Source organism: Streptomyces sp. NPDC001507, from assembly GCF_042894765.1.
Taxonomy (GTDB): domain Bacteria; phylum Actinomycetota; class Actinomycetes; order Streptomycetales; family Streptomycetaceae; genus Streptomyces.
In genome coordinates this window covers 631757-688120 of record NZ_JBIAVV010000002.1, presented here as the reverse complement: position 1 = coordinate 688120, position 56364 = coordinate 631757, and the positions used below count along the sequence as shown (strand labels likewise).

Below are 56364 nucleotides of genomic sequence, written 5' to 3'. Positions count from 1 at the left end.
GCCCTGAGCCGGTCCCTGCTCCGCTCCCGGGCGGGCACTCGCACTACGGCCGCCCCGGCGCGGCCCCCCACACCCGGCTCTTCACCAGCGGCTTGCGGTAGCTGCCCGCCCGGCTGGTCGTGAGCCCCAGCGTCACCAGCGACTCGGCCAGCTTCACCGCCGCGCCGACCCCGTCGACCACGGGGACCCCCAGCTTCTCCCCCACCGCCCGCTGCAGCCCCGTCATCCCGGCGCAGCCGAGGACCAGGACCTCGGCGCCGGCGTCCCGGACCCGCTCGGCGGCGGCGAGGAACGCGGCCTCCGTGCGCCCGGAGTCACCGGCGAGGTCCAGGACGCCGAGTCCGGTGCCGGCGACGGCGACGCAGTTGCGGGCCACCCCGGCGGTCTCCAGGCTGTCCTCGATCTGCCCGCGCGACCGGTCCAGGGTGGTGACGACGCCGTAGCGGCGGCCCAGCAGACAGGCGAGATGGGCGGCGGCCTCGGTGATGTCGACGACCGGCACGTCCACCAGCTCCCGGACGCCTTCCCGCCCGTGTTCGCCGAAACCGGCCATGACCACCGCGTCGTACGGCGGACCGGTGTAGGTCCGCAGCGCGTCCAGGACCGCCGCCGCCGACAGGTAGCTGTCGAGCCAGCCCTCCGCCGACTCGGGCCCCCAGTGCGGGGTCAGCCCGGTCACGGCGGTGCCCGGGCCTGCGGCGGCCCGGGCACCTCGTACGATCTCCTCGGTCATCTCCTGCGTGGTGTTGCAGTTGGTGACGACGATCCGCACGTTCTTCAGACCTCCTCGACGACGGGGACGGGGGCGGGGGCCGGTGCGCGGTCACCGCGGCACAGTGCCAGGTACAGTCCCGCCGCCAGGGCGGTACCGATGAACCAGGAGTACGGCGCCACGTCGCTGAACGTCTTCACCAGCGCGAGCACGGCCGCGACCGCCGCCGCGGGCAGGAACGCCCACAGGGCCTTGGGATTGACGCCCTTGCGGTAGTGGTACGGGGAGCCGGGGGCCGCGTCGAAGAGCTGCCGGACGTCCACCTCACCGCGCTTGATCATGTAGTAGTCGACCATGATCACGCCGAACAGCGGGCCCAGGAAGGCGCCGAGGCCGCCGAGGAAGTAGTTGACGACGGTGGGGTTGGAGAAGAGGTTCCAGGGCGTGACGACCAGCGCGGCCACCGTGCTGATCATGCCGCCGACCCGGAAACTGATCTTCTGCGGCCAGACGTTGGCCAGGTCGTACGCCGGTGAGACGAAGTTGGCGACGATGTTGACGCCCATGGTGGCGACCGCGAAGGTCAGTGCCGCCACGACCAGGACCCAGGTGTTGCCGACCTTGGCGACCAGTTCGGCCGGGTCGGTGATGGCCTCGCCGAAGACCTCCAGGGAGCCGGCGGTGACGATCACGGAGACGACCACGAAGGCCGTGGAGTTGATCGGCAGGCCCCAGAAGTTGCCGCGGCGCACGGTGCGGTAGTCGGGCGCGAAGCGGGAGAAGTCGCAGAAGTTGAGCATCAGGGTGCCGTAGGTGGCGAGGATCAGGCCGATCGCACCGAACCACTGCCGCCACTGCTCGCCGGTGGACACCGGGTGCGGGGTGGAGGTGAGCGAGATGGTCCAGTGGGCCTTGGCCAGGATCCAGACGGCGAGCGCGATCATGACCAGCCAGATCGCCGGGCCGCAGAAGTCCTGGAACCTGCGGATCGTCTCCATGCCCCGGCTGATGATCGCGGCCTGGATCAGCCACAGCGAGACGAAGGAGATCCAGCCGAGGGTGTCGAGACCCAGGAAGGAGCTCTCCGTGAGGGACTTCAGGCCCGGCCAGGCGGCCAGCAGCATCACGTTGACGGCGACGGACGCCAGGTAGGTCTGGATGCCGTACCACATGATGGCGATCACGGCCCGGATGAGCGCCGGGATGTTGGCGCCCCAGACGCCGAAGCTGATGCGGCTGACCACCGGGAACGGGACGCCGTGGCGCTGGCCGATCCGGCCCATCCAGTTCATGCCGACGTAGATGAGCACGAAGCCGGCGAGGAGGGAGGTGAAGACCTGCCAGACGTTCATGCCGAGGACCAGCAGACCGGCGGCGAAGGTGTAGTTGCCGAGGTTGTGGACGTCGGACATCCACATCGCGAAGAGGTCGAAGACCTTCCAGTTCCGCTGCTCGGCGGGGGCGAGGTCTTCGTTGGTGAGCCGGGGGTCGGGGACGAACTCGGTTGCGCCGGTGGCTTCGGCGCGGTCGGCGAGGGACACGGGGCCTCCAGGGAACCAACCGGTGTACCAGCTTTTGGTATACCAAACTGCGGTCATGGTGCTCCCGTCAAGCGTCCGGACCGATGTCCGTCCCGTTACGGCTCCGTAAAAGCCCCCCGGGTCGGCGAAAATGACCTCATGGGCTCCCCCACCACGAAGATCGAACCCCTGGGCGCGGTACGCGAACGCGTCCTCGCGACCCTGCGGCAGGACATCATCGCGGGGCGGCTGGGCCCGGGCGACCGGCTGGTGGAACGCGAACTCGCCGAACGGTTCGGGGTGTCCCGGGTACCGGTCCGGGAGGCGATCCGGGCCCTGGTCGCCGAGGGCTTCGTCCTCTTCGAGTCGGCCCGCCGCACGGTTGTGCGCCGGCTGACCCCGACCGACGTCAAGGAACTCTTCGAGCTGCGCGAGGCGTTGGAGGTGTACGCGGCCGGGCTGGCGGCGGCCCGGGCGACCCCGGAGGCGCTGGCCGAGCTGCGGGAACTGCTCGACCGCGCGGCCGGGGCGACCGAGGCGGACGACGCCGAGACCATCACCGACATCAACACCCGTTTCCACGACCGGATCCTGGCCCTGGCCGGCAACAGCCTGCTCATCTCGGTCATGGAACCGGTCGACGGCCGGCTCCGCTGGCTCACCCGGCGCAACGAGGAGTGGCCCCAGCTCCTCGAGGAACACCGCGAGTTGTACGACGCGATCGCCTCCGGCGACCCGGACCGCGCCCGCACCCGCGCGCTCGGCCACGTCCAGGCCAACTACCGCTCGACCGTGCGACACCTGTTCGGCGAGGACACCGACGGCCACCCGCGGGATCCGGCCGCCCGGTAGCCACCCGCAGGAACACCGGTTCGCACAGAAACCGCCCGCGCCTCAGGGCTTCAGCATCGGCGAGTTCTCCCGGTACCGCTGGAGCGTCGCCTCCTCCGCGACCTCCGGCACCCGCACGGTGGACGACCGCCCGGTGGCGGCGGCCCGGATCGTCTGAGCCCCGCCGCTCACGCCGGCCACCGCACCGGCCGTCACCCCAGTCCGGCCGCCTCCGCCGCCGTCCGCAGCACCTCGCGGAGCATCTCGGGGGTGAGGCGGCCGGTGAAGGTGTTGCGCTGACTGACGTGGAAGCAGCCGAAGAGGTCCAGGCCGCCGAGGCCGACCCGGGTGCCGTGGGCGAAGGCCGGGCGGGGCCGGGGCACGGTCCAGCCCGCCTCCGCGAACGCCGGCAGCGCGGCCTGCCAGCCGAAGGCGCCGAGCACGACGGCAGCGCGCAGCGTCGGCCGCAGCAGCGTCAGCTCGTCGGTCAGCCAGTGACGGCAGGTGTCACGCTCCTCGGGGGTCGGCTTGTTGGCCGGCGGGGCGCAGTGCACGGGTGCGGTGACGCGCACGCCGTACAGCTCCAGTCCGTCGTCGGCGCTCACCGAGGTCGGCTGCGAGGCGAGCCCGACGTCGTACAGCGCCTGGTACAGGACGTCGCCGGAGCGGTCGCCGGTGAACATCCGGCCGGTGCGGTTGCCGCCGTGCGCGGCCGGGGCGAGGCCGACGATCAGCAGCCGGGCGTCCGCCGGCCCGAAGCCGGGGACGGGCCGGCCCCAGTACGTCCAGTCGGCGAACGCGGCCCGCTTGGTGCGCGCCACCTCCTCCCGCCAGGCGACCAGGCGGGGACAGGCCCGGCAGCCGCTGACGCGCTGGTCGAGTCGGGCGAGCTGGGTACGAGGGGCACGGGGGGTGCGGTTCACGTTTCAACGGTAGGGCCGGGGCGAGGTTCGCCGAAGCCGCTCGGGGTGGAGTGGTGGAGGGGGTCCGCGGGAGCGCCGTGTCGGTCCGTGCAGGGTGGCGGGCTAGGGTCGTATGCGGCTGGTCGCGCAGTTCCTCCCCCAGCCTTCGGCCGGGGGTCCCTCCCCAGCGCCCCTTCGGGGGCGCGACGGCGGGCCTCGGGAAAACGGTTCCGTCGCTTTCGGCCCGGGGAGCTAAGGTCGGGACATGGCTTCTGAGGATGCGGACGACGGCAGGGAGCACGCGAGCGGTGAGGAAGCCGAGGCCTCCGCGTCCCCGGCTCCCGACCCCGCCGCGATCGCCGCGGCCGTCGCCGCTGCCGAGGCCGCGGGTCCCGCCCCCGGTGAGAACGTGCGGATCGACAGCTGGATCTGGGCCGTCCGCCTGATCAAGACCCGCTCCCTGGGAGCCACCGCCTGCCGGGGCGGACACGTCCAGGTGAACGGCGAGCGGGTCAAGCCCGCCCACTCCGTGCGCGTCGGCGACGAGGTTCGGCTGCGTCACGAGGGGCGGGAGCGGGTCGTCATCGTGAAGCGGCTGATCCGCAAGCGGGTCGGCGCCCCGGTGGCCGCCGTGTGCTACATCGACAACTCCCCGCCGCCCCCGCCCCGCGAGGCCTTCTCCCCCATCGGCATCCGCGACCGCGGTACCGGCCGCCCCACCAAGCGCGACCGCCGCGAGCTGGAACGGCTGCGCGGCCTCGGCGGCATGGGTGGCTTGGGCGGCGCGGGTGGGGCCGGCACGGGCGGGACGGGCTCGGCAGGCCGGCCGAGCGGTGGACGCCCCGGCGGACGGTGATCCACCCGGCCGGCCCGGCGAGGTCCGGCCCGGCCGGGGGACCCGGCTCCACGCCCGCTCGGCAGGGTCACCCGAGCCGGATCGCCGGCACCGCCTTCACCCACGTCCCGTCCTCGGTCAGATACTCGGCCACCTCCAGTCCCGCCTCCGCGAGCGCCTCCTCGAACTGTTCCCTGGTGAGCGGCCGGGCCAGGAAGGTCTGGGTCCAGGTCGCGTCCGGGAACTCGTACTCCGCACGTACCGAGTTCACCCCGTCCCCGACCGGCTCGGCGGACAGGATCCGGACGGTGTAGCCGCCGGGGTCGACCCGCTCCCGCGGCACCTTCGTGTGGTAGTCCGCGCCCTCGCGCTGGATGAGCACACAGCCGCCGTCCGCCACGTGCGCCGCGCAGGTGCGCAGCATGGCCCGGCGCTCCTCCGCGTCCCCGGTGTGCACCAGGAACGACGCGAGCATCACCACGTCGAACGTCTCGCCCAGGTCGAGCTCTTCGATGGTGCTGCGTATCGTGCGCGCCCCGCGCACGCGCGCCAGCATCTCCGCCGACTCGTCCACCGCCGTGACCGTGAACCCGCGCTCCAGGAGCGGGTGCGTCATGCGCCCCACACCGCTGCCCAGCTCCAGGATGCGGGCGCCGGCCGGGACCGCCGCCTCGATGATGTCCGGCTCGGCGCCGGCCGTCAGGCGCGAGTAGAGCTCGACCGCGCAGCCGTCCGGGGTGATCGCTCCAGGACCCGTTCCCTCGTGCCCCTCACGCATTTCAATCGTCATGCCCGAAGAACGGCCGGTCGCCGCACCGCCGTTCCCGTACCCCGACGGTTCACTCGTTCGAGCAGTTCGAAAGCTTGATGGGAACTTTCCGGCGGAAGGGCGTAGTTGAGGGCCGTCACTGGTCCCACGGGAACCATCCGTGCCCGACGTACCAATGGCCGCCGGCCCGCAGGTGGTCGCCGACCGCCCGCTCCACCGACGTCCGGCGGGGCAGGTCCGGTACCGGCAGGTCCGGGTCGCCGAAGACGAACCCGACCGGCGTGGTGTCGGCCGGCTCCGGGTCCTGCCAGCCAGGCCGGAACCGCTCCTGGAAGCGCACGATGTTGGATTCCGCAGGGAGGTGCCGGCGCAGCTGGGGATCGAGCAGCCAGGAGTGGCAGGTCGCGACGGCGTGGGGCTCCTCGGGGAAGTGCCGGGCGAAGAACTCCCGGGCGTGGTCCACGGAACGGTCGCAGGCGGCCGGGGTGAGCGGCCCGAGGAAGTCGGGGATGTGCAGGTTCAGGGAGGGCTCGCCGCCGGTCACCTCGGTACCGGCCGATCTGATCGCCTGCGCCGTGCGCTCGCCGAGTCCCGTCCGCTCGTACTGCAACCGTCCCAGCTGGTAGAGCCGCCCGCCGAAGTGCCGGGTGAGCCAGTGCCCCTGGCGCGCTCCGAGGCCTCCCCTGCCGTGCCGCCTGCGGTGCAGCGCCATGCCGCGGCCGAGGTCGGCGAGCGTGTGGCGGGAGACGTCGTCGGGGATGCCGCGCGCCCGGTGCACCGCGCGGACGTGCGGCACCGCCGCGAGGAAGACGTACACGAGGAAGTAGTCGCCCAGGGCGGCCGGGGCCCGGGCGGCCCGGGCGGCGAGCCCGGACGGGTCGTCCACCTCCCGGACGACACCGGTCACGTCCTCGGCGCCCTCTTCCAGCAGCCGCCGTACGGCGGGGTCGGCGGTCACGGCCCGGCGCAGGGCCACCACCTCGTTGATGTCCTCGTGCGGCACGGCGAGGTCGAGGAGCAGGTCGGGCAGGTCGGCGGCGTCCGGCAGCACGGCTGGGTCCCCCTTGGTGAACGTCCGGTCGAGGAGTACGTTGCAGACAGGAACGGTGATCCGGAATGCGTACAGGCAGTGAACCGGTGACCGCCCGCAGTGCCCTGCGGGCGCGGTTGTGGCTGAGCGTGTGGGGGCTGGCCTGGGCCGTCTTCGGCACGGCGGCGTTCGCGCTGCTGGGGCGACCCGGCTGGGCCGCCGCCTGCGGGGTGCTGTGGCTGGTGGCCACCGTCGACATGGCCGTGATCCTCAGGCACATCCGGCAGGGCCCGCACTACCAACCGGGCCGCGATGTGCCGCCGTACCGGCCCGCGGACAGCCGCCCGCCGCCGTTCCGGCACCCGCCGCAGCACGGTCACCCCTGAGGGAGCGTCCCGACACCTTCCGTCGGCCGCCCATATGCCGTCGCCCCATGCGCCCCCGGCTCACGCGCCGCCGGTTCACGCGCCGTCGGCCCTCGCGCCGCCGGCTCACGCGTCGCTGTCGAAGCGGGCCGCTTTCAGGTACTCCGGGTTCGGGTCCAGGGCGGCCGCCAGCCGGAAGTGGCGTATCGCGAGGTCGGCGCGGCCCTGGCGCTGGTAGGTGCGGGCGAGCGCGAAGTGGGCGAACGCGTTGTCCGGCTCGCGCTCCAGGACGATGGTGAACTCCAGCTCGGCGGGGCGCAGCTGCGCGGCGGCGAAGAAGGCACGCGCGCGCAGCAGCCGGGCGGCGGTGTTCTCGGGGTGCGCTCCGATCACTCCGTCGAGCAGCTTCACCGCGCCCCGCGGGTCCCGTGCGTTGAGCAGTTGCTCCGCGGCACGGAAGTCGATGACATGCGTCTCCGGAGTACGTCCGGTCGAACCGCTGGTCTCGGGCACGGCAAAGTCCTTCCCTCACTGAAGCGGTTCAACGCCCGGACGGGTCCCCGCTATTTCGTGGACGCATTCCGCTCGCCCGGACCGGACGAGCGCGCGCGGCGCAGAAGGTCGGCCCACACGTCCCCGACCCGCTGCCGGAGCGCGTCCAGGGGCACGTCGTTGTCGATCACGATGTCGGCGATCTCCAGGCGCTTCTCGCGGGTCGCCTGCGCGGCCATACGGGCACGGGCGTCCTCCTCGGTCATCCCCCGCAGCCGTGTCAGCCGGTCGAGCTGGGTCTCGGGAGCGGTGTCCACGACGACCACGACGTCGTAGAGCTGCGCGAGGCCGTTCTCCGCGAGGAGCGGGACGTCGTGGACCACCACGGCGTCGTCGGCGGCCGCGCTCTCCAGCTCGCGGGACCGGGCCCCGACGAGGGGGTGCACGATCGAGTTCAGTACGGCCAGTCTCGCGGGGTCGGCGAAGACGATCGAGCCGAGCCTGGGCCGGTCCAGGCTGCCGTCGGCGGCCAGCACCTCCGGGCCGAAGGCCTCGGTCACGGCGGCCAGACCGGGGGTCCCGGGCGCGACGACCTCACGCGCGATGCGGTCCGCGTCGATCAGCACCGCACCGTGCTCGACGAGCAGCCGCGACACCTCGCTCTTGCCGGCTCCGATCCCGCCGGTGAGGCCTACTTTCAGCATGTCCCGAAGCTTAGGCCCTGCCACCGGCACCGGCCGGGACAGGGCCCGCCGGTCTCAGTTCTCGCCCTCCCGCTCCGCGAGGAAGCGCTCGAATTCGAGGCCGATCTCGTCCGCCGAGGGGATCTCCACCGGCTCGGCGAGCATGTTGCCCCGGGTCTCGGCGCCCGCGGCCGCGTCGTACTGGTGCTCAAGGCCCTGCACGAGGGCGGTCAGTTCCTCGTCGCCCTCCTGGATCTGGCTGTCGATCTCCGTCTGGGTGCGGTGCGCGTCCGTGCGCAGGGCGTGCGCGATGCCCGGGAGGACCAGGCCGGTGGCGGCCGTGACGGCTTCCAGGACGGTCAGGGCGGCGTCCGGGTAGGGCGAGCGGGCGATGTAGTGCGGCACGTGCGCGGCGACGCCCAGGACGTCGTGTCCGGCCTCCATGAGACGGAACTCGAGCAGCGCCTCGGCGCTGCCGGGCACCTGGGCCTCGTCGAACGGGCTGCGGTGCCCGGGAACCAGGTCGGTGCGGTTGCCGTGCGGGGTGAGGCCGACGGGGCGGGTGTGCGGGACGCCCATGGGGATGCCGTGGAAGTTCACGGACAGGCGGACGCCGAGCCGCTCCACGATCTGCCGTACGGCCGCGGCGAAGCGCTCCCACTCGACGTCCGGCTCGGGGCCGGACAGCAGCAGGAAGGGGGCGCCGGTGGCGTCCTGCACCAGGCGGACCTCGATGCTGGGCTCCTCGTACTCGGTCCAGCGGTCCCGCTTGAAGGTCAGCAGCGGGCGGCGGGCCCGGTAGTCCACGAGCCGGTCGTGGTCGAAGCGGGCGACGACCTGGTGGGGCAGCGAGTCGAGGAGCCGGTCGACGATCTGGTCGCCGGTCTCACCCGCGTCGATGTATCCGTCGAAGTGGTAGAGCATGACAAGACCGGCCGACTCCTGGGCCAGCGCCATGTCGACGACTGCCAGCCCCTTCGGCTCCCATGCGTACAAACCCTGCGGATCAAGCACTGTGACCGCTCCTCCTCGTGTTCGTACGGGTCAACGCGGCACTGACCACAGGCATTCCCGCCGCCCCACTGAACAGGCCCCTCTCACCGCCTTCTCATCCCGGGAACGAACATCCCGGGAACGAATGAGGGTGCACGCGCGCGTGCCGGGGTCAGGCCGCCATCACGCGCGCGTGGAGCGCCGTCACCGCCTTGCGTGCCGAGCTGAACGCGCCGTGCTGCCAGGCGTCCGTGTAGCTGAGCCAGTCGCCGGCGAACCAGACCCTGCCCGCGGGCTCGTTCAGGGGCTTGTAGCGCGCGTCGTCGGGGCCGCCGGGAGTGTCGTGCCAGGCGGCCTCCAGGTGCGGTGTCTGGCGCCAGTGGTGGGAGAAGGAGGAGGCGAGTTCGGTGCGGTACTTGTCGCCGTAGATCTTCACTCCGGCGGCGACCGCGCGCCGTTCCCGCTGGGCCGGGGTGAGCCTGGCGTAGGAGTCGGCGTCGTCGTCGTAGTTGTAGTAGCCGATGAGGACGCCCCGTTCGCCGTGGAAGCCGTACGAGGGGTGCCAGATGTGGGTGACGTCCTGGTCGGTCTCGGTGATGCCGCCGTAGATGCGGTGGTCCAGCTCCCACCAGCGGGAGCGGTATTCGAGGCCGATCTTGGCGGCCGACGACGGGGTGACGGCCTCCAGGGCGCTCTGCACGCCGGAGCCCAGGTTGTGCGGGACCTTGGCGAGGATGTTGGGCGGCATCGCGGCCACGCAGTAGTCGGCCTCGACGACCTTGGTACGGCCGCCCTGGGTGTACGTCACGGTGACGCCGTGGCCCGTGTCGGAGATCCTGGAGACGACGGCTCCGGTACGTATGCGGCGGTCGCCTATCGCCCGGGTGAGCGCCTTCGGTATCTGGTCCATGCCGCCGACCGGCTGGAACATCAGCATGGCCTGGTCGAAGCCGAACTCGAAGGAGAAGTAGCGCCCGGCCCCGCTCGCCAGCACCGCGGAGGCGGTCGGGACGTCGCCGAGGAGCACACCGGGGGTGCCGGCGGCGGCCGGTACGGTCGTGTATCCGCGCCGTTCACCGCCTTCGTACGTCAGTTTGTCGCCGAGTTCGCCCCAGTCCTTGAGGAACTCGACGAGCCGCTCCTGGTCGGTGGCCGTCAACGCCGCGTCCAGCGCGCCCTTGTTCGTCGCTTTCGCGAGCAACTCCGAGACGTAGCCGTACACGTCGGCCTTGGCGGTGCGGTACCGCTCGGGCCTCGTCATGCCGGCGGACTCGTTGTAGATGTAGGCGTCGGCGTTGACGTTCGTGAACACCTGGATGGGGACGCCGAGTTCGCGACAGTAGTCGAGGGTGATCATCCACTGCGGGATCCGGGCCGGCCCGGCGTTCATGTAGTGGCCGTCGGCGAACCGCGCGGTCTGCGTGTTGCCGTAGAGGTCGGTGGTGGAGTCGCCGCCGCGCACGGTGAAGTTGCGTCCGCCGGTGCGGTCCCTGGCCTCCAGGATCGTACAGTCGTAGCCGGCTTTGCCGAGTTCGTAGGCGGTCGCGAGGCCGGCGATTCCGCCGCCGAGTATGACCACCCTCGCTGCGGCGCGCCCGGTGAGGGTGAAGTCGCTCGCGCTGAGCGCCCGGAACGGCTGTTCGCGCTGGGCGGCCTGGGCGGTGGGGGCGAGACCGAGCGCTCCCATGGTGGCGAACATGGCCCCGGCGCCGCCGGTGAGACCGACGTTCCGCAGGAACGCTCTCCGGCTCGTCCCCGACCTGTACTGAGGCTGTGCCATCACGCGACTCCCCTTCCGATCTTGAACGAAGACCGGGGAAGCGTCCCAGCGCCGCGTTACGGCCCTGCGATTACTCGTGTATCTCACACGTTTCTGCGATCTGGGCATTACGGCGGGGGCACGGCCGACTCCCTCCCCCCAAAAAAAACCGAGGGACCGCACCTCGGAAGGTACGGCCCCTCAGTTGTCTGCTAAGCCCAGCGGCTAGCGATCAGCTCTGGCCTCCGGCCAGCTTCTCGCGCAGCGCGGCCAGCGCCTCGTCCGAGGCCAGCGCACCGGAGGTGTCGGCGCCCTCGGAGGAGTACGAACCGCCACCGGCGGCCGGAGCCGCACCCGCGGCGTCGCCACCCTCGGCGGCGGCAGCGGCGTCGGCCTCGCGGCTCTTGATGACCTGCTGCTGGTGCTGCTCGAACCGCTGCTGCGCCTCGGCGTACTGGTGCTCCCACGCCTCGCGCTGGGTCTCGTAGCCCTCGAGCCAGTCGTTGGTCTCGGGGTCGAAGCCCTCGGGGTAGATGTAGTTGCCCTGGTCGTCGTAGGACGCGGCCATGCCGTACAGGGTCGGGTCGAACTCGACCGTGGCCGGGTCGGCACCGAAGGCCTCGTTGGCCTGCTTCAGCGAGAGGCTGATGCGGCGGCGCTCGAGGTCGATGTCGATGACCTTGACGAAGATCTCGTCGTTGACCTGGACGACCTGCTCCGGGATCTCCACGTGGCGCTCGGCCAGCTCGGAGATGTGGACCAGACCCTCGATGCCCTCGTCCACGCGGACGAACGCACCGAACGGAACCAGCTTCGTGACCTTGCCGGGCACGACCTGGCCGATCTGGTGGGTGCGGGCGAACTGCTGCCACGGGTCTTCCTGGGTCGCCTTCAGCGACAGGGAGACGCGCTCGCGGTCCATGTCGACGTCGAGGACCTCGACGGTGACCTCCTGGCCGACCTCGACGACCTCGGAGGGGTGGTCGATGTGCTTCCAGGACAGCTCGGAGACGTGGACCAGACCGTCGACGCCACCCAGGTCCACGAAGGCACCGAAGTTGACGATCGAGGAGACCACACCGGAGCGGACCTGACCCTTCTGGAGGGTCGTGAGGAACGTCTGGCGGACCTCGGACTGGGTCTGCTCCAGCCAGGCACGGCGGGACAGGACCACGTTGTTGCGGTTCTTGTCCAGCTCGATGATCTTCGCCTCGAGCTCCTTGCCCACGTAGGGCTGGAGGTCGCGGACGCGGCGCATCTCGACCAGGGAGGCCGGGAGGAAGCCGCGGAGGCCGATGTCGAGGATGAGACCACCCTTGACGACCTCGATGACGGTACCGGTGACGATGCCGTCCTCTTCCTTGATCTTCTCGATGGTGCCCCAGGCACGCTCGTACTGGGCGCGCTTCTTCGAGAGGATCAGGCGGCCTTCCTTGTCCTCCTTCTGGAGGACGAGGGCCTCGATCTCGTCACCGACGGCGACGACCTCGTTCGGGTCGACGTCGTGCTTGATCGAGAGCTCGCGGCTCGGGATGACACCTTCGGTCTTGTAACCGATGTCGAGCAGGACCTCGTCCCGGTCGACCTTCACGATGACGCCGTCGACGATGTCGCCGTCGTTGAAGTACTTGATCGTCTCGTCGATCGCGGCGAGGAAGGCTTCCTCGTTACCGATGTCGTTGACCGCTACCTGCGGGGTGGTGGCGGTGGTCTCGGTGCTGCTCGTCATGTGGGAAAGGGCTCCGGTACGGACATTGAAGTCGTAGGTACTGCTTACGCCGGGAGCCCGTTTCGCTCTGATGAAGCCGGACAGCCAAGGAAGCGCCACACAAAACCACTGGTGGCGCCTCGAAAACCGAGGGGACATACAACAGATGCGAGCGCAGCCTGCTACGTCTGAGGTGCGCAGGCCCGCAGCGCAACTTGTAGCATACGGGGGCAGCCGGGCAGGGTCAATGCGCGAAGGCGCACACCCGGGGCGGATCGCCGCATACCCGGCACAAGAAACGTCCCACCAGGCCACGCAGGCCTGAAACACCTCGTCCGTGACACGCCCGTGACGGGGTTGGACGGAAGAGTACGACGAGGGAGCCGATCATCCAAGAGCCCGATTCGTTCGACCTGGAAGCGGCCGGTGCGACGGCCGGCGCCGAGGCCGAACCGGAAGCCACCCGGCGTGCCGCCGGGGTCGCGGAGAGCAGCCGGGCCAACCGGGGCTGGTGGGACCGCAACGCCGACGAGTACCAGGTCGAGCACGGCACGTTCCTCGGCGACGACCGTTTCGTGTGGGGTCCCGAGGGCCTCGACGAGGTGGAGGCGGAGCTGCTCGGGCCGCCGGAGGAGCTCAAGGGCAAGGACGTCCTGGAGATCGGCGCCGGCGCGGCCCAGTGCGCGCGCTGGCTGGCCGCCCAGGGTGCCCGGCCGGTCGCCCTGGACCTCTCGCACCGCCAGCTCCAGCACGCGCTGCGCATCGGCGGATCGTTTCCCCTGGTCTGCGCGGACGCGGGCGCGCTGCCCTTCGCGGACGCCTCCTTCGACCTGGTGTGCTCGGCGTACGGGGCGCTTCCCTTCGTCGCCGATCCGCGTCTGGTGCTGCGCGAGGCGCGCCGCGTGCTGCGGCCGGGCGGCCGGTTCGTCTTCTCGGTGACCCACCCGATCCGCTGGGCGTTCCCGGACGAGCCCGGCCCCGAGGGGCTCTCGGTCTCCGCCTCCTACTTCGACCGGACGCCGTACGTCGAGCAGGACGAGGACGGCCGCGCGGTGTACGTCGAGCACCACCGCACGCTCGGCGACCGGGTCCGGGACATCGCCTCCTCGGGTTTCCGGCTCGTCGACCTGGTGGAGCCGGAGTGGCCGGCCTGGAACACCTCCGAATGGGGCGGCTGGTCCCCGCTGCGGGGCAATCTGATCCCCGGGACGGCCATCTTCGTGTGCGAGCGGGACTGAGCGCACCGGCTGAGCGCACGCGCGCGTGCGGGGCGTTTGCGGGGGCGTACGACACTAGGGGCGTGATCCGTTACGACGCCTTGGACGCGCTGCCCGTGCGGCAGGCCCTGCCCGGCCTGCACGACGCCCTGGAGGGGCACGGCACCGCCGTCCTGGTGGCACCGCCCGGCACCGGCAAGACGACGCTGGTGCCGCTGGCGCTGGCCGGGCTGCTGGGCGACGGGCCCGCGCGCCGGGTCGTCGTGGCCGAACCGCGCCGGATCGCCGCCCGCGCGGCGGCCCGCCGGATGGCCTGGCTGCTCGGCGAGCAGGTCGGGCGGAGCGTCGGCTACACCGTGCGCGGCGAGCGGGTCGTGGGGCGGCACGCGCGCGTGGAGGTCGTCACGACCGGTGTGCTGTTGCAGCGCCTGCAACGCGACCAGGAACTGTCCGGCGTCGACGCCGTCGTCCTGGACGAGTGCCACGAGCGCCATCTGGACGCCGACACGGTGGCGGCCTTCCTCTGGGACGTGCGGGAGACCCTGCGGCCGGAGCTGCGCCTGGTGGCCGCGTCGGCCACGACGGACGCGCAGGGGTGGTCACGGCTGCTCGGCGGGGCGCCGGTCGTCGAGGCGGCCGGCGTCTCGTACCCGGTGGAGGTGGTGTGGGCGCCACCGGCCCGGCCGGTCCGGCCGCCGCACGGGATGCGGGTCGACCCGGCGCTGCTCGCGCACGTGGGGTCGGTGGTGCGCCGGGCCCTTTCCGAACGGGACGGGGACGTGCTGTGTTTTCTGCCGGGCGTCGGCGAGATCGCGCGCGTGGCGGGCCGGCTGGGTGACCTGGGGGACGTGGAGGTGCTCCAGGTGCACGGCAGGGCACCGGCCGCCGTCCAGGACGCCGTGCTGGCGCCCGGGGCACGGCGCCGGGTGGTGCTGGCCACGGCGGTCGCCGAGTCCTCGCTCACCGTCCCCGGCGTCCGGGTGGTCGTCGATGCGGGGCTCGCGCGGGAGCCGCGGGTGGACCACGCGCGCGGGCTGAGCGCGCTGGCGACGGTACGGGCGTCGCGCGCGGCCGGGCGGCAGCGGGCGGGGCGGGCCGGGCGGGAGGCGCCGGGGGCGGTGTACCGCTGCTGGTCAGAGGCGGAGGACGTCCGTCTGACGGCCTTTCCGGCCCCGGAGATCAGGGTGGCCGACCTGACCGCGTTCGCCCTCCAGGCGGCCTGCTGGGGCGATCCGGGGGCCACCGGACTGGCGCTGCTGGACCCGCCGCCGGCCGGGGCGATGGCGGCGGCGCGGGAGGTGCTGACGGCGATCGGCGCGGTCGACTCCGCCGGCCGGGCGACGGAACGTGGGGTGCGGCTGGCCCGGCTGGGGGTGCATCCGCGGCTGGGGCGGGCACTGCTGGACACCCCGGGCGGGGGCGCCGAGGTGGTCGCGCTGCTGAGCGAGGAGCCGCCGCGGGAGTACGGGGACGACCTGGCGGCCGCGCTGCGCGCCGCCCGGCGGGGCGGTGACGCCTACGCGGGACGCTGGCTCGCGGAGGTACGGCGGCTGCGGACGGACGGCGAGAGCGCCTCGGGGGACGGTGTGGACGACCGCACGGTGGGTCGCGTCGCCGCGCTCGCCTTCCCCGAACGCGTCGCCAGGGCCGACGGCGGGTCGTATCTGATGGCCTCCGGCACCCGGGCCGAGCTCGGTGACGGCAGCCCGCTGCGCGGCGCGCCGTGGCTCGCGGTGGCCGTGGCGGACCGTCCGGTCGGCAGCGGACACGCGCGCGTGCGGCTCGCCGCGGTGGTGGACGAGGACACGGCCAGGTCGGCGGCGGCCCCGCTGCACGCGGAGGACCAGGAGGTCCGTTGGGCCGACGGGGACGTCGTCGCGCGGCGGGTGGAACGGCTGGGGGCGATCGAGCTCGCGGTGCGGCCGCTGCGGGACGCCGACCCGGCCCTCGTACGCGAGGCGCTCCTGGAAGGGCTGCGGCGCGAAGGGCCCGGCCTGTTGCGGTGGACGCCCGACGCCGTCGTGCTGCGGCAGCGGCTCGCGTTTCTCCGGCTGCGCCTCGGGGAGCCCTGGCCCGACGTCTGCGACGACGCGCTGCACGCGCGCGTGGACGAATGGCTGGAGCCGGAGCTCGGCCGCGCCCGCCGACGGGCCGATCTCGGGCGGATCGACGCCGGGGAGGCGCTGAAGCGGCTGCTGCCGTGGGCGGGCGGGGAGGCCGGGCGGCTGGACGAGCTGGCGCCCGAGCGGATCGCCGTACCGAGCGGGTCGCGGATCCGGGTCGACTACGGGAATCCCGAACAGCCGGTGCTCGCCGTGAAGTTGCAGGAGATGTTCGGCCTGCAGGAGTCGCCCTCGGTGGCCGGGGTGCCGGTGCTGGTGCATCTGCTGTCGCCGGCCGGCCGCCCCGCCGCGGTCACCGCCGACCTCGCCTCGTTCTGGCAGGACGGCTACAAGGGCGTGCGGGCCGAGCTGCGCGGGCGGTATCCGAAGCATCCCTGGCCCGAGGATCCCGCCACGGCCGAGCCGACCCGGCACACCAACGCACGGCTCAGGCGCTGACCGGTTCCGGGACCGGCGTGCCGGCCGGTGCAGGGTCGGCGGGGCGGCGGCCGCGGGCCTCCAGGCAGAGGGAGAGGGCGAGCAGCGCGACGCCGAGGGACAGGAACCCCCAGGGGAGGTAGGAGGTCAGCATCAGGACGAGGGTGCGGTTGTGCTTGACCAGGGCGACCGTGCTCTCGATGTAGTCCTCGCGCATCTTCACGTCGCCGGCGAAGGCCGTGACCTTGGCGCGGCCGCCCAGCAGGGTGCCGCCGCGCAGCTCCTCCTTGTGGGTCTCCTCGCCGTAGACGGGTGCCCCGGTGGCCGGCTCGACCCAGAACCTGCGGACGGTGGTGTACCAGCGGGTGGTGCCGGTCTTCGCGATGCTCTCCGGGGTGATGCCCTGCACCGGCAGCTTCTTGGGCATCGGGACCTTGGTCCAGGGAATGGTCTGCTCGAAGTAGTAGACCTCGACGCCCCGGAAGGTCTGCGTCCCCTTGTAGTGGATGGGGTTGGTGGTGCGGGTCTGCGCGTCGAAGTACTCGTAGTCGCGCTTCTCGGTCAGGAACGGGAACTTGAACTCGATGCCGTCCCGGGTCACCGGGTCGCCGTCGACCATCTCGCCGGTGGCGTGCACGGGTTCCTGGCTGTGGGCGTCGAAGATGTAGCGCTCGGGGATCTCGGAGACCATCTTGCCGTCGGGTCCCTGGACGTAGGACAGGCCGTCCCAGACGACGACGTCACGGCCCGCCGTCTTCTCGATCCTCTTCGCGGCCGCCACGTCGCCCTTGAGGGTCTGCACGATGGTGACCTGGGGAACCTTCTTCGCCTTCATGGTGCCGTAGTCGAGGAGCGTGGCGTTCTTCGCCACCAGGACCATGTCCTGGTACTGGTTCGCCGGGATCTTGGCGAGCCGCGGGAAGGCGTACCAGCGCAGCAGCGGGGACAGTGCCGCGAAGAACACGGCGAAGGCGAGCAGGACCAGACTGGCCTTGCGGCGCATCTCGGCCTCCCGGGGCGGCGGTTACGGGTGTGCGGGCACCGTCGTGAGCAGCGGCTTCGGGGACGTCTTTCCGTCCGGCGACCCGAGGGCGCCGACCGTCACCACCAGGACGAGCGCGACGGCGAGACCGGTCGCGGCGGCGATCAGGGCACGCATGCGGGACCTCTTCTCGGCCGACGTCTTCCTGATGGGTCGTCAGGTCCCGGCACCGTAGCAACGGGAGGGTGAGATGAGAACAGGTCGTACGACGACGAGGGCGCCCTCCCGCGTCGGCGGGAAGGCGCCCTGGTGGTCGTACGGCGGTGGCTCAGGAGGAGGCGGAGGCGCTCGGGGAGGCGGAGGCCGAGGCCGACGCGGATGCGGACGGGCTCGGCGAGGCAGTCGGCGACGGGCTCGACGACGGGTCGGCCGCGGCGACCGTCAGCTCCACGGTGAGCGTGGCGCCGCCGGTGGTGGTGATGCGGAGCAGGAACGTGCCGGTGGTGTCGTCCGCGTACAGCTTGGGCAGCGTGAGCCGGCCGTCCGCGTCCGTCTGGAGGTCCGTGAGGGTGCGGACGGCGTTGCCGTTCGCGTCCTTGAAGTACGGGCCCTTGTCGTTCTCGCTCGTGTCGTCCGCCGACTTGATCAGCGTGGCGGTGGCGGCGACCTTGTCGGCGACGGCGCCCTGGTAAGTGGCCTTCGCCTCCACCTGGTCGGCGAACTCGGCGCCCGGGGTACAGGTCAGCGCGGTGGTGTTGACGAGGGCGAGGGTGTCGGCGGCGCGCGCGGTGACGGTCGCGTCGTAGTCGACGCCCTTGACGGTACGCCCGACCACGCCGGCGCGGACCGTGAAGTCGCCGGTCTTCTCGCCCGCCTGGAGCGCCGGCGCGACGGCGACGCCCTTGCTGTCGGTGACGACCGTGGCGGTGTTTTCGCCGCCGCTGAAGGTCGCGTCCGTGTCCCCGACGATGGTGAAGCGGACCCGGACCTTGGCGACGGTCCGGCCGACCTTGGTCTCCGCGCGCGTGCTGATCTGCTTGCCGAACGCGTCACCGGCCATCGCCGTGAGCGTGGCGGTGCCCGCGTCCTCCAGGTGGTCCACGCTGTCGGTGGCCGTGGGCGGCAGGGTCGGCGTCGTGCTGGGGGCGCTCGGCGTGGGCCCGTGGGGCTTCGGTGTGCTCTGGCTCGGCTTCGTCGTGGAGCCGTTCGAACCGGAACCGGAACCCGAGTCGGAGCCGGTCGAGCTGTCGCTGCGGTGCGAGGGCAGCGTCCCCGTGCCGTCCGGGACCGAGTGGGTGCCCTTGCGGTAGAACTCGTACCAGGACAGGACCAGGTTGAGGTAGTCCTGCGAGTTGTTGTAGCTGAGGATCGCGCTGTTCACGTCGGCCTGGACGGACAGGTCCCAGCCGTTGCGGCACAGGTAGTGGCCGGCGGCGAGCGCCGCGTCGTAGACGTTGTTGGGGTCCTTGACACCGTCGCCGTTGCCGTCGCGGCCCGCCCACGCCCAGGTCGACGGGATGAACTGCATGGGGCCGACGGCCTGGTCGTACTGGCTGTTGCCGTCGTACTTGCCGCCGTCGGTGTCCGGGATGAGCGCGAAGCCGTTGCCGTCGAGCTGCGGGCCGAGGATCCGGTGCAGGGTGTTGCCCTCGGCGTCCACGTCACCGCCGCGGGCCTGGCCGGACTCGACCTTGCCGATGGCGGCCAGCAGCTGCCAGGGCAGGTTGCAGCCGGGCTTGGAGCCGCGCAGCTCCGCCTCTGCCTTCTTGTAGGCGTCGAGGACGGTGGCGGGGATGCCCGCCTCGGCCGCCCCACGGGAGACGGCGGTACCGATGCTCGGCGAGGTGGGCGTGGGGCTCGTGCTGGGGTTCGGGCTGTTCAGCGGCGGCAGGTCCGTGTAGTACGGCGAGTTGCCGGTGGCGCCGTCGGACGATCCGGCTCCGCCGGGCGCGGAGGTGCTGGCGCCGGCGTTGGCCTGTCTGCCCGTGTCTCCGGACGTGGCGCCCGGTGCCTGGGACGCGGACAGTGCCGCTACCGCCAACGCGGCCGCGGCGGTCGTCGCCGCTCCCTTGCACAGCCGCCTGCCGAATTGCGCCGCCATAAGGTGAACCCCTCCCGTGGACGCCTTCTGAGCGCCCGTCTCCGTCTGTCCGCTCGCCCCTGGTGTGACGGACGATCCGTTGCTGTGGTTGCCCCAGTTACCTCTTTCGCGTGGTGAGGTAGCGCATCCGGCCGTGCACGCCGGGGCGGCGACCCAGGCGACCCTACGACAACTTCCTTTCCGCGGACACCCGGCGGTGCCCGATTTTCACCAGTTGGCCATTACCCGTTGAACGATGGTGGTGTCGCGGATACTTGCCGTACGCGATCACTTGTTCGGCGCTCCGGCCGACGACTGCTCCAGGGGGCCCGGATGCCGTTCACTCTCAGCCACGCCGCCGCCGTGCTGCCCGCCGTGCGCGGCGACGGGACGGGGCGCGGGCGGCTGGTGCCGGCGGTGCTCGTCGCGGGGTCCTTCGCGCCCGACCTCACCTACTACGCGGCGAGCGCGGTGCCGGACGCGATGGAGTTCGGCGACTTCACGCACTCCTTCACCGGTGTCCTCACCGTCGACGTGCTGTTCGCCTGGGCGCTGGTCGCGCTGTGGCTGCTGGTCCGGGAACCCCTCGTGGCCCTCGTGCCCTGCGCCCGGCAGGGGCGGGTGGCCGCGCTGCTGCGCTGCGGGGCGCCACGCGCGCGTGCGGGGTTGTCGGTGGCCGCGTGGTGGTACGTCTCCGCCGTGCTCGGCGGGCTCACGCATGTGGTCTGGGACGCGTTCACGCACCACGACCGCTGGGGGACCCGGCTGGTCCCGGCCATCGGTCACGACTTCGCGGGCATGGCGCTGTACACCCTGCTCCAGTACGGCAGTTCGGTGGCCGGCGCGGCCGTGCTCGCCGTGTTCGCGGTCCGCGCGGTACGGCGGGCGCCGGGCGGGGAGCCGGTGGGGGTGCCGCTGCTGTCGGTACGGGACCGGTGGTGGGCCGGCGCCGGAATCGCCGGCTGTGCCCTGCTGGCGGCGGTGCAGCGGGCGGTGCGGTGGTGGGAGTACTGGGGGGCGGTGGCGAAGCCCTGGGAGCTGCTGCCGACGGTGCTCTTCGGAACGGGCGCGGGGCTGCTGCTCGGGGTGCTGGGGTACGCCGTGGCGGTCAGGGTGTGGCGTCCGGCTCCGGTGGCCGACGGCGTGCGGCGGAGTGCCCCGGCCGTTCGGTGAGGCTCGCCACGAACACGGTCATGGTGCGGGGGCGGCGGGGGGCGGGGAGCGCGTCGAGGAGCAGCGCGAGGTAGCTGCGGGCGAGGTCGAGCCACTGGCGCAGGTCGGGCCGGGCGCGGAGCTTGCGCCGGAGGCGGGTGACGGCTCGGCGCACGGTGACGGCGAGGTCGACGGGGATGCGGGCGGAACTGGCGCCGGCCGCCAGGGCCGGGGTCGACGGGGACGCCGTGACCTGAGCGGAGGCGGAGGCGGAACGGACCTTGGCCGGGGGTCTGCTCTGGGGCGTCCGGCGGTGAACCATACGTATACCCATGGTCGCATCCTTGCCGGTGGCGGAGGCCGAGGCGTTCTGACGGGGTCCACGCGAGTGACGTGCCCGCACCCCCTTTTACTCCTCCACCCCCACGCTTTCCCTCCTCCGCTCCCCCTCGCGCCGCCTCCCCCTGCCCTTTCACCCCTCACGCCGCCGTACCATCCCCCTCTGCCCCGCTGTCTCCTCCTCTGGGCGCCGGGGAAGCGTGCGCTCTGTCGGCTCTCGCCGTAGGCGTCAGTGTGCCGCCGATTCCCAGTCCGGGCCGACGCCCACCGAGACGTCCAGGGGAGCGCGGAGGTGGACGGCGTTGGACATCTGGTCGCGGAGGACGGCTTCGACCCGGTCCCGCTCGCCGGGGGCGATCTCCAGGACGATTTCGTCGTGGACCTGCAGGAGCATCCGGGACTTCAGCTCCGCCTCGCGGAGTGCGCCGTCCACCCTCAGCATGGCGATCTTGACGATGTCCGCCGCCGTGCCCTGGATGGGCGCGTTGAGCGCCATCCGCTCGGCCGCCTCCCGGCGCTGCCGGTTGTCGCTGTTGAGGTCGGGGAGGTAGCGGCGGCGCCCGAAGAGCGTCGCCGTGTAGCCGGTGGCGCGCGCCTCCTCGACGACGCGGCGCAGGTAGTCGCGGACCCCGCCGAACCGCTCGAAGTACGTGTCCATCAGGGCCCGGGCCTCGCCCGCGTCGATGTTCAGCTGCTGGGAGAGGCCGAAGGCGGAGAGACCGTACGCGAGGCCGTACGACATCGCCTTGATCTTGCGGCGCATCTCCGCGTCGACGGCCGAGCGGTCGACGGAGAACACCTGCGAGGCGACCGTGGTGTGCAGGTCCTCGCCGGAGGTGAACGCCTCGATCAGGCCCTCGTCCTCGGAGAGGTGGGCCATGACCCGCAGCTCGATCTGGCTGTAGTCGGCGGTCATGAGCGACTCGAAGCCCTCGCCGACGACGAAGCCCCGGCGGATCGCGCGGCCCTCGTCGGTGCGGACCGGGATGTTCTGGAGGTTCGGGTCGGTCGAGGAGAGCCGGCCGGTCGCGGCGACGGTCTGGTTGAACGTGGTGTGGATGCGGCCGTCGGCGGCGACGGTCTTGATCAGGCCCTCGACCGTGACCCGCAGTTTGGCCTGCTCGCGGTGCCGGAGCATGATCACCGGCAGCTCGTTCTCCGTCTGGCCGGCGAGCCAGGCGAGCGCGTCGGCGTCGGTGGTGTATCCGGTCTTGGTCTTCTTCGTCTTCGGGAGCGCCAGTTCGCCGAAGAGGACCTCCTGGAGCTGCTTGGGCGAGCCCAGGTTGAACTCGTGGCCGGCCGCCGCGTGCGCCTCCTTCACGGCCTGCTGCACCGCGCCCGCGAACATCTGCTCCATCGCCTCCAGGTGCGCGCGGTCGGCGGCGATGCCGTGCCGCTCCAGCCGGGCGAGCAGAGCGGAGGTGGGCAGCTCCATGTCACGGAGGAGGTCCGCGGCGCCGACCTCCTGGAGCCGGGCCTCGAAGGCCTCACCGAGGTCGAGGATGGCGCGGGCCTGGATCATCAGGGCCTCGGCCTCGGCACCGTCGTCCGCGCCGAACGCCAGCTGCCCGTCGGCCGTGGCGGCCGGGGCCAGCTCGCGGTGCAGGTACTCCAGGGACAGCGCGTCCAGGTCGAAGGAGCGGCGGCCGGGCTTGACCAGGTACGCGGCGAGCGCGGTGTCCATGGTGACGCCGTCGATGGTCCAGCCGTGCTCGGCGAAGACCCGCATGGCGCCCTTGGCGTTGTGGAAGACCTTGGGGCGGGAGGCGTCGGCCAGCCAGGCCGCCCACGCGTTCTCGTCGGCCTCGTCCAGCTTGGCGGGGTCGAACCAGGCCGCCGCTCCCTGGGCCGCGGCCAGCGCGACCTCGGCGACCGAGCCGGCGCCGAGCGCCCAGGTGTCGACGGTGGCGACGCCCAGCGGCCCGGTGCCGTGCTCCGCGAGCCAGCCGGCCAGCTCGCCGGTGCCGAGGACGGTGCCGTCGACCTCCACGCCCGCCTCGGCGACCGGCGTGGCCTCGGCCTCCTCGGCGCCGGGGTCGACGGCGTAGAGCCGCTCGCGCAGCGACGGGTTGCGGATCTCCAGGGTGTCCAGGATCATCGCGACGCTCTTGCGGTCGTACGGCGCACGCTCCAGGTCCGCGACCGTCTTCGGCAGCTCCACGCCGCGCTCCAGCTCGGTGAGCCGGCGGTTGAGCTTGACGGACTCCAGGTGGTCGCGGAGGTTCTGGCCGGCCTTGCCCTTGACCTCGTCGACGCGCTCCACCAGTTCGGCGAAGGAGCCGAACTGGTTGATCCACTTCGCGGCGGTCTTCTCGCCGACGCCGGGGATGCCGGGGAGGTTGTCGGACGGGTCGCCGCGCAGGGCGGCGAAGTCCGGGTACTGGGCGGGCGTCAAGCCGTACTTCTCGAAAACCTTCTCCGGGGTGAACCGGGTCAGCTCGGAGACGCCCTTGGTCGGGTAGAGGACCGTGGTGTGCTCGGTGACCAGCTGGAAGGAGTCGCGGTCGCCGGTGACGATCAGGACCTCGAAGCCCGCGGCCTCGGCCTGGGTGGCGAGGGTGGCGATGATGTCGTCGGCCTCGAAGCCCTCGACGGCGAAGCGCTGCGCGTGCATGGCGTCGAGCAGCTCGCCGATCAGCTCGACCTGGCCCTTGAACTCGTCCGGGGTCTTGGAGCGGTTCGCCTTGTACTCGGTGAACTCCTCGGAGCGCCAGGTCTTGCGCGAGACGTCGAACGCCACCGCGAAGTGCGTGGGCGCCTCGTCACGCAGGGTGTTGGCCAGCATCGACGCGAAGCCGTAGATCGCGTTCGTCGGCTGGCCCGTCGCGGTCGTGAAGTTCTCCGCGGGCAGCGCGAAGAACGCGCGGTACGCCAGCGAGTGCCCGTCCATGAGCATCAGCCGGGGACGGGGGCCGCCGGGGGTCTTGTCGGTCTGCTTCGCTGCTGTCTCTGCCACGCCCCCGATCCTGCCACGCCGCACTGACAGTGAGGGCCGACGGCCGGGAGTGCGGTGAGCTCGGCACCGCCGGACGGCGCCGTCGTGGCTGATCGCCGCGGCGGCGGAGAAACCCAGCGGCGGCTTCGGAGCGGGGAGAGAGCGGGGAGGGAGGGCAGGAGGTTGCCGAGGAAGCCGAAGGAGAAGCGGCCGATCATCATCTGCGGGACGTCGAATCGCGGTCCGTCAAGCGACAGCCCGCCCTGGGTGACCGCGGGGAGAGGCGGACCGGCGGCCGCACGTCGGCCGCGGGGACGCGGGGCCGGGCGGGATGCCGGGAGAGCACGGCTCTGTCAGGCGCCCTGGGTGACCGCGGGGAGAGGCTGACCGTCGGCCGCCGGGACGCGGGGCCGGGCGGGGTGCCGGGAGGGCGCGGCTCTGTCAGGCATTGGTTCCGCTTCCGCCGGGCAGCCCGTACTCGATCGTCGTCGGTGGCGCGTGCGAGGATCGGAGGCACTGTTGTGCCGGCGTAGAGAGAGAGCGTGCGATGGCGACGAAGCCGCCCAAGGAGGATCCGGTCCAGGACGCGCCGCAGGTCGCGGAGCCGAAGCACGCGGCCGCGGGGCTGCCCGCCATCGGGCACACGCTGCGCATGGCCCAGCAGCAGATGGGCGTGAAGCGCACCGCGCTGACGCTGCTGCGGGTGAACCAGAAGGACGGCTTCGACTGCCCCGGCTGCGCCTGGCCGGAGCCCGACCACCGGCACACGGCCGAGTTCTGCGAGAACGGCGCCAAGGCGGTGGCCGAGGAGGCCACCCTGCGCCGGGTGACCCCCGAGTTCTTCGCCGCGCACTCGGTCGCCGACCTGCACCACCGCAGCGGTTACTGGCTCGGCCAGCAGGGGCGGCTGACCCACCCCATGTATCTCGCCGAGGGCGCCGAGCACTACGAGCCGGTCGACTGGGAGCGCGCCTTCGACATCATCGGCGAGGAGATCTCGGCCCTCTCCTCCCCCGACGAGGCGGTCTTCTACACCTCGGGGCGGACCAGCAACGAGGCCGCGTTCCTGTACCAGCTGTTCGCGCGCGAGCTGGGCACCAACAACCTGCCGGACTGCTCCAACATGTGCCACGAGTCCTCGGGCTCGGCGCTGAGCGAGACCATCGGCATCGGCAAGGGCAGTGTCCGCCTCGAGGACCTGTACAAGGCCGACCTGATCATCGTCGCCGGGCAGAACCCGGGCACCAACCACCCCCGGATGCTCTCCGCGCTGGAGAAGGCCAAGGCCAACGGCGCGAAGATCATCAGCGTGAACCCGCTGCCGGAGGCCGGTCTGGAGCGGTTCAAGAACCCGCAGACCCCGCAGGGCATGGTCAAGGGCGCCGCCCTCACCGACCTGTTCCTGCAGATCCGCATCGGCGGCGACCAGGCCCTGTTCCGGCTCCTCAACAAGCTCGTGCTGGAGACCGAGGGCGCGGTCGACGAGGAGTTCGTGCGCGAACACACCCACGGGTACGAGGAGTTCGCGGCGGCGGCCCGCGCCGCCGACTGGCACGAGACGCTCACCGCCACCGGACTCACCCGCGAGGAGATCGAGAAGACCCTCGCCATGGTGCTCGCCTCGGAGCGCACCATCGTCTGCTGGGCCATGGGGCTCACCCAGCACAAGCACTCGGTGCCGACGATCCGGGAGGTCGTCAACTTCCTTCTGCTGCGCGGCAACATCGGCCGCCCGGGCGCGGGCGTGTGCCCGGTCCGCGGTCATTCGAACGTGCAGGGCGACCGCACGATGGGCATCTTCGAGCGGCCGGCCCCGGCCTTCCTGGACGCCCTGGAGAAGGAGTTCGGCTTCGCGCCGCCGCGCGAGCACGGCTTCGACGTCGTCCGGGCCATCCGTGCGCTGCGCGACGGCGAGGCGAAGGTCTTCTTCGCGATGGGCGGCAACTTCGTCTCCGCGACACCCGACACGGAGGTCACCGAGGCGGCGGTGCGCCGGGCCCGGCTGACCGTGCACGTGTCCACGAAGCTCAACCGCTCGCACGTCGTCACGGGCGCGCGGGCGCTGATCCTGCCGACGCTCGGCCGCACCGAGCGCGATCTCCAGGGCGGCGGCGAGCAGTTCGTCACCGTCGAGGACTCCATGGGCATGGTGCACGCCTCGCGCGGCCGCCTGGAGCCCGCGAGCCCGCACCTGCTGTCGGAGCCGGCCATCGTGTGCCGGCTGGCCCGCCGGGTGCTCGGCGACAACAGCCGTACGCCGTGGGAGGAGTTCGAGAAGGACTACGCGACGGTCCGGGACCGTATCGCGCGCGTGATCCCCGGCTTCGACGACTTCAACGCGCGCGTGGCGCACCCGGGCGGCTTCGCGCTCCCGCACGCCCCGCGGGACGAACGGCGCTTCCCGACGGCCACCGGCAAGGCGAACTTCACGGCGGCGCCGGTCGAGTACCCCGAACTGCCCGAGGGGCGGCTGCTGTTGCAGACGCTGCGCTCGCACGACCAGTACAACACCACGATCTACGGCCTGGACGACCGCTACCGGGGCATCAAGAACGGCCGCCGGGTGGTCCTGGTGAACCCGGAGGACGCGCGGCTGCTGGGCGTGGCCGACGGGTCGTACGTGGACCTGGTCGGCGAGTGGAAGGACGGCGTGGAGCGCCGGGCGCCGGGCTTCCGGGTGGTGCACTACCCGACCTCCCGGGGCTGCGCGGCCGCGTACTACCCGGAGACCAACGTGCTGGTGCCGCTCGACTCGACGGCGGACATCAGCAACACCCCGGCCAGCAAGTCCGTGGTGATCCGGCTGGAGGCGGGTGTGCCGCACCCGAGAGCCTCCGTCTGAGCGCCCGCTCAGTGCGTCTGGAAGAATCGGCGGCCGACTGAGCGTTTGCTCAGCCGAGAGAGACAGCGCACGACGAACGGAGCCGGCCCATGGGCGAGCAGCAGCACGTGAAGTTCCCGCAGGAGGTCATCGACGAGTACGCCTCGCTCGGCGTCGACCTGCGGGCCCTGTTCTCGGCGGGCCACCTCGGCAACCGGATGGGCGTGCAGATCGTGGAGGCCTCGGCGGAACGGGTCGTCGGCACCATGCCGGTGGAGGGCAACACCCAGCCGTACGGGCTGCTGCACGGCGGCGCCAGTGCGGTGCTGGCGGAGACCCTGGGCTCGGTCGGTTCGATGCTGCACGGCGGCAGTTCGAAGATCGCGGTCGGTGTCGACCTGAACTGCACGCACCACCGCGGCGCCCGCTCCGGCCTCGTCACCGGCGTGGCCACGCCGGTGCACCGGGGGCGTTCGACGGCGACGTACGAGATCGTGATCAGCGACGAGGAGGGGCGGCGGGTGTGCAGCGCGCGGCTGACCTGCCTGCTGCGTGACGTGCGCCCGGGCGACGAGGTCCACCTCCAGCAGGGCGCCGGCGCCTGAGAGACGAGCCTGCGGGCGAAGGGCCTCGGCACAGCGTGCCGAGGCCGGCACCCGGTAAGAGAACCCCAGGGGACCGGCAGGCGGCACCGCCGCCCGCACGCAGAGAAATGCGAAAAAGTTCCGAAGGCTTGACTTTCTTTCCCCGACGTAACTCTACGTAATACGCGTGTAATCCACATTCGCTGTCCCACCCCAGTTCCCGGGGCGCGCCGCGTCTCCCGCCCGTCTCGAAAGTCGCCCACAGCAACGGTCAGGCGTAATGCCCAAAACCGTCGAGACGCCTGAACCGATCACGCCGGGTCCTGCAGGTTCTCAGAATGCGGACGGGGCGAATCGGGCTCAATTCCTGCTTTCCCCCCACGCTGTACCGCTCTGCATTACCTCGTGTCATAACAAGAGCGTCACAGCCTTGGTCAAGCACTCCTCCACGTTCCTCGCCCGCGCTTAGAGTCACGGCCAGTCACCGCTCCATGGGGAGTTCGGTACCGGCGCGGCATTCGTCGTTCCCTGCTCGGGGACGCGCTGCCCGCGGAAAGGATCGATTGTGCGACAGCGTTCTCTGGTGATTCTTACCTCCGTGCTGACCACCGGAGCCCTGACCCTCACCGCCTGCGGCTCCCGCGGCGACAACAGCAAGAGCGGCGACAGCGGCAACGTGACGGTCACGATCGGCGTCGACGCCCCGCTGACCGGCCAGAACTCCGCCACGGGTCTCGGCATCCAGTACGGCGCCCAGATCGCCGTCGACGACGCCAACAAGAACAAGACCGTCCCGGGCGTCACCTTCAAGATCAAGGCGCTGGACGACAAGGCGATTCCGGCCACCGGCCAGCAGAACGCCACCCAGCTCGTCTCGGACAAGACGGTGCTCGGCGTCGTCGGCCCGCTCAACTCCGGTGTGGCCACGCAGATGCAGCAGGTCTTCGCCACCGCCAACCTGGTGGAGATCTCGCCGTCCAACACCAACCCCGAGCTGACCATGGGCAAGAACTGGCAGACCAGCCCGTCCCGCCCGTTCAAGACGTACTTCCGCACCGCGACCACCGACGCCCTGCAGGGCGCCTACGCGGCGGACTACGCCTACAACGTCGCCAAGAAGAAGAAGGCCTTCGTCGTCGACGACAAGCAGACCTACGGCGCCGGCCTGTCGAAGATCTTCTCGGAGCAGTTCGCCAAGCAGGGCGGCAAGGTCATCGGCACCGACCACGTCAACACCGGCGACCGTGACTTCTCGACCCTGGTCACCAAGATCAAGAACTCGGGCGCCGACATCCTCTACTACGGCGGCCAGTACGACGAGTCCGAGGTGCTGACCAAGCAGCTCAAGGACGCGGGCGCCAACATCCCGCTGTTCGGCGGCGACGGCATGTTCACCCCGACCTACATCAAGACCGCCGGCAAGGCCGCCGAGGGCGACCTGGTGACGTCGATCGGTGTCCCGGTCGACACCCTGCCCGCCGCCAAGGACTTCGTGGCCACCTACAAGGCCAAGAAGTACCCCGGTGACTACGGCACCTACGGCTCGTACTCCTACGACGCCACCACCGCGATCATCAAGGCCGTCGGCTCCGTCGTGAAGGACGGCAAGATCCCGGACGACGCCCGCTCCCAGATCGTCAGCGCCGTGCAGAACACCTCCTTCGAGGGCATCTCCGGCAAGATCTCGTTCGACCAGTACGGCGACACCACGAACAAGCAGCTGACCGTCTACAAGGTCGTCAGCGGTGCGTGGAAGTCCGTCCAGAGCGGCGTTGCCACCCCGAAGTAACCAGCCGGAACAGATCGCACCACCAGGGCCGCGCGGCGCAGACCACCGTCACCGCGCGGCCCGCCTTCTACGCCCCCCTGACTCTCCCCACCACATGGAGGCCATGCGGTGAACACCCTGCCGCAGCAGCTGGCCAACGGGCTGTTCCTCGGCTCGATGTACGGTCTGATCGCCATCGGCTACACGATGGTGTACGGCATCGTCCAGCTCATCAACTTCGCCCACGGCGAGATCTTCATGACCGGAGGCTTCGGCGCCCTCACGGTCTACCTTCTCCTGCCGGACGGCATATCCATGTGGGTAGCCCTGCCGGCGATGCTCATCGGCGGCGCCCTGGCCTCCGTCCTCATCGCCGTCGGCGCCGAGCGCTTCGCCTACCGGCCACTGCGCGGCGCGCCACGCCTCGCCCCGCTGATCACCGCGATCGGCCTGTCGCTCGCACTGCAGCAGGCGGTCTTCAACTGGTACCACGTCGACGGCGACGCCAAGACCGCCCGGGTCTTCCCCCAACTGCCGTTCGGTCCCTTGCACATCGGCTCCGTGACCGTGCAGAGCGGTGACATCTTCCTGATCATCGCCGCCCCGCTGTGCATGGCGATCCTCGCCCTGTTCGTCCGGCTCTCCCGCACCGGCCGCGCCATGCAGGCCACCGCCCAGGACCCGGACACCGCCCAGCTGATGGGCATCGACACCAACCGCATCATCGTCATCGCCTTCGCGATCGGCGGCTTCTTCGCGGCCGTCGCCGGTGTGTCGTACGGCCTCAAGTACGGCTCCGTCTCCTACGACATGGGCTTCATCGCCGGTCTGAAGGCGTTCACCGCGGCCGTCCTCGGCGGCATCGGCAACATCTACGGCGCCATGCTCGGCGGCCTCGTCCTCGGTATCGCCGAGGCCATGGCCACCGCCTACATCGCCAACATTCCCGGCATGCAGCAACTCGGCGGTGGCGGCTGGGCCTCGGTGTGGGCCTTCGTCCTGCTGATCCTCGTACTCCTCTTCAGACCACAGGGTCTGCTCGGCGAACGCGTCGCGGACAGGGCGTGAGCAGCATGACCGACACCACCAACTCCCCGGCCACGGCCGGTCGCGGGCCCGTCGCGCTGCCGCTGTCCGCCGCCCGGCTGTTCATCGCCGCCGGTGCCGTGGGCACCATCGCCAGCACCTTCATGAGCTGGACCTGGACCTCCGAGTTCCCCGGCGACCTGACCGTCTACGGCTACCCGGCCGGCCTGCAGATCCTGGCCCTCGTGGGCGGCGCCCTCACCCTGCTGTTCGGGCTCACCCTGTGGGACGTCAAGTGGCTGCGCTGGCTGAACCCGGCGGGCGCCACCTCCCCGGTCTTCCTGACGGCCCTGTCGGCGTTCGCCGTCTGCTGGTTCACCGGCATCGCCATCGCCGTCGACCTCGGCGGCCTGGTCAACCTCGACCCCGGCGCCTACGTGGCGATGGCGGCCTCCGCGCTGCCCGTCGTCGGCGCCCTCGCGCTGCCCCACCCGGCTCCGGGCACCGGCGTCCGCGGCTACCTGACCAAGCCTCAGCTGCCCGCCCCCGGCAAGACGTCACCGCTCACCGAGCGCGTCGTCATCACGGTCGGCGTCGCGCTCGCCCTGGTGGTCTTCACCTACGGCATCGGCATCGACAACGACGCCAGCGAGACCTTCATCGGCTACCTGCTGCTGCTCGTGTTCGCCGCCTGGGCCCTCATGCACACCGGCCTCGTCGACCGCTTCGCGACCACCGCGGCGCACCACAAGGGGTTCGCCTCGGCACTCGCCTTCGTCGCGGCGGTGATCTTCCCCTTCACGCAGAGCGACGACCACAACGCCAACGTCGGCGTGAACATCCTCATCTTCGCCACCGTCGCCCTCGGCCTGAACATCGTCGTCGGCCTCACCGGTCTGCTCGACCTCGGTTACGTCGCGTTCCTCGGTGTCGGTGCGTACGCGGCCGCCCTGGTCTCCGGCTCGGAGTACTCCCGGTTCTCCGGAGTGCACTTCCCGTTCTGGGCCGCCGCCCTCACCGGCATGGCCGCCTCACTGGTCTTCGGTGTGCTGATCGGCGCTCCGACCCTGCGACTGCGCGGCGACTACCTGGCCATCGTCACCCTCGGCTTCGGTGAGATCTTCCGCATCACCGTCAACAACCTCGACGGCGACTCCGGCCCGAACATCACCCGCGGCCCCAACGGCATCACCCAGATCCCGGACCTGAGCATCTTCGGGTTCAACCTGGGCGAGTCGCACAACATCCTCGGGCAGAACCTGGGCCGGTTCGCCAACTACCTGTTCCTGATGCTCATCGTCACGGCGATCGTCGTGCTCGTCTTCACCCGCGCCGCCGACTCCCGTATCGGCCGCTCCTGGATCGCGATCCGCGAGGACGAGACCGCCGCCACCGCCATGGGCATCAACGGCTTCCGCGTCAAGCTGATCGCCTTCGCCCTCGGCGCCTCCCTCGCGGGCCTCGCCGGCACCGTGATGGCGCACGTCAACTACAGCGTGAACCCGCAGCCGTACCAGTTCGCCGGCGCCGCCCCGCCCAACTCGGCCTTCCTGCTGGCCGCCGTCGTCCTCGGCGGCATGGGCACCGTCAGCGGCCCGCTGCTCGGCGCGAGCGTGCTCTACCTGGTCCCGGAGAAGCTCCAGTTCCTGCAGAACTACGAGCTGTTCGCCTTCGGCGTCGCGCTGATCCTGCTGATGCGGTTCCGGCCGGAGGGCATCATCGCCAACCGCCGCCGCCAGCTGGAGTTCCACGAGACCGGCCAGCTCGACGTACCCGCGCAGGCGACGCTGAGCGACGATCCGGCCGTCACCAAGGCAGGGGCGTAAGCAGCCATGACGACACCTGTACTCGAAGCCCGTGACGTCACGATGCGCTTCGGTGGTCTGACCGCCGTCCGGTCCGTGGACTTCACGGTCAACAGCGGCGAGATCGTGGGCCTGATCGGCCCGAACGGCGCCGGCAAGACCACCTTCTTCAACTGCCTCACCGGCCTGTACGTGCCCACCGAGGGCACGGTCTCCTACCAGGGCAAGGTGCTGCCGCCCAAGCCGCACCTGGTGACGCAGGCGGGCATCGCCCGGACGTTCCAGAACATCCGGCTCTTCGCCAACATGACCGTCCTGGAGAACGTCCTCGTGGGCCGCCACACGCGGACCAAGGAGGGTCTGTGGTCGGCGCTGCTGCGCGGCCCCGGCTTCCGCAAGGCCGAGAAGGAGTCCGAGGCGAAGGCCATGGAGCTCCTGGAGTTCATCGGCCTGGCCGCCAAGCGCGACCACCTCGCGCGCAACCTGCCCTACGGCGAGCAGCGCAAGCTGGAGATCGCGCGGGCGCTGGCCAGCGAGCCCGGCCTGCTGCTGCTCGACGAGCCGACGGCCGGCATGAACCCGCAGGAGACCCGGGCCACCGAGGAACTGGTCTTCGCCATCCGGGACAAGGGCATCGCCGTCCTCGTCATCGAGCACGACATGCGCTTCATCTTCAACCTGTGCGACCGGGTCGCCGTCCTCGTACAGGGCGAGAAGCTCGTCGAGGGCACCTCCGACGTCGTCCAGGCGGACGACCGGGTCATCGCCGCCTATCTGGGCGAGCCCTTCGAGGGCGACCCCGGGACGGCCGAGGCGGCCGAGGTCGAGGCCGCGGAGGCCGCCGCCGAGGACCGGACCACCGACGCGGCCCCGCCCGCCGACGCGGAGGCCGCCGACGCGGAGAGCACCGAGGCGGACAGCACCACCAAGGGAGAGGCCCAGTGACCGCACTGCTGGAGGTCGAGGACCTCAGGGTCGCCTACGGGAAGATCGAGGCCGTCAAGGGCATCTCGTTCAGCGTCGAGGCCGGTCAGGTCGTGACCCTCATCGGCACCAACGGCGCCGGCAAGACGACGACCCTGCGGACCCTGTCGGGGCTGCTCAAGCCGGCCTCGGGCAAGGTCGTGTTCGACGGCAAGCCGCTCAGCGGGGTGCCGGCGCACAAGATCGTCGCGCTCGGGCTCGCCCACTCCCCCGAGGGCCGGCACATCTTCCCCCGCCTGACCATCGCGGAGAACCTCCAGCTCGGTGCGTTCCTCCGGAAGGACAAGGCGGGCATCGAGAAGGACATCCAGCGGGCCTACGACCTCTTCCCGATCCTGGGCGAGCGGCGCAAGCAGGCCGCGGGCACCCTCTCGGGCGGCGAGCAGCAGATGCTGGCGATGGGGCGGGCGCTGATGTCCCAGCCGAAGCTGCTGATGCTGGACGAGCCGTCGATGGGACTGTCGCCGATCATGATGCAGAAGATCATGGCGACGATCCTGGAGCTGAAGTCGCAGGGGACGACGATCCTGCTGGTCGAGCAGAACGCGCAGGCGGCGTTGTCGCTGGCCGACCAGGGGCATGTGATGGAGGTCGGGAACATCGTGCTGTCCGGCAGCGGGCAGGATCTGCTCCATGACGAGTCCGTCAGGAAGGCCTACTTGGGCGAGGACTAGGCAGTAGGTCGGCTGCGGGTGCGTGGGGGCTGGTCGCGCAGTTCCCCGCGCCCCTTACGGGGCGCTTCCCCTGCCGGCATCGCCGAGGCCCGTGCTCCCTTCTCCGGAGCACGGGCCTCGGCGTTCGTACGTGTGCGGGTCAGCCCTTGCTGGACTTCTTCTCCTCGCTGTCCGCGATGACCGCCTCGGCGACCTGCTGCATCGACATGCGGCGGTCCATCGACGTCTTCTGGATCCAGCGGAACGCGGCCGGCTCCGTCAGGCCGTACTCGGTCTGCAGGACCGACTTGGCGCGGTCGACGAGCTTGCGGGTCTCCAGGCGCTGGGTGAGGTCGGCGACCTCCTGCTCCAGCTGGCGCAGCTCGTTGAAGCGGGAGACGGCCATCTCGATCGCCGGGACGACGTCGCTCTTGCTGAACGGCTTGACCAGGTACGCCATCGCGCCGGCGTCGCGGGCACGCTCGACGAGGTCGCGCTGCGAGAAGGCGGTGAGCATCAGGACCGGGGCGATGGACTCCTCGGCGATCTTCTCGGCCGCCGAGATGCCGTCCAGCTTGGGCATCTTGACGTCGAGGATGACGAGGTCGGGGCGGTGCTCGCGGGCCAGCTCGACGGCCTGCTCGCCGTCACCGGCCTCGCCGACGACCGTGTACCCCTCCTCCTCCAGCATCTCTTTCAGGTCGAGCCGGATCAGGGCCTCGTCCTCGGCGATGACGACACGGGTCGTCAGCGGAGGCACGTGCGACTTGTCGTCGGGTGCGTCGACTGGCTGGGGCGACTCGGCGGCGGTCACGGGGGCTCCTCGTTCAGGGCAGGGGTACTGCTGACAAGAGCCTACCTAGCTACGGTATGGTGGACGCGCGGAGGGTCGGGGTTCACCTTTGATTCTTCGAGCCCCGGTAGCCCAATTGGCAGCAGGCAACGGATTCAAAACCCGTACAGTGTCGGTTCGAGTCCGACCCGGGGCACTTTTGCTTGGATTCCAAGGTCGCGTAATTGCGTTGCCGAAGGGCCCCTCCGGTCGGCCGGAGGGGCCCTTCGCACGTCACTTGGGGCTGTCGTCCTCGCCGATGTGGTGCACCCGGACCATGTTGGTGGAGCCGGAGACGCCGGGCGGGGAACCCGCCGTGATGACCACGACGTCGCCCTTCTGGCAGCGCCCGTACTTCAGCAGCAGTTCGTCGACCTGGTCGACCATCTTGTCCGTCGAGTCGACGTGCGGGCCGAGGAAGGTCTCGACGCCCCAGGTGAGGTTGAGCTGGGAGCGGGTGGCCGGTTCCGGGGTGAAGGCGAGCAGCGGGATCGGCGAGCGGTAGCGGGAGAGCCGGCGGACGGTGTCTCCCGACTGGGTGAACGCGACCAGGAACTTCGCGCCCAGGAAGTCGCCCATCTCGGCGGCGGCCCGGGCGACCGCGCCGCCCTGGGTGCGGGGCTTGTTGCTCTCGGTCAGCGGCGGCAGGCCCTTGGCGAGGATGTCCTCCTCGGCCGCCTCGACGATCTTCGCCATGGTGCGGACGGTCTCGATCGGGTACTTGCCGACGCTGGTCTCGCCGGAGAGCATCACCGCGTCGGTGCCGTCGATGACCGCGTTGGCGACGTCGGAGGCCTCGGCGCGGGTCGGGCGCGAGTTCTCGATCATCGAGTCGAGCATCTGGGTGGCGACGATGACCGGCTTGGCGTTGCGCTTGGCCAGCTTGACGGCGCGCTTCTGGACGATCGGCACCTGCTCCAGCGGCATCTCCACGCCGAGGTCGCCGCGGGCGACCATGATGCCGTCGAAGGCGGCCACGATGGAGTCGATGTTCTCGACGGCCTGCGGCTTCTCGACCTTGGCGATCACGGGAAGGCGGCGGCCCTCCTCGTCCATGATGCGGTGGACGTCCTCGATGTCCCGGCCGCTGCGGACGAAGGACAGGGCGATCACGTCGAAGCCGGTGCGCAGCGCCCACCGCAGGTCGGCCTCGTCCTTGTCGGACAGGGCGGGGACGGAGACGGCGACGCCGGGGAGGTTGAGGCCCTTGTGGTCGGAGACCATGCCGCCCTCGACCACCGTGGTGTGCACGCGGGGGCCGTCGACGCGGGTGACCTCCAGGCAGACCTTGCCGTCGTCGACGAGGACGCGCTCGCCGGGGGTGACGTCACCCGCCAGACCCGTGTACGTCGTCCCGCACTGGTTCCGGTCGCCCTCGGCGCCCTCCTCCACCGTGATGACGAAGGTGTCACCGCGTTCGAGGAGTACCGGGCCTTCGGTGAAGCGGCCGAGCCGGATCTTCGGGCCTTGAAGGTCGGCGAGCATCCCGACGCTGCGACCGGTCTCGTCGGAGGCCTTGCGGACACGCTGGTAGCGCTCCTCGTGCTCGGCGTAGCTGCCGTGGCTGAGGTTGAATCGGGCGACGTCCATGCCGGCCTCGACCAGGGCCTTGATCTGGTCGTACGAGTCGGTGGCGGGCCCCAGAGTACAAACGATCTTTGCTCGGCGCATGCTTCGAGCCTAGGCCTTACCGGCCGGTAGAGAATTGGTCGTACATGACGACCCAACAACCTTTGCGTGAAGGCCTATTGACAAGTGTTGAATGTGCGGCTCACCGCTCCTATGAGCATCTCGCACTTGTTGAATACGGCGCGCTCAGGTCACCGGATCGAAACCTCCCGGGCCTGTTGCCGACGGTCATGCGCAGGACAGAATCTACGCGCGTCGTTGACCGAATCACGAGGAGATCAAGAGATGCCCTTGAACCGTCGGAAGTTCCTGGAGAAGTCCGCCGCGACCGGAGCGGGCGTGGCGACCGCCGGCGCGGCGGCGGCCCCGGCGCAGGCGTCGGTACGGCCGGCCCGGCGCCCGAAGCGGTACTCGCTCACCGTCATGGGCACCACCGACCTGCACGGGCACGTCTTCAACTGGGACTACTTCAAGGACGCGGAGTACTCCGACAAGGCCGGAAACGCGATGGGCCTGGCGCGCATCTCGACCCTGGTCGAGCAGGTGCGCAAGGCGAAGGGCCGTCGCAACACCCTGCTCCTGGACGCCGGTGACACCATTCAGGGCACCCCGCTCACGTACTACTACGCCAAGGTCGACCCGATCACCGCCGAGGGCGGACCGGTGCATCCGATGGCGCAGGCCATGAACGCGATCGGGTACGACGCGGCGGCGCTCGGCAACCACGAGTTCAACTACGGCATCGAGACGCTCCGCAGGTTCGAGGACCAGCTGCACTTCCCGCTGCTCGGCGCCAACGCGGTCGACGCGACGACCCTGAGGCCCGCCTTCCCGCCGTACCTCATCAAGAAGTTCCACGTCCCCGGCGCCCCGCCGGTCAAGGTCGCCGTCCTCGGTCTGACCAACCCGGGCATCGCGATCTGGGACAAGGCCTACGTCCAGGGCAGGCTCGCCTTCCCCGGCCTGGAGGAGCAGGCCGCGAAGTGGGTGCCGAAGCTGAAGGCGATGGGCGCGGACGTGGTCGTGGTCTCGGCGCACTCCGGCTCCTCGGGCACCTCCTCCTACGGCGACCAGGTGCCGTACGTGGAGAACGCGGCGGCGAACGTGGCCAGGCAGGTGCCGGGCATCGACGCCGTCCTGGTCGGCCACGCGCACGTGGAGATCCCGGAGCTGAAGGTCGTCAACGAGGCCACGGGCAGGACCGTCGTCCTCTCCGAGCCGCTGTGCTACGCCGAGCGCCTCTCCCTCTTCGACATCGAGCTGGTGTTCACCGGGGGCGGGTGGGAGGTGGAGTCCGTCGCGGCCTCGCTGCTGAACTCCGGCACGGTCGCCGACGACCCGAGGATCACCCGACTCCTGAAGGACGAGCACGCCAAGGTCGTGGCGTACGTGAACCAGGTCGTAGGCACCGCGACGGAGACCCTGACGACGGCCGAGGCCCGGTACCGGGACGCCCCGATCATCGACCTGATCACCAAGGTCCAGGAGGACGTGGTCAAGGCGGCCCTGGCGAACACGGAGTACGCGTCGCTGCCGGTGCTCGCGCAGGCCTCGCCGTTCTCGCGGACCTCCGAGATCCCGGCCGGCGACGTGACCGTCCGGGACCTGTCGAGCCTGTACGTGTACGACAACACGCTGGTCGCCAAGCTGATGACGGGCGCTCAGATCCGCGCGTACCTGGAGTACTCGGCGGAGTACTTCGTGCGGACGGCGGCGGACGTCACCGTGGACACGGACCAGCTGACGAACGCGAACGGCCGCCCGGACTACAACTACGACTACGTCTCGGGCCTGCGGTACGAGATCGACATCGCGCAGGCGGCCGGGTCCCGGATCAGGAACCTGACCTATGAGGGCGCCGCCCTCGACGACACCCGGCAGTTCGTGCTCGCGGTGAACAACTACCGCGCCAACGGCGGCGGCGCGTTCCCGTACGTCGCCTCCGCCAAGGAGCTGTGGTCGGAGTCGACGGAGATCCGCACCCGGATCGCCGAGTGGGTTACCGCCAGGGGCGTCCTGGAGCCGAAGGACTTCGCGTCGGCGGACTGGAGGCTGACCCGCGACGGCACGCCGGTGTTCTGAGGGAGCCGGGAGGGCGCCGGTCCGGGACCGGCGCCCCGCGCTCAGTCGACCAGCGGGGTGAGCTGCCTCGGCTGCTGCTGTGCCGGGACCCGCTCCTCCGGCCGCTCCAGGCCGAAGCTGGTGAAGGCCGTGCGCGCGGGCAGCGCGTAGGGGTCCTTGCCGGTCAGGGTGTTGAGGATGGTGGCGCTGCGCCAGGCGGCCAGGCCCAGGTCCGGGGCGCCGACGCCGTGGGTGTGGAACTCGGCGTTCTGGACGTACGCCGATCCGGTCACCGACGGGTCGAGGACGAGCCGGAACCGCTCGTCCACGCGCGGGCGTTCGCCGTTGTCCCGGCGCAGGTAGGGGTCGAGTCCGGCGAGCAGGCGGCCGAGGGGGCGTTCGCGGTAGCCGGTGGCCAGGACGACGGCGTCGGTGGTGAGCCGGGAGCGGCTGCCCTGCTGGACGTGTTCGAGGTGGAGCTCGACCTTGGTGGTGGCGACGCGTCCGGCGGTGCGGACCTGGACGCCGGGCGTCAGCACGGCCTCCGGCCAGCCGCCGTGCAGTGTGCGGCGGTACAGCTCGTCGTGGATGGCGGCGATGGTGTCGGCGTCGATGCCCTTGTGCAGCTGCCACTGGGCGGAGACGACCCGGTCCCGGACGGATTCCGTGAGGGCGTGGAAGTAGCGGGTGTAGTCGGGGGTGAAGTGCTCCAGGCCGAGCTTGGAGTACTCCATCGGCGCGAACGCCTCGCTGCGACCGATCCAGTGCAGCTTCTCGCGGCCGGCGGGCCGGTTGCGCAGCAGGTCGAGGAAGACCTCGGCGCCGGACTGCCCGGAGCCCACGACGGTGACGTGCTCGGCGGCGAGGAAGGCCTCGCGGTGGTCGAGGTAGTCGGCCGCGTGGATGACCGGGACTCCCGGGGACTCCACGAGAGGCCGGAGCGGATCGGGCACGTACGGGACGGTCCCGACCCCGAGCACCACGTTCCTCGTGTACGTGCGGCCGAGCGACTCGGCCTCGCCCTCGGCGTCGAGCCGGGTGAAGTCGACCTCGAACAGGTCGCGTTCGGAGTTCCAGCGGACGGAGTCGACCTGGTGGGAGAAGCACAGTCCGGGCAGGCTCTCGGCGACCCAGCGGCAGTAGGCGTCGTACTCGGCGCGCCGGATGTGGAAGCGCTCGGCGAAGTAGAAGGGGAAGAGCCGGTCGCGGGCCTTGAGGTAGTTGAGGAACGACCAGGGGTTCGCGGGGTCGGCGAGGGTCACCAGGTCGGCGAGGAAGGGGACCTGGATGGTGGCGCCGTCGATCAGCAGCCCGGCGTGCCAGTCGAAGCCCGGGCGCTGCTCGTAGAAGACGGCGTCGAGTTCGGTGAGCGGCTGGGCGAGCGCGGCGAGGGAGAGGTTGAACGGCCCGATGCCGACGCCGACCAGGTCGCGGGGTGCCTCGGGCTCGTGGCGTGGGGGGTTGGGCGTCGAACTCATCGGGGCGTGGTTCCTTCCACGAGTTTCAGGAGGAGGGCCAGTTCGTCCGGCCGGGTGTGGGGGTTGAGGAGGGTGGCCTTGAGCCAGAGCCGGTCGTCGAGCCGGGCCCGGCCGAGTACCGCCCGGCCGTCGTGCAGCAGCCTGCGCCGTACGCCGGCGACGTCGTCGTCGGTGGCTCCGGTGGGGCGGAACAGCACCGTGCTGATGTTCGGCTGGTCGTACAGTTCGAAGGCGGGGTGCTCGCGGACCAGGGCGGCGAACTCCCGTGCGCGGGCGCACACCTGGTCGACCAGCGCGCCGAGTCCGGTGCGGCCCAGGGTCTTGAGGGTGACCGCGATCTTGAGGACGTCGGGGCGCCGGGTGGTGCGCAGGGAGCGGCCGAGCAGGTCGGGGTAGCCGGCCTCGGTGTCGTCGTCGGCGTTGAGGTAGTCGGCGTGGTGGTGCAGGACGCCGAGCTCGCCCGGCCGGGCGACGGCGAGCAGGCCGGCGGCGACCGGCTGCCAGCCGAGCTTGTGCAGGTCGAGGGTGACGCTGTGGGCGCGCTCCAGGCCGGCGAGCTTGTCCCGGTGCCGGTCGCTGAAGGCGAGGCCGCCCCCGTAGGCGGCGTCGACGTGCAGCCGGGCGCCGTGGGCGGCGCAGAGCCCGGCGATCTCCGGGAGCGGGTCGATGAGCCCGGCGTCGGTGGTGCCCGCGGTGGCGGCGACCAGCAGCGGCCGGGGCAGGTGGGTGAGGGCGGCGTGCAGGGCGGCCGGGTCGAGGGTGCCGTTCGGGGCGGGGACCACGACGGGGTCGGGCAGGCCGAGCAGCCAGGCGGCGCGAGGCAGCGAGTGGTGGGCGTTGGCCCCGTGGACCAGCCGCAGGCCGCTCCCCAGGGCTTCGCGGGCCAGCAGCAGCGCGAGCTGGTTGGACTCGGTGCCGCCGGTGGTGACCACCGCGTCGGGGAGGCCGATGGTGTGCGCGAGGGTGCGGGTGACGAGGGCTTCCAGGGCGGCGGCGGCCGGGGCCTGGTCCCAGGAGTCCAGGGACGGGTTGAGGGCGCTCGCGGCGAGGTCGGCGGCGGTGGCGACGGCCAGCGGCGGGCAGTGCAGATGCGCCGCGCACAGCGGGTCGGCGGGGTCGGCGGCGCCTTCGGCGACGGCGGTCACCAGGGTGCGCAGGGCGTCGGGGTCGCCGTCGTCCGGGAGGACGTCCCCCACCGCGTCCGCGACCCGCTCGGCCACCGCCTCGGGTCCGCCCGCGGGCAGCGGGCCGCCGCGCGCCCGGCCGCCCGCGCGCAGCGCGTCGAGCACGGTGTCCAGCAGAGGCCGCAGGGCGTCGGGGCCCAGGGGTCCGGATGCGAGAGGCGGCGTGCTCATGGGATCTCCTCGGGGCGCGGCCGAAAGGGGGTGTCCAAAGGGGTTGTCCGCGGGGGGAGTTCCAGCTTGTACGGGATTGGGTCTGCGCGCCCCCAAAGCTCAACGATCGAAACCCGAAAGTGGGTACTGCCGTGCGGGGAAAACCTGTCGGGGCGGTCCAAGAGCGGTGCGCCCGGGGCGCGTCGGAGCAAGCGGTGAAAGGGCGTTGAGACCACGGCTGACCGGGGTTAACGTCGGTCGCGTGGTTGACGCGTGGATGATCGACGTGCCCGGTGAACGGGTGCTGGTGCGGGAGCCGCGGCCCGCGGACGAGGCACCGCTGCTGGACCTCTTCGAGGCCTGCGAGGACTGGTTCGTCGCGACGACCGGGCTGCCGTCGGGGCCGGGTGACGTGCAGAGCCTGTTCTACGGGCTGCCCGAGGGCGCCGACCCCGCCGACAAGGTGCTGCTGGTGCTGGAGCGGGACGGGGTCGTCTCGGGCCTGGTGGACGCGGTACGGGACCATCCGGCGCCCGGCGCGGTGGCGGTGGGGCTGTTCCTGGTGGCGCCCTGGGCGCGGGGCCGGGGGCTGGGCCGGGCGCTGGCCGAGTCGCTGCTCGCGCATGCCGACGGGGTGTCCCTGGTGACGGCGTCGGTGCCGCCGGGCTGGCGCTCCGGGGAGTGCTTCCTGGAGCGCCTGGGCTTCACGCTGGGCGCGGAGACGTCCCGGACGGCCGAGGTGGGCAACCGGCGGGCGGGGCCGCGGGAGGGCGCGGTGCGCCGGGCGGAGTTGCGGCTGCCCGCGGGCTGACCGGGCCGGTCAGGGAGCGAAGGACGTCACGGGCGGAAGTCGGCCGCGTGGTCGGCGGCCCACTGCCCGAAGGTCCGTGCCGGGCTGCCGGTGATCTCCTCGACCGTGCCGGTGATCTCCGGTGGCACGCCCACGGTGGCCCCGAAGGTCTTCAGCAGGCCCTGGAGCATCGCCGGCGGGGTTCCCGGGAACAGCGGGGCGGCCTCCTCCGGCGGCACCTCGACGAAGGTCAGCTCGCGGCCGACGGCCCGCCCGATCGCGGCGATCTGGTCGCTGTTGGTGGTGGCGGCGGGGCCGGTGAGGCGGTGGACGGTGCCCTCGTGGCCGTCGTCGAGGAGGGCGCGTTCGGCGACCGCGGCGATGTCGTCCTCGTGGATGGGCGCGGTGAGCATGCCGGCGAAGACGCCGTGCACGGCGTTCCCGGCGCGGATCTGGGGCGCCCACTGCAGGGCGTTGGTGGCGAACGCGTTGGGGCGCAGGAACGTCCAGGGGAGCCCGCTGTCGCGGATCCGGCGTTCGGCGGTGGCGTGCATGACGTGGATGGGGTGGGTCTCGTCGGCGCCCTCCTTGATGATCCCGGAGGAGAGCAGGACGACCTGGCGCACCCCGGCCGCGCGGGCCGCGTCCAGGAGTTCGGGCAGCCGCCCGCCGGCCCCCTGGACGTACAGGAAGAGCTTGGTCGCCCCCGCGAGCAACGCGGCCGGGTCGTCCGGCCGGAACCGCACCACCTCGGCCTTGTCGGGCAGGCCGGCCGTCTCCGGGGCGCGGGTGAGCGCCCGTACGGGCTGTCCGCCGGCGACGAGACGTGCGACGAGGGCGCGGCCGACGTTGCCGGTGGCACCGGTGACTACGATCACGGGTTTCTCCCAGGGGCTCTGGTGCTTCTCCGGCACCGAGCCTAGGAGCGGCGGCCGGTCCCCGCATCGTGATATCGGACCGGCCGCGCCCGGGCGTCGTACCTTCGCCGCCCTACGCCTCGCGGATCCGCAACGCCCTTTCCAGGTCGTCCAGTTCGTCGACCAGGCGGCGGCGCAGGGCCGTCACCGGCTCGCCGTCGGCCAGGCAGGCCCGGCCGAGGGCGAGGTTCTCGGCGTCCACGGCGTGCGCGGGGAAGGCCTGCCGGCCGGTGACGGTGGCGATGCGGGGACCGCGCCGGGCGGCGACGGCGACCGCGTCCCGGTAGTAGCGCGGGACGTACTCGCGGACCAGGTCGGCCTGCTCGGGGTGCCAGAAGCCTTCGGCGGTGGCCGTGAACAGGTAGTTGGACAGCTCGTCGCCGGTGAACATCGCCTCCCAGGCGGTGCGCTTGGCCTCGGGGTCGGGCAGCGCGGCCCGGCAGCGCGCGGCGCCCTCCTGGCCGCTGGCGCTGGGGTCGCGGGCCAGTTCGGCGGCGATCCGGGCCTCGTCGACGGCGCCGAGGACGGCGAGCCGGGTCATGACGCGCCAGCGCAGCTCGGGGTCGAGCTCGGGGCCGCCGGGCACGGTGCCCTCGGCGAGCCAGGCGGCGATGGTGTCGGGGTGGGCGGCGGCGTCGATGAAGTGCCGTACGGCGACCAGGCGCAGCCCGGGGTTGTCGCCGTCCTCGGTGCGCCGGATGAAGTCGCGGCACAGGGCGGCGACGGTGGCGAGGGCGGCCGGGCGGTCCTCGGGCCTGAGGTACCGGTCGACCACGTGGACCGCGGTGAAGGCCAGCACCCCCTGGACCAGGGCGAGGTCGGTCTCGCGCGGGAGGTGAGCGCGGGCGGTCTCCAGGTAGGCGGCGGGCGGCAGCTCGCCGTCGCGAACCGCGTCCCGCAGGGCGTTCCAGACCACCGCGCGGGTCAGCGGGTCGGGCAGGCCCGACAGGTGGGCGCGGGCGGTGGCGGCGGACTCGGCGTCGAAGCGGACCTTCGCGTAGGTGAGGTCGCCGTCGTTGAGCACGAGCAGGGCGGGGCGCTTGCCGAGGACCTGGGGCGCGGTCTGCGGGACGTCGAGGTCGATGCGTTCGCGCAGGATGAGCCGGCCCTCGTCGGTGAGGTCCTGGTCGTAGACGCCGACGCAGATGCGGTGCGGGCGGCTTCCGGTGCGCTCGACGGTGAGGGTGCGGGTGCCGTCGGCCGCGGCGGCCAGGACCGGGGTGAGGGTGTCGACGCCGGTGGTGCGCAGCCAGGTGTCGGCCCAGGCGTGCACGTCGCGTTCGGTGGCGGCGGCGAGGGAGTCGACGAAGTCGGCGAGGGTGGCGTTGCCGAACCGGTGCCGCTGGAAGTGGATGTTGATGCCGGCCAGGAAGTCCTTCTCGCCCATCCAGGCGACCAGCTGGCGCAGCGCGGAGGCGCCCTTGGCGTAGGAGATGCCGTCGAAGTTGAGCAGGGCGGCGGCCGTGTCGTCGACGGCCTCGGGGGCGACCGGATGGGTGGAGGAGCGCTGGTCGGCGTCGTAGCCCCAGGCCTTGCGGGCCACGCCGAAGTCGACCCAGGTGTCCGTGTAGCGGGTGGCCTCGGTGAGGGTCTGGTAGCCCATGTACTCGGCGAAGGACTCGTTCAGCCAGATGTCGTCCCACCACCTGAGGGTGACGAGGTCGCCGAACCACATGTGGGCCATCTCGTGGGCGATGACCATCGCGCGGGTCTGCCGCTCGGTGTCGGTGACGGCGGAGCGGTAGACGAACTCGTCGCGGAAGGTGACCAGGCCCGGGTTCTCCATGGCACCGGCGTTGAACTCGGGGACGAACGCCTGGTCGTAGGAGTCGAAGGGGTAGGGCTCCTCGAACTTCTCGTGGTAGCGGTCGTAGCACGCGCGCGTGATGTCGAGGATCTCCTCGGCGTCGGCGTCCAGGTGCGGGGCCAGGGAGCGGCGGCAGTGGATGCCGAAGGGCAGTCCGCGGTGCTCGGTGCGCACCGAGTGCCAGGGGCCGGCGGCGACGGCGACCAGGTAGGTGGAGATCAGCGGGGTGGCGGCGGCCTGCCAGCGGCCCTCGCCGAGGTGTTCGGTGACGCCGTTGGCGAGCACCGTCCAGCCCTCGGGGGCGGTCACGGACAGCTCGAAGACGGCCTTCAGGTCGGGCTGGTCGAAGGCGGCGAAGACGCGCTGCACGTCGTCCATGAACAGCTGGGTGTAGACGTACGTCGCGTCGTCCGCGGGGTCCGTGAAGCGGTGCATGCCCTCGCCGGTGTGCGAGTAGCGCATGGTGGCCTCGACGCGCAGTTCGTGCTCCCCCGCGGCGAGGTCCTTCAGCGGCAGCCGGTCCTGGTCGAGCGTCCCGGGGTCGAGGGGCTGTCCGTCGAGGGTGACGGCGCGCAGGGCGGCGGGCTTCATCTCGACGAAGGTGTCGCCGTCGGACCGGGCCGTGAACCGGATCACGGTGCGGGAGTCGAAGGTCTCGTCCCCGGTGGTCAGATCGAGGTCGATCGTGTAGCGGTGGACGTCGAGGAGCTCGGCGCGGCTCTGCGCTTCGTCGCGAGTCAGTACGGACATGCAGGCCATGCTGCCCGATGACACCGACAACGCACAGGGGCTGGAGCGGTACGCGGCATATGTCCGGCCCGGGGGGCGGGGTGGCACGAGATGGCGCTGCTGGGCGCGCCCCGGCGCCTGGAGCGCCTGTTCGAACGCCTCGTCACCGCACGGGGGCCGCCCTGCGGTGCTCGCGACCGCACGGGGTGCCCTGCGGTGCTCGCGACCGCACGGGGTCGCCCCGCGGTGCCGGACGCTCGTCGAGGCGTGCGCCGGGTGCCCCGGATCAGTGCCCGGCGGTCTCCTGGCCGTTCACCGTGTCCTCGGCGATGGACTCGTGGTGCCTGATCACCTCGGCGATGATGAAGTTCAGGAACTTCTCGGCGAAGGCGGGGTCGAGCTTGGCGTTCTCGGCGAGGGCTCGCAGCCGGGCGATCTGCCGGGCCTCGCGGGCCGGATCGGCCGGGGGCAGCCGGTGGACCGCCTTGAGGTGGCCGACCTGCTGGGTGGCCTTGAAGCGCTCGGCGAGCATGTGGACGACGGCCGCGTCGATGTTGTCGATGCTGTCGCGCAGCCGGCCGAGTTCCTCGCGGACGGCGGGGTCGGCGTCACCGGTACCGGTGTTGCTGGTGGTCATGGGCGTCAACCCTAAAGGGGGCGGCGGGGTGATCCCTAAGGGCCGTCGGCGGGTTCGGCCACCGGCGGACCCGGTTCGCCGTCCTCCTGGAGGCCCTCGTGCCAGTCGTCGGGCACGGCTCGGCCCTGCTGGGCGCGGAAGCGCACCGGGGCGGTGCCGACCCGGCGGGTGAACAGGCGGGAGAAGTAGGCCGGGTCGTCGTAGCCGACGCGGCGGGCGACGGCCGCGACGGAGAGTCCGGTGGTGGCAAGGAGTTCCTGGGCGCGGCCCAGGCGGATGCCGATCAGGTAGTCCTTGGGGCTGCACCCGGCGACTCGGCGGACGGCGGTGCGCAGCTCGGCCGGGGTCATGCCGTGCCGGGCCGCGTGGTCGGCGACGGTCATCCCGGTGCAGGCGTCCCGGGCGAGCGCGTGCAGCATCGGGTCGCCGTCGGGGGCGAGGTCGGCACGGGCGCGTCGCAGGGCGACCAGGAGTTCGTGCACGGCGGCGCCGGTCTCGACCTCCAGGAGGGGGTTGCCACGGCGGGCGGCACGGGCGATCCGGGCGATGACGTCCCGGGGTCCGGTGGCGTCCGCGAGCGGGACCACGGGCCGCTCGGGCTCGATGTAGCCGAGTTCCGTGTAGGTCGCGGTGTCGGGTCCGGCGAAGGTCACGAACGCCTCGTCCCAGCCGCTGTCCGGATCGGGGCCGTAGTGGTGCGGGACGCCGGGCGTGAGCCACACCAGCGCGGGCGCGGTGACGGCGGTGCGGCGTCCGTCGGGCGTCCGGTACCAGCCCCGGCCCGAGCTGATCACCACGGCGACGTGCCCGTCCAGCACGCGCGGGCCGACGGCGGGCACGGCACCGTACTGGAGGCCGACACCGAGGCAGACCAGGCCGAGGCGGTGGTGGACGGCGCCGGGCGTGAAGAACCGCATCCAGGTGCGGAAGACCGGCGCTCCCTGCGGCACTGCGCGCCCCTTCCGTGCGTCTCTTCCGTACGACTCTTCCGCGCGTTTCTTCCGTCCAAGTGCTGCTGATCTTTGTCCATGGTCTCGGCGCGCGCCAGCAGGCCAAGGTGAGCGTATGAGCGACTTCACGGTGGGCGAAACGGATTTCCTGCTGGACGGCCGGCCGGTACGGCTGCTGTCCGGCGCGCTGCACTACTTCCGGGTGCACGAGGACCAGTGGGGCCACCGGCTGGCGCTGCTGCGCGCCATGGGACTGAACTGCGTGGAGACGTACGTCCCCTGGAACCTGCACGAGCCGCGCCCCGGCGGCTTCCGCGACGTCGAGGCCCTCGGCCGCTTCCTGGACGCGGCGCGGGCGGCGGGCCTGTGGGCGATCGTGCGGCCGGGTCCCTACATCTGCGCGGAGTGGGAGAACGGCGGACTGCCGCACTGGGTGACGGGCGGGCTGGGCGCGTCGGCACGCACGCGTGACGAGCGTTTCCTCCGGTACACGGACCGCTGGTTCCGCCGCCTGCTGCCCGAGGTCGTGTCCCGGCAACTGGACCGGGGCGGCCCGGTGATCATGGTGCAGGTCGAGAACGAGTACGGCAGCTACGGCTCCGACGCCGTCTACCTGGCCCACCTCACCGACCTGCTGCGCACCGAGGGCGTCACGGTGCCGCTGGTCACCTCGGACGGCCCCGAGGACCACATGCTCACCGGCGGCTCGGTCCCCGGGCTGCTCGCGACGGTGAACTTCGGCTCGCACGCGCGCGAGGCCTTCGCGACCCTGCGCCGCCACCAGCCGCAGGGCCCGCTGATGTGCATGGAGTTCTGGTGCGGTTGGTTCGACCACTGGGGCGGCGAGCACGTCGTACGGGACGCCGAGGACGCGGCGGCGGCGCTGCGGGAGATCCTGGAGTGCGGGGCGTCGGTCAACGTCTACATGGCGCACGGCGGCACCAACTTCGCCGGCTGGGCGGGCGCCAACCGGCCCGGCGGCGAGCTGCACGAGGGCCCGCTGGAGGCGGACGTGACGTCGTACGACTACGACGCCCCGATCGACGAGTACGGCCGCCCCACGGAGAAGTTCTGGCGCTTCCGCGAGGTCCTCGCCGCCTACCACGACGGCCCGCTGCCCGAACCGCCCCCGGCCCCGGCCCCGCTGGCCTCCCCGGCGGACGCGGAGGTGACCGGCTGGGCCCCCCTCACCGTCGTCCTGGAGACCCTCGGCACCCCCGAACGCGTCCACCCGGTCCCGCCCACCTTCGAGGAGCTGGACATCGCCCGGGGCCTGGTCCGCTACGAGGTGGACGTACCGGGCCCGCGGCAGCCGTACCCGCTCACCGTGCGGGGCCTGCGCGACCTGGCGGTCGTGTACGTCGACGGCGAACGGGCCGGGATCCTCACCGAGGAGGAACCCCAGCTCAAGAAGCCGGTCGCCGGGCCCGCGCGCGTGGAGCTCTGGGTGGAGTCCCTGGGCCGCGTCAACTACGGCCCCCGTTCGGGCGAGCCGAAGGGCATCACCGGGGGCCTCCTGCACGAGCGCCAGTTCCTGCACGGGGTACGCGCGCGCGGACTCGACCTGGACGCGTTCGAGGCGGGCGTGGACGAGGTGCCTTGCGGCCCGCTCCCGCGGGAGGGTGCGCCGGGTCTGTACCGGGGCACGGTGACGGTGCACGGGGCCGGTGACGCCCGCCTGGAACTGCCCGGCTGGACCCGGGGCTTCGTCTGGATCAACGGCTTCAACCTGGGCCGCTACTGGTCGACGGGCCCGCAGCACTCCCTGTACGTCCCCGGCCCGATCCTGAAGGATGGCGAGAACGAGCTCTGGGTCCTGGAGCTCCAGGGGACCGACCGGGGAGCGGCACGCATCGCGCCCCTTTAGGGGCCCGGGGATCCCCCCCGAATCTCCCCGTCCCCCGCATACTGGGAAGGAAGCTCAGCTCCAGCGGCGTCCATGGGGGTAGGCGACGTGGCGAACGGCGGCCCGGTAGAACACGGCTACCCGCACCTGGACACCGTGCGGGCCGCCATCACGGCCTTGTACCGACGGCTGTCGTACGACACCGTCCAGACCTTCGACGCCAGCGTCCTCCCCGCCGACGTCGCGTTCTGCGACACCGACGACCTCCACCTCGGCGCGCAGCGCGTCGCCCACGAGATCGTCCGGCACTTCCGCCTGCCCGACGCCCGCATGATCGTCGGCTTCAAGGACATGACCCACGCGGCGAACGTCGAACTCACCGCGGGCCCCGAGTACTTCGTCGAGCTGAACGACCGGTTCCGCACCCACCGCAGGGACATCGGCGCGGCCCTCGCCCACGAGGTGATGCACGTCTACCTGCACCGCCTGGACCTGTCCTTCCCGAGCGTCCGGGAGAACGAGATCCTCACCGACACGGCGACCACCTACCTGGGGGCCGGCTGGCTGCTCCTGGACGCCTACCGGGAGCACGGCGAGGCGTCCCAGAAGCTCGGTTACCTCACCCCTGAGGAGTTCGGCTACGTGCTGGCCAAGCGGGCCCTCGTCTTTCACGAGGACCCGTCGGTGTGGTTCACCAGCCCGCAGGCCTACACGGCGTACCAGAAGGGCATGGCGAGGGCCCGCCAGGACGGGGAGCAGCCGCCGCTCAGCGCGGCCGGGTGGGCGGGCCGCCGCCGCTACGCCCGGGACCGCCGCCACGCCCCCGCCGCGCCGCCCTCGCAGCCCGGCACCTCCTACGCCTTCACCCCCGACAGCGGCGGCCGGCTCCGAGTCTCGTTCCCGTGCCCGACCTGCCACCAGCGGATCCGGGTGCCGGTCCGGGGCCGGGTCCGGGCCCGGTGCTCGCTGTGCCGGACGGTGCTGGAGTGCGACACGTAGGCCACCCGGCGGGTCGGCCGACGCCCGGTAAGGGGCGCGGGGCACTGCGCGACCAGCCACGACGGCTGCAGTCCGCAGTCAGGGCGGCAGTCGGCAGTCGGCAGTCAGGGCGGCAGTCGGCAGTCGGCACATCGCAACAGTTTCCGGCGGGCCGCTCACGTCCCGCCCCCCGGGTCTCACGCCCCGTACACCGCTCCCGGCGGCTCGGCCTCGGCCAGCAGTTTCAGCGTCGCCTCCCCTGCCTCCGCCGGGGTCCAACGGGCCCCCTTGTCGGCGGTCGGACCGGGCCGCCACCCCTCCATGACGGTGATCCGGCCGCCCTCCGCCTCGAACACCCGCCCGGTGACGCCGGCGCTCGCGGCGGAACCCAGCCAGACCACGAGCGGGGCGACGTTCCCGGGGGCCATGGCGTCGAAGCCGGCGCCGGGGGCGGCCATGGCCGCGGCGAAGGCGCGCTCGGTCATCCGGGTACGGGCGGCCGGGGCTACGGCGTTTACCTGGACGCCGTAGCGGGCCAGTTCTGCCGCCGCGACCAGGGTGAGACCGACGATGCCGGCCTTGGCGGCGCTGTAGTTGCCCTGCCCGACCGAGCCCAGCAGGCCCGCGCCGCTGCTGGTGTTGACGATGCGGGCCACCGGGGTGCGGCCCGCCCTGGCCTCGGCCCGCCAGTGCGCGGCCGCGTGCCGCAGCGGCAGGAAGTGGCCCTTGAGGTGCACCCGCATGACCGCGTCCCAGTCGTCCTCGGCGAGGTTGACGAGCATGCGGTCGCGCAGGAAACCGGCGTTGTTGACGAGGGTGTCGAGGCGGCCGTACGCGTCCAGGGCCGCCGCCACCAGCGACTTCGCGCCGGCGTCCGTCGCGATGTCCCCGCCGTGCGCCACCGCCTCGCCGCCCGCCGCCCGGATCTCGTCCACGACGGCCGCGGCCGGGCTGTCGTGCCCCGGCCCGCCGTCGAGGCCGACGCCGAGGTCGTTGACCACGACCCGGGCGCCCTCGGCGGCGAACGCGAGCGCGTGGGCCCGGCCGAGCCCGCGCCCGGCGCCGGTCACGACGACGACCCGGCCTGCGCAGATTCCGCTCATCTCAGTCCTCCCGGTCGGACGGCTTGTCGGCAGTTGCGGCGTCGAGGAAGGCGGGCCGCTCGCCGCCCCCGTGCACGAGCAGGCTCGCCCCGCTGATGTAGGCGGCCGCGCCGGAGGCGAGGAAGACGGCGGCGGCGGCGACGTCGGAGGGGGCGGCGAGGCGGCCGAGCGGGACGGTGCGGGAGACGGCGTCCACGCCGTCCGGGCCGCCGTAGTGGAGGCCGGCCAGTTCGGTGCGGACCATGCCGACCACCAGGGTGTTGACCCGGACCTCCGGCGCCCATTCCACCGCCATGGACCGGGCGAGGTTCTCCAGCCCCGCCTTCGCCGCGCCGTAGGCGGCGGAGCCCGGCGAGGGCCGGCCGCCGCTGACGCTGCCGATCATCACCACCGCCCCGCGGACCCGCCGCAGGTGCTCGTACGCGGCGAGGGAGGCGGTCAGCGGGGTGAGGAGGTTCAGCTCGATCACCCGGGCGTGCCGTTCGGCGTCCGCGTCGGCGAGCAGCCGGTAGGGGGTGCCGCCCGCGTTGTTGACGAGCACGTCGACGCGGGGCAGGGCGTCGAAGAACGCGCGCACGGCGGGCGGGTCGCGCAGGTCGAGAGGGGCGAACTCGACGCCTGTGAGGGGCTGTTCGGGCGGCCGGCGGGCACAGGCCAGGACGTGGGCGCCGGTCTCGGCGAAGGCTTGGGCGATGCCGGCGCCGACCCCCCTGGTACCGCCGGTGACGACGACCGTCCTGCCGCTCGGCGAGTTATCCACAGGGCCTCCCGCTCGTCCGCACCGGCTGCTAGCTTCGAAGCCTCACACCTAACAAATGTTTGGTGGAAAGGCAGCTGAGTGCGAAGGTAGCTGATGCGTCCATGGGTGTCTCCACCTCGTCCCCGGAAAAGGGCATCGCGCTCGTCACGGTCGACCACCCCCCGGTGAACGCGCTGCCGGTGCGGGGCTGGTTCGCGCTGGCGGACGCGGTGCGCGCGGCGGGCCGCGATCCGGGGACCCGTTGTGTCGTGCTGACGGCGCGGGGCCGGGGCTTCAACGCGGGCGTGGACATCAAGGAGATACAGGCGGGCGGGGACGAGGCACTGCTCGGCGCCAACCGGGGCTGTGCGGAGGCCTTCGCGGCGGTGTACGAGTGCGAGACCCCGGTGGTGGCCGCGGTGCACGGCTTCTGCCTGGGCGGCGGGATAGGGCTGGTGGGCAACGCGGACGCGATCGTGGCGAGCGAGGACGCCGTGTTCGGGCTGCCGGAGCTGGACCGGGGCGCCCTGGGCGCGGCCACCCACCTGGCCCGCCTCGTCCCGCCGCATCTGATGCGGACGCTGTACTACACCTCGCGCACGGCGACCGCGGCCGATCTGCACGCGCACGGCTCGGTGTGGCGGGTCGTGCCCCCCGAGGAACTGGACTCCGCGGCACTGGAGCTGGCGCGGGAGATAGCCGCCAAGGACGGCCGGCTGCTGCGCCTGGCCAAGGCCGCCATCAACGGCATCGACCCCGTCGACGTGCGGCGCAGCTACCGCTTCGAACAGGGCTTCACCTTCGAGGCCGCCCTCAGCGGGGTGGCCGACCGGGTGCGCGACACCTTCGGGAAGGAGGGTGCGGGCAGTGACTGACAAGACGATGACCGCCGACGAGGCCGTCGCCCGGCTGACCAGCGGCATGACCCTCGGCATCGGCGGCTGGGGTTCCCGGCGCAAGCCGATGTCGCTGGTCAGAGCGGTGCTCCGGAGCGGCATCGACGATCTGACGCTGGTCTCTTACGGCGGCCCGGACGTCGGGATGCTGGTCGCGGCCGGCCGCGTGCGCAAGCTGGTGACGGCCTTCGTCACCCTCGACTCCGTCCCGCTCGAACCGCACTACCGCGCGGCTCGCGAGCGGGGGGCGTTCGAGCTCATGGAGGTCGACGAGGGCATGTTCATGTGGGGCCTGCACGCGGCCGCCAACCGGCTGCCCTTCCTGCCGGTGCGCGCCGGGATCGGCTCGGACGTCCCGCGGGTCAACCCCGGCTTACGGACCGTCACCTCGCCGTACGACGACGGGGAGACGTTCGTGGCGATGCCCGCCCTGCGCCTCGACGCGGCCCTGGTCCACGTCAACCGTGCCGACCGGCTGGGCAACGGGCAGTACCTGGGCCCGGACCCGTACTTCGACGACCTGTTCTGCGAGGCGGCGGACGCGGCCTACGTCTCCTGCGAACGGATCGTGGACACGGCCGAGCTGACGAAGGAGGCGGCCCCGCAGTCGCTGCTCGTCAAGCGGCTGAACGTGACGGGGGTGGTGGAAGCGCCGGGCGGCGCACACTTCACGTCCTGCGCGCCCGACTACGGCCGGGACGAGGCGTTCCAGCGGCTGTACGCGACGACGTCCTGGGCGGAGTTCTCCGGGCGCTTCCTGGCCGGGGACGAGCAGGCGTACCGGACGGCGGTGCGCAACTGGCAGGAGGGACAGGGATGACGGAGGTGACAGGGGCGACGGACGCACCGCGCACGGAGGTGCTGCGCTCCGAGTACTGCGTCATCGCCTGCGCCGAGGCCTGGCGCGGCTGCGGCGAGATCCTGGCGAGCCCGATGGGCCTGATCCCCTTCCTGGGCGCCCGCCTGGCCCGGCTGACCTTCGCGCCGGACCTGCTGCTGACCGACGGCGAGGCCCTGCTGGTCCGCCCGGACGGGACGCCCGAGGGCTGGCTGCCCTACCGGCAGCATCTCGCCCTGGTCTCCGGCGGCCGCCGGCACGTGATGATGGGCGCGAGCCAGCTCGACCGGTACGGCAACCAGAACATCTCCTGCATCGGCGACTGGTCCCGGCCCCGCCGCCAGCTGCTGGGGGTGCGCGGAGCGCCGCTCAACACCCTCAACAACCCGACGAGCTACTGGGTCCCGAAGCACTCCCGGCGGGTGTTCGTGGCGAAGGTCGACATGGTGTGCGGGGTGGGGTACGACAGGGTCGCCGCGCATCCGGGCACGGAGCGCTTCCACCGCATTCCGCGAGTCGTCACCGACCTGGGCGTCCTCGACTTCGAGACCCCGGACCGCTCGATGCGGCTGGCCGCGCTGCATCCGGGGGTGAGTGTCGAACAGGTCCGGGAGGCGACCGACTTCGAGCTGGCCGTCCCGGACGAGGTGCCGTGCACCCGGGAACCGGACGCGGAGGAGCTGCGGCTGATCCGCGAGGTGCTGGATCCGGCAGGCGCGCGGACGAAGGAGGTCGCCGGCTGATGGAGACGGCACTGACCCGGCTGGCCGGGGTCCGGCATCCGATCGTGCAGACGGGGATGGGCTGGGTGGCGGGCCCCCGCCTGGTCTCGGCGACGGCCGCTGCCGGGGCCCTCGGCATCCTGGCCTCCGCCACGATGACCCTCGACCAGCTGCGGGCGGCGATCGCCGAGGTGCGGTGCCGTACGGACGCACCGTTCGGGGTGAACCTGCGGGCGGACGCGGCCGACGCCGGCGACCGGGTCCGGCTGATCATCGACGGGGGTGTGCGGGTGGCGTCCTTCGCGCTCGCCCCCTCCCCCGGGCTGATCGCCGAGCTGAAGGAGGCGGGCGTGGTGGTGATCCCGTCCGTGGGGGCGCGCCGGCACGCCGAGAAGGTGGCGGCGTGGGGCGCGGACGCGGTGATCGTGCAGGGCGGCGAGGGCGGCGGGCACACCGGCGAGGTGGCGACGAGCGTGCTGCTGCCGCAGGTGGTGGACGCGGTGCGGATACCGGTGGTGGCCGCCGGGGGGTTCTTCGACGGCCGGGGGCTGGTGGCGGCGCTGGCGTACGGCGCGGCGGGGGTCGCGATGGGCACCCGGTTCCTGCTCACCTCGGACTCGACGGTGCCGGACGCGGTGAAGGCGCGGTATCTGGCGGCGACGGTCAGGGACGTCACGGTGACCCGGGCGGTGGACGGGCTGCCGCACCGGATGCTGCGGACCGATCTGGTGGCCGCGCTGGAGCGCTCGGGCCGGGCCCGGAGTCTGCTGCACGCGATACGGCGGGCGGCGGGGTTCCGGAAGCTGTCCGGGCTCACCTGGCGGCAGCTGCTGCGGGACGGCCTGGCCCTGCGGCACGGCAAGGAGCTGTCCTGGAGTCAGGTGCTGCTGGCCGCGAACACGCCGATGCTGCTCAGGTCGGCGATGGTGGACGGCCGCACGGATCTCGGCGTGATGGCGTCCGGGCAGGTCGCCGGGGTGATCGACGACCTGCCGTCGTGCGCGGAGCTGGTGGCACGGATCATGGAGGAGGCGGAGGAGACCCGGGACCGGCTCATGGCCCTCAAGTGAGGGTCTACAGCCGCTCGATGATCGTCACGTTCGCCTGTCCCCCGCCCTCGCACATGGTTTGGAGGCCGTACCGGCCGCCGGTGCGCTCCAGTTCGTGCAGGAGGGTGGTCATCAGCTTGACGCCGGTGGCGCCGAGGGGGTGGCCGAGGGCTATCGCGCCGCCGTTGACGTTGACCTTGGCGGGGTCGGCGCCGGTCTCCTTGAGCCAGGCGAGGACGACCGGGGCGAAGGCCTCGTTGATCTCGACGAGGTCGATCGCGTCGATGGTGAGCCCGGTCTTCTTCAGGGCGTGGGCGGTGGCCGGGATCGGCGCGGAGAGCATCCGGATGGGATCCTCGCCGCGGACGGAGAGGTGGTGGACGCGGGCCCGGGGGCGTAACCCGTGTTCGCGGACGGCGCGTTCGGAGGCGAGGAGCAGGGCGGCGGCGCCGTCGGAGACCTGGGAGGAGCAGGCGGCGGTGATGGTGCCGCCGTCGACGACCGGCTTCAGGGCGGCCATCTTCTCCAGGGAGGTGTCGCGGCGCGGGCCCTCGTCCACGGCGACCGGACCGCAGGGCACGATCTCCCGCTCGAAGCGGCCCTCGTCGATGGCGCGCAGTGCCCTGCGGTGGGAGTTCAGGGCGAACTCCTCCTGGTCCCGGCGGCTGACGCCCCACTTGGCGGCGATCATCTCGGCACCGGCGAACTGGTTGACGGGCTGCCTGCCGTACCGGGCCCGCCAGCCCTCGCTGCCCAGGAAGGGGCCCTCGGTCAGCCCCAGCGGCTCGGCGGCCTGGCGGGAGGCGAAGGCGATGGGGATCTGCGACATGTTCTGGACGCCGCCGGCGACCACCAGGTCCTGGGTGCCGGAGAGGACGGCCTGTGCGGCGAAGTGCACGGCCTGCTGCGAGGAGCCGCACTGGCGGTCGACGGTGACGCCCGGCACCTCCTCGGGCAGCCCGGCCGCCAGCCAGCAGGTCCGGGCGATGTCACCGGCCTGCGGCCCCACCGCGTCGAGGCAGCCGAAGACGACGTCCTCGACGGCGGCCGGGTCCACGCCCGACCGCTCCACCAGGGCGGTCAGCACACGGGCACCCAGATCGGCCGGGTGGACCCCGCTCAGCCCGCCCTTGCGCCGCCCGACCGGCGTGCGCACCGCTTCGACGATGTAGGCCTCGGCCATCTCGGCAACTCCCTCTGCAGAAAGGGGCTTTCAACGAATGGGTGGGCTACTCACGGACGGCGATCCCGTCCAGCACCATCGACAGGTACTGCCGGGCGATCTCCTCCGGGCTGTGCTGTCCGCCGGGCCGGTACCAGGAGGCGGCGACCCACACGGTGTCGCGCACGAACCGGTAGGTGAGGCGGACGTCGAGGTCGGCGCGGAAGACGCGCGCGTCGACCCCCCGCTCCAGCGTCGACAGCCACGCCTTCTCGAACCTGCGCTGCGACTCGGCGAGGAAGCCGAACCGCTCCTGCGCGACCAGCTGCTTGCTCTCCTTCTGGTAGATGGCGACGGCGGCGCGGTGCCGGTCGATCTCCCG

50 protein-coding genes and 1 tRNA gene (2 of these 51 only partly in view) are annotated in these 56364 nt (G+C 71.9%); 23 read left to right on the top strand and 28 right to left on the bottom strand.

Annotation, left to right across the window (positions count from 1 at the left end):
* A protein-coding gene (locus ACFY0K_RS09250) for a GNAT family N-acetyltransferase (protein WP_390639283.1) crosses the window boundary here: on the top strand, positions 1–7 show its final stretch. Its footprint begins 446 nt before the window's first position; the window shows 7 of its 453 coding nt (coding positions 447–453); its start codon lies off the left edge, out of view; the stop codon is at positions 5–7.
* Between the two features lie 36 nt (positions 8–43).
* On the opposite strand, the gene ACFY0K_RS09245 is transcribed toward ACFY0K_RS09250, so the two are convergent.
* The gene (locus ACFY0K_RS09245; protein WP_390639282.1) at positions 44–772 is read right to left on the bottom strand and encodes an aspartate/glutamate racemase family protein; all 729 of its coding nucleotides are present in this window, start codon (positions 770–772) and stop codon (positions 44–46) included.
* Positions 773–777: 5 nt separating this feature from the next.
* Positions 778–2253, bottom strand: coding sequence for an NCS1 family nucleobase:cation symporter-1 (locus ACFY0K_RS09240; protein WP_390639281.1), 1476 nt, complete (start codon positions 2251–2253; stop codon positions 778–780).
* A 138-nt stretch (positions 2254–2391) separates the two neighbouring features.
* Between ACFY0K_RS09240 and ACFY0K_RS09235 the strand changes: the two genes are divergently transcribed.
* Positions 2392–3084, top strand: a complete 693-nt coding sequence (locus ACFY0K_RS09235; protein WP_390639280.1) for a GntR family transcriptional regulator — start codon at positions 2392–2394, stop codon at positions 3082–3084.
* 42 nt (positions 3085–3126) lie between these two features.
* On the opposite strand, the gene ACFY0K_RS09230 is transcribed toward ACFY0K_RS09235, so the two are convergent.
* Both ACFY0K_RS09230 and ACFY0K_RS09225 read right to left on the bottom strand, forming a co-directional pair.
* Entirely contained in the window at positions 3127–3255 is a 129-nt protein-coding gene (locus tag ACFY0K_RS09230; RefSeq protein ID WP_390639279.1) for a hypothetical protein, read from the bottom strand.
* A gap of 20 nt (positions 3256–3275) precedes the next feature.
* On the bottom strand, positions 3276–3986 hold the full coding sequence (locus tag ACFY0K_RS09225; RefSeq protein WP_351958354.1) for a uracil-DNA glycosylase: 711 nt from the start codon (positions 3984–3986) through the stop codon (positions 3276–3278).
* Between the two features lie 244 nt (positions 3987–4230).
* Between ACFY0K_RS09225 and ACFY0K_RS09220 the strand changes: the two genes are divergently transcribed.
* Positions 4231–4821: an RNA-binding S4 domain-containing protein gene (locus ACFY0K_RS09220; protein ID WP_390639278.1), complete on the top strand. Its 591-nt coding sequence runs from the start codon at positions 4231–4233 to the stop codon at positions 4819–4821.
* Between the two features lie 67 nt (positions 4822–4888).
* On the opposite strand, the gene ACFY0K_RS09215 is transcribed toward ACFY0K_RS09220, so the two are convergent.
* Both ACFY0K_RS09215 and ACFY0K_RS09210 read right to left on the bottom strand, forming a co-directional pair.
* Positions 4889–5578 (bottom strand): class I SAM-dependent methyltransferase, encoded by a 690-nt coding sequence (locus ACFY0K_RS09215; RefSeq protein ID WP_390639476.1) that lies wholly within the window; start codon positions 5576–5578, stop codon positions 4889–4891.
* A 127-nt stretch (positions 5579–5705) separates the two neighbouring features.
* Complete coding sequence (locus tag ACFY0K_RS09210) at positions 5706–6620, bottom strand: acyltransferase domain-containing protein (RefSeq protein WP_390639277.1); 915 nt, start codon at positions 6618–6620, stop codon at positions 5706–5708.
* Between the two features lie 65 nt (positions 6621–6685).
* On the opposite strand from ACFY0K_RS09210, the gene ACFY0K_RS09205 reads away from it, so the two are divergent.
* The gene (locus tag ACFY0K_RS09205) at positions 6686–6985 is read left to right on the top strand and encodes a DUF6343 family protein (protein ID WP_351958351.1); all 300 of its coding nucleotides are present in this window, start codon (positions 6686–6688) and stop codon (positions 6983–6985) included.
* 105 nt (positions 6986–7090) lie between these two features.
* Here the strand turns inward: ACFY0K_RS09205 and ACFY0K_RS09200 are convergent, their stop codons facing one another.
* From ACFY0K_RS09200 to rpsA, 5 genes are all read right to left on the bottom strand, one after another.
* Positions 7091–7477, bottom strand: coding sequence for a tetratricopeptide repeat protein (locus tag ACFY0K_RS09200; protein WP_093504386.1), 387 nt, complete (start codon positions 7475–7477; stop codon positions 7091–7093).
* Positions 7478–7527: 50 nt separating this feature from the next.
* Positions 7528–8160, bottom strand: coding sequence for a dephospho-CoA kinase (gene coaE, locus ACFY0K_RS09195; RefSeq protein ID WP_390639276.1), 633 nt, complete (start codon positions 8158–8160; stop codon positions 7528–7530).
* Positions 8161–8214: 54 nt separating this feature from the next.
* Positions 8215–9153, bottom strand: coding sequence for a PAC2 family protein (locus ACFY0K_RS09190; RefSeq protein WP_352355407.1), 939 nt, complete (start codon positions 9151–9153; stop codon positions 8215–8217).
* Positions 9154–9304: 151 nt separating this feature from the next.
* Positions 9305–10831 carry a flavin monoamine oxidase family protein gene (locus ACFY0K_RS09185; protein WP_390639475.1) on the bottom strand — a complete coding sequence of 509 codons (1527 nt, stop codon included), beginning with the start codon at positions 10829–10831 and terminating at the stop codon, positions 9305–9307.
* Positions 10832–11123: 292 nt separating this feature from the next.
* Positions 11124–12620 carry a 30S ribosomal protein S1 gene (gene rpsA / locus ACFY0K_RS09180; RefSeq protein WP_046729628.1) on the bottom strand — a complete coding sequence of 499 codons (1497 nt, stop codon included), beginning with the start codon at positions 12618–12620 and terminating at the stop codon, positions 11124–11126.
* Between the two features lie 368 nt (positions 12621–12988).
* On the opposite strand from rpsA, the gene ACFY0K_RS09175 reads away from it, so the two are divergent.
* Together ACFY0K_RS09175 and hrpB are read left to right on the top strand one after the other, a co-directional pair.
* Positions 12989–13837: a class I SAM-dependent methyltransferase gene (locus ACFY0K_RS09175; protein ID WP_390639474.1), complete on the top strand. Its 849-nt coding sequence runs from the start codon at positions 12989–12991 to the stop codon at positions 13835–13837.
* A gap of 62 nt (positions 13838–13899) precedes the next feature.
* Positions 13900–16377 (top strand): ATP-dependent helicase HrpB, encoded by a 2478-nt coding sequence (gene hrpB, locus ACFY0K_RS09170; protein WP_390639275.1) that lies wholly within the window; start codon positions 13900–13902, stop codon positions 16375–16377.
* Here hrpB and ACFY0K_RS09165 read toward each other — a convergent pair.
* The 3 genes from ACFY0K_RS09165 to ACFY0K_RS09155 all read right to left on the bottom strand — a co-directional run bounded on the left by ACFY0K_RS09165 (position 16367) and on the right by ACFY0K_RS09155 (position 19439).
* Entirely contained in the window at positions 16367–17359 is a 993-nt protein-coding gene (locus ACFY0K_RS09165; protein WP_390639274.1) for a DUF3068 domain-containing protein, read from the bottom strand. The two genes, hrpB and ACFY0K_RS09165, sit on opposite strands and share 11 nt — an antisense overlap.
* 21 nt (positions 17360–17380) lie before the next feature.
* Complete coding sequence (locus ACFY0K_RS09160) at positions 17381–17515, bottom strand: SPW_0924 family protein (RefSeq protein WP_352355399.1); 135 nt, start codon at positions 17513–17515, stop codon at positions 17381–17383.
* Positions 17516–17666: 151 nt separating this feature from the next.
* Positions 17667–19439 (bottom strand): lytic transglycosylase domain-containing protein, encoded by a 1773-nt coding sequence (locus tag ACFY0K_RS09155; RefSeq protein ID WP_390639273.1) that lies wholly within the window; start codon positions 19437–19439, stop codon positions 17667–17669.
* A 312-nt stretch (positions 19440–19751) separates the two neighbouring features.
* Here ACFY0K_RS09155 and ACFY0K_RS09150 point away from each other — a divergent pair, with 312 nt between their 5' ends.
* Positions 19752–20591 (top strand): DUF4184 family protein, encoded by an 840-nt coding sequence (locus ACFY0K_RS09150; protein ID WP_390639272.1) that lies wholly within the window; start codon positions 19752–19754, stop codon positions 20589–20591.
* Here ACFY0K_RS09150 and ACFY0K_RS09145 read toward each other — a convergent pair.
* Positions 20527–20904, bottom strand: coding sequence for a hypothetical protein (locus tag ACFY0K_RS09145; RefSeq protein ID WP_390639271.1), 378 nt, complete (start codon positions 20902–20904; stop codon positions 20527–20529). The two genes, ACFY0K_RS09150 and ACFY0K_RS09145, sit on opposite strands and share 65 nt — an antisense overlap.
* 234 nt (positions 20905–21138) lie before the next feature.
* Positions 21139–23865 carry a DNA polymerase I gene (polA, locus tag ACFY0K_RS09140; protein WP_390639270.1) on the bottom strand — a complete coding sequence of 909 codons (2727 nt, stop codon included), beginning with the start codon at positions 23863–23865 and terminating at the stop codon, positions 21139–21141.
* A 526-nt stretch (positions 23866–24391) separates the two neighbouring features.
* Between polA and ACFY0K_RS09135 the strand changes: the two genes are divergently transcribed.
* The 7 genes from ACFY0K_RS09135 to ACFY0K_RS09105 all read left to right on the top strand — a co-directional run bounded on the left by ACFY0K_RS09135 (position 24392) and on the right by ACFY0K_RS09105 (position 33506).
* Positions 24392–26686 (top strand): FdhF/YdeP family oxidoreductase, encoded by a 2295-nt coding sequence (locus ACFY0K_RS09135; RefSeq protein WP_390639269.1) that lies wholly within the window; start codon positions 24392–24394, stop codon positions 26684–26686.
* A gap of 89 nt (positions 26687–26775) precedes the next feature.
* Entirely contained in the window at positions 26776–27270 is a 495-nt protein-coding gene (locus ACFY0K_RS09130) for a hotdog fold thioesterase (RefSeq protein ID WP_351958338.1), read from the top strand.
* 559 nt (positions 27271–27829) lie between these two features.
* Positions 27830–29038 (top strand): branched-chain amino acid ABC transporter substrate-binding protein, encoded by a 1209-nt coding sequence (locus tag ACFY0K_RS09125; RefSeq protein WP_390639473.1) that lies wholly within the window; start codon positions 27830–27832, stop codon positions 29036–29038.
* Between the two features lie 108 nt (positions 29039–29146).
* Positions 29147–30085, top strand: coding sequence for a branched-chain amino acid ABC transporter permease (locus ACFY0K_RS09120; RefSeq protein WP_352355387.1), 939 nt, complete (start codon positions 29147–29149; stop codon positions 30083–30085).
* A 5-nt stretch (positions 30086–30090) separates the two neighbouring features.
* Positions 30091–31869, top strand: coding sequence for a branched-chain amino acid ABC transporter permease (locus ACFY0K_RS09115; RefSeq protein WP_390639472.1), 1779 nt, complete (start codon positions 30091–30093; stop codon positions 31867–31869).
* 6 nt (positions 31870–31875) lie between these two features.
* The gene (locus tag ACFY0K_RS09110; protein WP_390639268.1) at positions 31876–32793 is read left to right on the top strand and encodes an ABC transporter ATP-binding protein; all 918 of its coding nucleotides are present in this window, start codon (positions 31876–31878) and stop codon (positions 32791–32793) included.
* Positions 32790–33506, top strand: a complete 717-nt coding sequence (locus ACFY0K_RS09105) for an ABC transporter ATP-binding protein (protein WP_181804926.1) — start codon at positions 32790–32792, stop codon at positions 33504–33506. The genes ACFY0K_RS09110 and ACFY0K_RS09105 overlap by 4 nt, the downstream gene beginning before the upstream one ends.
* A gap of 139 nt (positions 33507–33645) precedes the next feature.
* Here ACFY0K_RS09105 and ACFY0K_RS09100 read toward each other — a convergent pair whose 3' ends face one another.
* A complete protein-coding gene (locus ACFY0K_RS09100; RefSeq protein ID WP_382732698.1) occupies positions 33646–34299 on the bottom strand; it encodes an ANTAR domain-containing response regulator in 654 nt (217 codons plus the stop codon).
* A 100-nt stretch (positions 34300–34399) separates the two neighbouring features.
* On the opposite strand from ACFY0K_RS09100, the gene ACFY0K_RS09095 reads away from it, so the two are divergent.
* Positions 34400–34474 (top strand) — tRNA-Leu (locus ACFY0K_RS09095).
* Positions 34475–34551: 77 nt separating this feature from the next.
* On the opposite strand, the gene pyk is transcribed toward ACFY0K_RS09095, so the two are convergent.
* Positions 34552–35988 (bottom strand): pyruvate kinase, encoded by a 1437-nt coding sequence (pyk, locus tag ACFY0K_RS09090; RefSeq protein ID WP_390639267.1) that lies wholly within the window; start codon positions 35986–35988, stop codon positions 34552–34554.
* Between the two features lie 243 nt (positions 35989–36231).
* Between pyk and ACFY0K_RS09085 the strand changes: the two genes are divergently transcribed.
* Positions 36232–38028, top strand: a complete 1797-nt coding sequence (locus ACFY0K_RS09085; protein WP_390639266.1) for a bifunctional metallophosphatase/5'-nucleotidase — start codon at positions 36232–36234, stop codon at positions 38026–38028.
* Between the two features lie 41 nt (positions 38029–38069).
* Here the strand turns inward: ACFY0K_RS09085 and ACFY0K_RS09080 are convergent, their stop codons facing one another.
* Both ACFY0K_RS09080 and ACFY0K_RS09075 read right to left on the bottom strand, forming a co-directional pair.
* Positions 38070–39485, bottom strand: a complete 1416-nt coding sequence (locus ACFY0K_RS09080; protein WP_390639265.1) for a lysine N(6)-hydroxylase/L-ornithine N(5)-oxygenase family protein — start codon at positions 39483–39485, stop codon at positions 38070–38072.
* A complete protein-coding gene (locus tag ACFY0K_RS09075) occupies positions 39482–40840 on the bottom strand; it encodes a pyridoxal phosphate-dependent decarboxylase family protein (protein WP_390639264.1) in 1359 nt (452 codons plus the stop codon). The genes ACFY0K_RS09080 and ACFY0K_RS09075 overlap by 4 nt, the downstream gene beginning before the upstream one ends.
* A gap of 241 nt (positions 40841–41081) precedes the next feature.
* On the opposite strand from ACFY0K_RS09075, the gene ACFY0K_RS09070 reads away from it, so the two are divergent.
* On the top strand, positions 41082–41630 hold the full coding sequence (locus ACFY0K_RS09070; RefSeq protein ID WP_390639263.1) for a GNAT family N-acetyltransferase: 549 nt from the start codon (positions 41082–41084) through the stop codon (positions 41628–41630).
* A 26-nt stretch (positions 41631–41656) separates the two neighbouring features.
* Here ACFY0K_RS09070 and ACFY0K_RS09065 read toward each other — a convergent pair whose 3' ends face one another.
* The 4 genes from ACFY0K_RS09065 to ACFY0K_RS09050 all read right to left on the bottom strand — a co-directional run bounded on the left by ACFY0K_RS09065 (position 41657) and on the right by ACFY0K_RS09050 (position 46616).
* The gene (locus ACFY0K_RS09065; protein ID WP_390639262.1) at positions 41657–42487 is read right to left on the bottom strand and encodes an NAD(P)H-binding protein; all 831 of its coding nucleotides are present in this window, start codon (positions 42485–42487) and stop codon (positions 41657–41659) included.
* 112 nt (positions 42488–42599) lie between these two features.
* The gene (gene pepN / locus ACFY0K_RS09060) at positions 42600–45083 is read right to left on the bottom strand and encodes an aminopeptidase N (RefSeq protein WP_390639261.1); all 2484 of its coding nucleotides are present in this window, start codon (positions 45081–45083) and stop codon (positions 42600–42602) included.
* 265 nt (positions 45084–45348) lie between these two features.
* On the bottom strand, positions 45349–45699 hold the full coding sequence (locus tag ACFY0K_RS09055) for a chorismate mutase (protein ID WP_390639260.1): 351 nt from the start codon (positions 45697–45699) through the stop codon (positions 45349–45351).
* 35 nt (positions 45700–45734) lie between these two features.
* Positions 45735–46616: a helix-turn-helix domain-containing protein gene (locus ACFY0K_RS09050; protein WP_390639471.1), complete on the bottom strand. Its 882-nt coding sequence runs from the start codon at positions 46614–46616 to the stop codon at positions 45735–45737.
* A 148-nt stretch (positions 46617–46764) separates the two neighbouring features.
* Between ACFY0K_RS09050 and ACFY0K_RS09045 the strand changes: the two genes are divergently transcribed.
* A complete protein-coding gene (locus ACFY0K_RS09045) occupies positions 46765–48516 on the top strand; it encodes a beta-galactosidase (protein ID WP_390639259.1) in 1752 nt (583 codons plus the stop codon).
* Between the two features lie 87 nt (positions 48517–48603).
* Positions 48604–49494, top strand: coding sequence for a hypothetical protein (locus ACFY0K_RS09040; RefSeq protein WP_390639470.1), 891 nt, complete (start codon positions 48604–48606; stop codon positions 49492–49494).
* 176 nt (positions 49495–49670) lie between these two features.
* Here ACFY0K_RS09040 and ACFY0K_RS09035 read toward each other — a convergent pair whose 3' ends face one another.
* Positions 49671–50576, bottom strand: coding sequence for an SDR family oxidoreductase (locus tag ACFY0K_RS09035; protein ID WP_390639258.1), 906 nt, complete (start codon positions 50574–50576; stop codon positions 49671–49673).
* A gap of 1 nt (position 50577) precedes the next feature.
* A complete protein-coding gene (locus ACFY0K_RS09030) occupies positions 50578–51336 on the bottom strand; it encodes an SDR family oxidoreductase (protein WP_390639257.1) in 759 nt (252 codons plus the stop codon).
* A 101-nt stretch (positions 51337–51437) separates the two neighbouring features.
* On the opposite strand from ACFY0K_RS09030, the gene ACFY0K_RS09025 reads away from it, so the two are divergent.
* Genes ACFY0K_RS09025 through ACFY0K_RS09010 form a run of 4 tightly spaced genes read left to right on the top strand, consistent with a single transcriptional unit; the run spans position 51438 to position 54841 of the window.
* Positions 51438–52190, top strand: a complete 753-nt coding sequence (locus ACFY0K_RS09025) for an enoyl-CoA hydratase family protein (RefSeq protein WP_390639256.1) — start codon at positions 51438–51440, stop codon at positions 52188–52190.
* The gene (locus ACFY0K_RS09020; protein WP_390639255.1) at positions 52183–53031 is read left to right on the top strand and encodes a CoA transferase subunit A; all 849 of its coding nucleotides are present in this window, start codon (positions 52183–52185) and stop codon (positions 53029–53031) included. Before ACFY0K_RS09025 ends, ACFY0K_RS09020 begins: the two co-directional genes overlap by 8 nt.
* Entirely contained in the window at positions 53028–53792 is a 765-nt protein-coding gene (locus tag ACFY0K_RS09015; RefSeq protein ID WP_390639254.1) for a CoA-transferase subunit beta, read from the top strand. Before ACFY0K_RS09020 ends, ACFY0K_RS09015 begins: the two co-directional genes overlap by 4 nt.
* Entirely contained in the window at positions 53792–54841 is a 1050-nt protein-coding gene (locus ACFY0K_RS09010) for an NAD(P)H-dependent flavin oxidoreductase (RefSeq protein ID WP_390639253.1), read from the top strand. Before ACFY0K_RS09015 ends, ACFY0K_RS09010 begins: the two co-directional genes overlap by 1 nt.
* Positions 54842–54845: 4 nt before the next feature.
* Here ACFY0K_RS09010 and ACFY0K_RS09005 read toward each other — a convergent pair whose 3' ends face one another.
* On the bottom strand, positions 54846–56003 hold the full coding sequence (locus ACFY0K_RS09005; protein WP_390639252.1) for an acetyl-CoA C-acetyltransferase: 1158 nt from the start codon (positions 56001–56003) through the stop codon (positions 54846–54848).
* Positions 56004–56049: 46 nt separating this feature from the next.
* A protein-coding gene (locus ACFY0K_RS09000; protein WP_382732666.1) for a TetR/AcrR family transcriptional regulator crosses the window boundary here: on the bottom strand, positions 56050–56364 show its 3' portion. 297 nt of this gene lie beyond the right edge of the window; only the last 315 of its 612 coding nucleotides appear in the window; the start codon falls outside the window, past its right edge — the gene reads right to left on this strand; the stop codon is at positions 56050–56052.

Coding starts and splice junctions, on each gene's coding strand:
- ACFY0K_RS09235 (WP_390639280.1), top strand. CDS start 2,392: ATGGGCTCCCCCACCACGAAGATCGAACCCCTGGGCGCGGTACGCGAA.
- ACFY0K_RS09220 (WP_390639278.1), top strand. CDS start 4,231: ATGGCTTCTGAGGATGCGGACGACGGCAGGGAGCACGCGAGCGGTGAG.
- ACFY0K_RS09215 (WP_390639476.1), bottom strand. CDS start 5,578: ATGCGTGAGGGGCACGAGGGAACGGGTCCTGGAGCGATCACCCCGGAC.
- ACFY0K_RS09205 (WP_351958351.1), top strand. CDS start 6,686: ATGCGTACAGGCAGTGAACCGGTGACCGCCCGCAGTGCCCTGCGGGCG.
- coaE (WP_390639276.1), bottom strand. CDS start 8,160: ATGCTGAAAGTAGGCCTCACCGGCGGGATCGGAGCCGGCAAGAGCGAG.
- ACFY0K_RS09185 (WP_390639475.1), bottom strand. CDS start 10,831: ATGTTCGCCACCATGGGAGCGCTCGGTCTCGCCCCCACCGCCCAGGCC.
- rpsA (WP_046729628.1), bottom strand. CDS start 12,620: ATGACGAGCAGCACCGAGACCACCGCCACCACCCCGCAGGTAGCGGTC.
- ACFY0K_RS09165 (WP_390639274.1), bottom strand. CDS start 17,359: ATGCGCCGCAAGGCCAGTCTGGTCCTGCTCGCCTTCGCCGTGTTCTTC.
- ACFY0K_RS09160 (WP_352355399.1), bottom strand. CDS start 17,515: ATGCGTGCCCTGATCGCCGCCGCGACCGGTCTCGCCGTCGCGCTCGTC.
- ACFY0K_RS09155 (WP_390639273.1), bottom strand. CDS start 19,439: ATGGCGGCGCAATTCGGCAGGCGGCTGTGCAAGGGAGCGGCGACGACC.
- ACFY0K_RS09150 (WP_390639272.1), top strand. CDS start 19,752: ATGCCGTTCACTCTCAGCCACGCCGCCGCCGTGCTGCCCGCCGTGCGC.
- ACFY0K_RS09145 (WP_390639271.1), bottom strand. CDS start 20,904: ATGGGTATACGTATGGTTCACCGCCGGACGCCCCAGAGCAGACCCCCG.
- ACFY0K_RS09135 (WP_390639269.1), top strand. CDS start 24,392: ATGGCGACGAAGCCGCCCAAGGAGGATCCGGTCCAGGACGCGCCGCAG.
- ACFY0K_RS09130 (WP_351958338.1), top strand. CDS start 26,776: ATGGGCGAGCAGCAGCACGTGAAGTTCCCGCAGGAGGTCATCGACGAG.
- ACFY0K_RS09115 (WP_390639472.1), top strand. CDS start 30,091: ATGACCGACACCACCAACTCCCCGGCCACGGCCGGTCGCGGGCCCGTC.
- ACFY0K_RS09110 (WP_390639268.1), top strand. CDS start 31,876: ATGACGACACCTGTACTCGAAGCCCGTGACGTCACGATGCGCTTCGGT.
- pyk (WP_390639267.1), bottom strand. CDS start 35,988: ATGCGCCGAGCAAAGATCGTTTGTACTCTGGGGCCCGCCACCGACTCG.
- ACFY0K_RS09085 (WP_390639266.1), top strand. CDS start 36,232: ATGCCCTTGAACCGTCGGAAGTTCCTGGAGAAGTCCGCCGCGACCGGA.
- ACFY0K_RS09080 (WP_390639265.1), bottom strand. CDS start 39,485: ATGAGTTCGACGCCCAACCCCCCACGCCACGAGCCCGAGGCACCCCGC.
- ACFY0K_RS09075 (WP_390639264.1), bottom strand. CDS start 40,840: ATGAGCACGCCGCCTCTCGCATCCGGACCCCTGGGCCCCGACGCCCTG.
- pepN (WP_390639261.1), bottom strand. CDS start 45,083: ATGTCCGTACTGACTCGCGACGAAGCGCAGAGCCGCGCCGAGCTCCTC.
- ACFY0K_RS09055 (WP_390639260.1), bottom strand. CDS start 45,699: ATGACCACCAGCAACACCGGTACCGGTGACGCCGACCCCGCCGTCCGC.
- ACFY0K_RS09050 (WP_390639471.1), bottom strand. CDS start 46,616: ATGCGGTTCTTCACGCCCGGCGCCGTCCACCACCGCCTCGGCCTGGTC.
- ACFY0K_RS09045 (WP_390639259.1), top strand. CDS start 46,765: ATGAGCGACTTCACGGTGGGCGAAACGGATTTCCTGCTGGACGGCCGG.
- ACFY0K_RS09035 (WP_390639258.1), bottom strand. CDS start 50,576: ATGAGCGGAATCTGCGCAGGCCGGGTCGTCGTCGTGACCGGCGCCGGG.
- ACFY0K_RS09025 (WP_390639256.1), top strand. CDS start 51,438: ATGGGTGTCTCCACCTCGTCCCCGGAAAAGGGCATCGCGCTCGTCACG.
- ACFY0K_RS09015 (WP_390639254.1), top strand. CDS start 53,028: ATGACGGAGGTGACAGGGGCGACGGACGCACCGCGCACGGAGGTGCTG.
- ACFY0K_RS09010 (WP_390639253.1), top strand. CDS start 53,792: ATGGAGACGGCACTGACCCGGCTGGCCGGGGTCCGGCATCCGATCGTG.
- ACFY0K_RS09005 (WP_390639252.1), bottom strand. CDS start 56,003: ATGGCCGAGGCCTACATCGTCGAAGCGGTGCGCACGCCGGTCGGGCGG.